The sequence below is a fragment of the Neisseria montereyensis genome, from assembly GCF_024834045.1.
Lineage (GTDB): Bacteria > Pseudomonadota > Gammaproteobacteria > Burkholderiales > Neisseriaceae > Neisseria > Neisseria montereyensis.
On the sequence record NZ_JANUXW010000003.1, the window covers coordinates 1 to 57078 of the forward strand.

Below are 57078 nucleotides of genomic sequence, written 5' to 3' on the forward strand. Positions count from 1 at the left end.
CCATCCCGAACAGGACCGTGAAACGACTCAGCGCCGATGATAGTGTGGATACCCATGTGAAAGTAGGACACTGCCAGACACTTATACCGAACCCCTGATAGGAAACTATCAGGGGTTTTACTTTATTATAAATACTTATTGTGACGTCATAACAACAGATATGGTAAAGGTAGTGACAATAATTGTTTATGCCGATGTACTGCTTTATGATGGGGTTGTTATTTGAGAAGAAGATAGCATTTAATACATTATGGAAAAGGAGCAGAGATGAAGCGTTATTTGTTGGGGATGTTAGCGGCGGCGTCAATGGCGATGGCGGGAGCGGCGGTGAATATCAATACGGCGGGTGCTGAGGAGTTGGCGGAGCTGCCGGGGATTGGTCCGTCGAAGGCGGCGGCGATAGTGGCGTACCGTGATGAGAACGGTGCGTTTAAGACGGTATCGGAGCTGAAGAATGTAAAGGGGATAGGTGAGGGTATTTTAGCGAAGGTGCGGGAGGAGGCGGTGACTTCTGACAAACCTAGCAAACGTAAGGCCAAACCCGCTTTGAAGAAATAAACCGTTATCGCGGTAGTGGTAGAAAAACAATACAACAAAGCCCCGTCAAGATGATGGGGCTTTGCTTTGGCTTGAGGCGGGTGTAACTACATAACTACATAAAGGACCCGTAAATAGAGAAAAGACCGAGTGAAAATATAAACAGCCGGGTTTGTATATGAGCCCGGCTTGTTTAATTCAGTGTTTAAAGCTTCTAATATGTTAACAGTTTATTCAACTTATACAATTTCTGCTTTGGTAATAACGACCGGATCAACCGGTACGTCGGCATGATAACCGTGATTTTTGGTTTTAACGTTTTCAATGGCATCTACAACGTCTTGGCCTTCTACCACTTTACCGAATACCGCATATCCCCAACCATGCAGACTTGGTTCGGTATGGTTTAAGAAAGTATTATCTTTTGTATTAATGAAAAATTGCGAAGAGGCTGAGTGGGGAGCCTGTGTGCGTGCCATGGCAATAGTATATTTATCGTTTTTTAAGCCGTTTTGTGCTTCATTTTGAATCGGCTCACGATTTTCTTTTTCGTTCATATTTTCATCCATACCGCCGCCTTGGATCATGAAGCCTTTAATGACACGGTGGAAAATCAAGCCATCGTAAAAGCCGTCTTTAACATACTGTTCAAAGTTGGCAGAGGTGATGGGGGCTTTTTCGTGATCCAGCTCAATACCGATAGTGCCGAAATTTGTATGTAGTTTAATCATGAGAGAAGTCCTTCGGTTGGTTGTTGGAAAAATGATGGCTATTCTATTTTAGAGGAAATCAAGAAAATAATTTCAGTTCTTTTATGTGCTGTTATTAGCTATTGTATTATAAATAGGGAGCGATTGCTTAAATTCAAGGCCGTCTGAATGAGGTTTTCAGACGGCCTTGAATTTATTTATAAAGCTGTTTTCCAGTGTAGGCCGCTTTGTGATGCTACTTGCGTGATTTCATTTGTTTTAAGATTAATAGCGGTGAGTTTCCCGCCCCACAATGCACCGGTGTCGAGCGAAATAACTTTATATTGGTTTAAATAACCCAATGCCGACCAATGGCCGAAAACAATGGTATGGCTTAAATGTTGGCGGTTGGGTGCTTCAAACCATGCGCAAAGGTCTTTGGGCATTTTATCTAAGCCGGCTTTGAAATCATAATCCAGTTTGTTTTTGTCGATAGTGATGGCGCGCATACGGGTGAAAACATTGGTAATCATGCGCAGCCTGCCATAGCCGCTTAAATCGGGTTTCCATGTGCGCGGTTTGTTGCCGTACATATGAGAAAAATAATTTTTAACTTTTTTGTCATTACCCTGTAATACGGTTTCGACTTCCCGCGCCAGACTTTCGGCTTGAGAGATATCCCATTGCGGTAATAAACCGGCATGAACTAAAACATGATTTTGGCCGCGTATTAATAAGGGTTGGGATTGTAGCCAGCCCAACATTTTTTTGCTTTTGGGATGTTCGAGAATCGGCTGAATAGTGTCGCCGCGTTTGATTTCGCCATAACCATAGGATACGGCTAAAAGGTGTAGATCATGGTTGCCGAGAACGGTACGGACACTGCTTTCATGCTGCATCACGAATTGTAGCGTTTCTAGCGACTGGGGGCCGCGGTTGACAATATCACCTGTAAGCCAGAGGGTATCTTTGCCGTGGTTAAAGTCGAGTTTGTTTAATAGTGCGGTCAATTCTTGGAAACAGCCTTGTACATCGCCGATCGCATAGTGTGCCATTGTGTGTGAATCCGTAGGTATGGTCTGATGATTGATAAGATTAGAGGCCGTCTGAAAATAATGACATTCGTTTTATCTGCATAATGGCAAATTAAGTTTCAGACGGCCATTACTTCCATTTAATCGTTTACAATCAATACAGCTTCTGCTTCTACTTGTACGCCTTTAGGTAATGCAGCAATCCCGACGGCAGCACGGGCAGGGTAGGGTTGGCTGAAATATTCGGCCATCACTTCGTTAAAAATGGCGAAATTGCCTAAGTCGGTCAGATAAGCATTTACTTTCACAATATCGTCAAGCGAACCGCCGGCAGCTTGGGCAACTGCTTTTAGGTTTTTAAAAACCTGATGGGCTTCCGCACGAAAATCGCCGTCGCCGACTACGGTCATGGTGGCGGGATCTAGTGGAATTTGACCGCTCATATAAACGGTATTGCCTGCACGGACGGCTTGACTGTATGCGCCGATAGCGGCAGGGGCATTGTCGGTGTGAATAATGGTTTTACTCATTGAAATCTCCTTAGTATAAAAGTAAACATATGGATTGAAAGTCGGTTATTGCCGGAACAATGGGTTCACATGAAAAAGTCTTTCAGACGGCGGGATAATAATGATATTGTCTGCTTTAAATGTTTTCTATTCTATATAACGCTATATAAAGTTTCGTAATATTTATTAGGATTCTACCCAATTCTTAGCGGCATCCATATCTGCCCAAATTTGCTTTTTCAAATCGTCTATATTGTCAAATTTGGCTTCATCGCGCAATTTGTGTAGAAAGCGTACCTGTAGGCGTTGGCCATATAGATTACCATTGAAATCAAAGAGGTGAACTTCTAGTTTTTGACGGCGGTTTTGGGATACGGTAGGGTTAAAACCGAAACTGGCTACGCCGCGCCGTGTACCGAATTCGCCTTCGGCTTCAACCACAAAAACACCGCTGAGCGGATAATGGTGTTGCGGCAATTGTATATTGGCCGTGGGGCAGCCAATGGTTCGTCCGAGTTTGGCACCATGTTTTACCCGTCCGCTGAGGGTATAGTCATGGCCGAGTAGTTTGCGTGCATAGGATAAAAGGCCGTCTGAAAGGGCTTGTCGGATAGCGGTACTGCTGGCGCGGATATTTTCAACCAAAACAGACGGGGTGCTTTCGACAACCATGCCGGGTTGGTTTTGCAATAGTTGGAAATTGCCTTCCCTGCCTGAGCCGAAACGGAAATCATCGCCAATCAGCATGTATTTGGTATGCAGTGTTTCGCCAAGCAGTCGGTCGATAAAATCTTGTGCACTAATATTGGCAAAAGCCTGGTTAAAACGTAATACCCATACGGCATCGACACAACCTGTGTCGCGTAAGATGCGTAATTTAGTACGAAGCGGGCTTAGGCGGTAAGGTCGTTCGCGGTTGGATTTACGGGCAAAAAATTCTTGTGGTTGCGGTTCGAAAATAATCACCACAACCGGTAAGTTGCGGCTGTCGGCTTCTTGTTTGAGCCGTTGTAGGATATGACGGTGGCCGAGATGTACGCCGTCGAAATTGCCGATGGTGACGGCGCTTCCTTGTGGAAAGTCGGGGTGGCTGCCTAAACCGAACCAGATTTTCATAAAATCGTTGCCTGTGTGTAAAAGAAAAACGAATTATTGTAAGCCTAATCGGTTTTCATGGGAAATCCGATTGCATATTTAATTAAAGCGGTGTGTCGGTATCGGATTGTCTATCCGGTTGGAATAGAAAACAGCCCGAACCTATAAAATAGAACAGGCTGTCTGCCGATAAGGTACGGTGGACAGCCTTTATTCTGTTTTTCCGTATGGTTAAAGTTTATGTTTAGGCCTCTTCAAACCCGGTTACTTCCAAACCGAAACCTGTTAGGCCGTTCATGGAAGAAGGTTGGCCCATAACGCGCATTTTTTGTACGTTGAGTCCGGCGAGAATTTGCGCGCCGATACCATAGGTTTTCCTATCCCATTTTTTAACTTGGAAACTATTTTTCGGAAGCGTACGGTTAAGCAGTGTGCTGCCGTCTTCCGTTCTATGAAGCAGAATCATCACGCCGCTTTCAGAACGATTGATACGCGCAAGTGCATCGGGTACGGACCATGAGTGGCTGGGATCAACTTGTAGGAAATCCATAGCGCTGAACGGTTCGTGTACGCGCACAAGGGCTTCTTTATCCGGGCTGATGGTACCTTTTACCAAAGCCAGATGCGTTTCGCCGGAAAGTTTATCCACATAAACGTGTTGTTGGAACGTGCCCCAAGGTGTTTCGATGGTGGTATCGCCCATTTCTTCCAATAGGCTTTCGGTGCGGCTGCGGTATTCGATTAGGTCGGCAATCGTGCCGATTTTGATTTGGTGCTCTTCGGCGAATTTCATCAATTCGGGCATGCGTGCCATGGTGCCGTCGTCGTTAAGGATTTCACAAATCACGCCGGCGGGAATCAATCCGCTCATTTGCGCCAAGTCGACGGCCGCTTCGGTGTGTCCGGCGCGCACGAGTACGCCGCCTTTTTGAGAACGCAACGGGAAAATATGGCCGGGTTGGACAATATCTTCAGGCTTAACACCGGGCGATACGGCGGTTTGAATGGTTAGGGCGCGGTCGGCTGCGGAAATACCGGTTGAAATGCCGTGGGCGGCCTCGATGGATACGGTAAAGTTAGTGCCGTATTGAGCGCCGTTTTTCTGGGTCATTTGCGGCAGGTTGAGACGGTCGACCAATTCGTCATTCATCGGCAGGCACACCAAACCGCGGGCGTGTTTGATCATAAAGTTAATGGCCTGCGGGGTAACGAATTGGGCGGCCATAATCAAATCACCTTCGTTTTCGCGGTCTTCCGCATCGGTGATAATAACCATTTTGCCGGCTTTGATATCGGCAAGGATTTCGGGGATAGTAGAAATTTTATTCATATTCCGGTCTGGTTCCGTAGAGGTATTGGATGGGAAAGTAGGGTCGGCAGGTTTGTCGCCGTGGTTGGTGTCGAGCCACATAGCGGGCATGCCGGCCGAATGTTCGATTTTGCGGGCTTTTTTCTCGCCGAAGGATTTGTTTTTCAGCAGGGCGGATAATTCACCGGCATTGATGGCCGCTGCTGCGGCAAATTGTGCCTGTTGCCCGCCGTAATGCTTGGTAATCCATTGGCGCAGATTGTGCCGCCGTCGTGCTACAGTATCCATATTGCTGATTGGGTAAAGTTGTTGGAACGGCATTATAGGTTTGTGTTTACCAAAAAGCAAATAGGTTTTTGTTGATATATTATTTACTATTTGGTAAATATAAAAACAGGTTGTTTAAGGGCTTGATTGAGGCCGTCTGAAAAGTGTTCGGACGGTCTTTTTTAGTATTCGGTTAATGGCTGAAAAGCCGGAATATGGCCGGCCGGATTGGTATTTTTCGGCTATTGGTATTGAAATTTTCATAAAAAACATTATATTGCTGCTACTTCAAATCTAAAGTGTATCGTTATATGAAAGTTTTATTCCGTTTGCTGACTATTGTGTTATTGGCCGCATTGGCCGTTGCCGCTTGGTATATTTGGCAAAATAAACAACAACCTGCTACCCAAGTGCTGACACGGGAAGGGGTGCTTACCCAGATTCAAAATCTTAATCGGCTGGAAAGTACGGCTTTTCATATCGATACCATTATCAAAACCGAAAAAAAGGGCAACTGGTATGCTTTATGGCAGGATTCGCAAACCGGTTTGTTTATTGCCCAAGGGCGGGTGTTGGCCGGTTTGGATTTGAATAAATTAACGGCTGAGAATATTAATGTGGTTGGCAATAAGGTGATTATCAGTTTGCCGCCGGTGGAAATACTCAGTGTGAATCTCGACAATATCGAAGTGTATGACATTAAAACCGGTTCGCTCGGATTGCATCCGATTGATAAGGGTGTGTTTCAAACCGTACAGGAACAGGCCAAAAAACAAGTATTGGCAAGCGCCTGCAAAGCCGATATTCTCTCTCATGCACAAATTCAGGCGCAACAGCAGCTTGAAACCCTATTTGCGCTGACACAAACCAATGTGTCCGTTTATCCCGCCGCTTTGCCGCCGTGCAAGGCTGCCTGATGTTAACTTTGAAAAGGAAATGGTATGTCTCAAGTCACTTTACAGGGTAATCCCGTTGAAGTAAGCGGTACTTTTTTGCAGAAAGGCCAAACGGCACCGGAATTTCAATTAACCGCCGGTGATTTATCGGATAAAGGTTTGGCTGATTTTGCGGGCAAACGTAAAGTTCTGAATATTTTCCCGAGTGTGGATACCGGTGTTTGCGCACAATCGGTACGGAAATTTAATGAAAAAGCGGCCAATTTGAATAATGCCGTGGTATTGTGCATTTCAGAGGATCTGCCTTTTGCACAAGCCCGTTTTTGCGGCGCGGAAGGTATTGAAAATGTGGTGATGTTATCCGCTTTCCGCAGCACGTTCCCTCAAGATTACGGTGTTTTGTTGGCCGGTGGCCCGTTGAAAGGTTTAACCGCTCGTTCGGTTGTAGTATTGGATGAAAACAACCAAGTGTTGCATAGCGAATTGGTGAGCGAAATCGCTCAAGAGCCTAATTATGATGCTGCATTAGCCGTATTATAAGGTTTATGGTTTTTTATTCATGCCGTCTGAAAGGATTCAGACGGCATGAATGATTTGTATATTGAAGTATTATGATGTTCGGGGCTATAAGTTTGGAGGCCGTCTGAAAAAACCGTGATTTTCAGACGGCCTTAATCTTGATAAGATGCCTGTTTTAAGCAATAGGCGTATGAAAAGAGAGCGATGATGGGACGGTATATTCTGCAACGTTTGTTATTGTTGATTCCTACCTTATTGGGGATTTTGGCGGTAACATTTGCGGTTATCCAGTTTGTGCCCGGCGGCCCTGTCGAGCAGATGGTTCAACAGCTGACACAAGGCGGGGGCGGGGGTGAAGTGGCCGCTAATGCCGGCGGCGGTATGTTGAAACGTGGCGGCGGCTTGGGGGCGGATGAAATGGCTGCGCTCAATGCCCTTTATGGTTTTGATAAACCGCCGTTAACCCGTTTTGTCGAAATGGTCGGCCGGTTTGCCCGTTTTGATTTGGGTGAAAGCTTTTTCCATCATCAAACCGTATTTGAGTTGGTGAAAGAAAAAATGCCGGTGTCGATGAGTTTGGGCTTATGGACGTTTTTATTGACGTATATTATCTGTATTCCGTTGGGGATTATGAAAGCGGTGCGCGACGGTTCCCGATTTGATGCGGTATCGGGTATGGTGATTTTGGTCGGCTATACCATTCCGCCTTTTGTTTTGGGCTTGGTGCTGTTGGTGTTGTTTGGCGGCGGCAGTTTCTTTGCTTGGTTTCCGCAGGGCGGATTGGTGAGTGATGATTGGGAAAGTTTGAGTTTCGGTGGGAAAATTACCGATTATTTGTGGCATATCGCGTTGCCGGTAACCGCTTCGGTGGCGGGTAATTTGGCGGTGATGACGGTGTTGACTAAAAATGTGTTTTTGGAAGAAATCCGCCGCCAATATGTTTATACCGCCCGTGCCAAAGGCTTGCCGGAGCGCCAGATTTTAATGAAGCATGTGTTTCGCAATGCCATGATTCCGCTGATTACCGGTTTTCCGGCAGCCTTTATCGGGGCGTTTTTTACCGGTAGTTTGCTGATTGAAACGCTGTTTTCTTTAGACGGCTTGGGTTTGTTGTCTTATGAAGCGGTGGTGAAACGGGACTATCCGTTGGTGATGGGCACTTTGTATGTGTTTACGCTGATGGGTTTATTGGCAAAATTATTGTCGGATATTTCTTATTCTTGGGTGGATCCGCGTATTCATTTCGGTGGGCAGCGGTAAATAGTGAAACTATCGTTATTCGGTTAAAGCGGATGGTTTTGGGCTTTAAAGGCCGTCTGAAAAGATAAATAAGCATGGGGCGGGATTGTATATCCGCCCTTATTTTTTGATCCTGATAATACGGTTGAATTGATTTTGAGCTTGTTGAAACGTATGCCGGAATTACCACAAATAGGCGTAAAAAGGGGGCGGGGGCTTGCAGTTTGCCCTGTTTGCCCATATCCTGTTTTCAACGGCGTATTGTTTACGTCATCCTTAAAGGAAATTTTTACATGAAAAACAATAAATTATTAGCCTTAGCTGCGGTTGCGACGCTTGCGGTAGGTATAAATGCCTATTCAGCGGCTAAAGAAATTCAAGTAGCTTCGAACAACACACCCTACACGGCAGAAAATGTACAAAAAATTGCTTCTACTGCGGTAAGCATGGGCGTAAAAGAGCCGGTGAGCTTAAACTTAAGCGGCGGTAACTTAAACGTTTCCGGTGGCAGCAGCACTAAATGTGTTTTTAAAGTGGGCAGCGGTGATGCGCCGAAAATTCAAGGTGTAAGCTGTAAATAAAAGATTTCGATAAAAATAAAGCCCTTGAACGTTGATGTTCAAGGGCTTTGTTTTTGAGTTAAAACATTTTAGCTTATCAAGCAGCTGTAATAAAGGAAGATATTATTTTCTTCCGGCTTCAATTTGAACGGTTAATACAACCGTGTTGGTGATACCTGCATCGGGCGGATAATCCAAGCCCCAACGGCTGCGGTCTATGGTGGCGGTGAAATCGCCGCCGCATGTCGTGGTTTTTAAAATGGGGTTGTCGTAACAATTAAATTTTTGTGCAGTCAGTCTGACGGGGTGGGTTTGGCCTTTCATGGTCAGGTTTCCGTCTACCGATGCCAGTTTGTCGCCATTAAAATTAAATCTATTGGAAACAAAACGGATTTGGGGGTATTGCGCAACATTAAAGAAATTGGCATCTTGTAAGTGGCGGGTCAGCTGGGGGCTGCTGGTTTGGATGGTATTGGCCGGAATCGTGATGTTAATCGAACCAGTATGCCTAGCCGGATCAAATTCCAATTGGCCCGTTAATCCGTAAAAACCGCCGACGTTGGTGCTGGTATTATAATGATCAATACTGAAACGGGCATTAGTGTGATCAGAATCGATTTGATAAGTTGCCGCCAAAGCTGTGGAAGATAAGGCAGAAACGATAAGTGCGGTTAAAATTTTTTTCATTTCTTACTCCTCTTTCATTGTTGTTATAACGTTAATATTTTAACTAAATCTGATAATAAACCCAATACCAATAACGATTATCTTTTGTATGATTTTGTTATGGTATGTGTTATGACTTATTTTCATTCTCATGACAATGTTGGCTATACGGCTGCTTCAATTTTACGCTGATAAAATCAATAAAGCTGCGTACTTTGGCGCTTAAATATTGGCGGTCGGCATAGGCGGCATAAAGCGGATGGGACGGCATTTGATAGCCCGGCAGCAGTCTAATCAGTTTGCCGGTATCCAAATCGTTGTAAACCAAGCAATCGGGCACATAGCCGATGCCGAGCCCGGCCAGAATCATTTGGTGAACCATCGTGCTGTTATTGCTGCTGAAAACCGGCTTGAGGTGTATATCTTCGCCTTTGCTTTTCTGAGTGTCTTGGTTGGGATAGAGCGTTTTAATGCGCATATCGGCATAGCTGGGCAATACTGCGGGGCAGTTTTCCGCTTCGCTGATGGTTCGGGGCAGGCCGTGGCGGGCGATAAAATCGGCTGAGGCGCACAATAGCATATGTATCGTACCGAGCCGGCGTACAATCAATGAAGATGCGGGAAAATCTGATGCCCGCAAAGCCAAGTCGAATCCCTCGCCAACCAGATCGCTGTGGCGGTTGTCCAGCTCTACTTCCAAGGTAATATCGGGATAGAGTTCCGCGTATTCGGTGAGCCATTGCGAGAACATCGGCGAAGCAAACCATACCGGCGCGGTGATGCGCAATAAGCCTTGTGCATGGGCAACACCGGAAGCGGCTTTTTGCGCCGCCTGTTCCAAAGTATCCAAGGCATAAGCACATTGGCGGAAATATTCGTTGCCTGCTTCGGTGAGGCTTAGGCTGCGGGTGTTGCGCAATAATAATTTGGCACCGATGCTTTCTTCCAAATGGCGAACATGTTTGCTGACCATTGCGGCAGATAAATCCATTCGGTCGGCGGCTTTGGTGAAACTACCGTTTTCCACCACTTGGCGGAAAACTTTCATACTTAAAAAAGTATCCAAAAGAAATTCCTCTTAAATTTTATTGTGAATTTGTGTACGGCCAACTGTTTCAGACGGCCTGAAAGTAGTTTTTATCTTACCTGAGTTTGGCTGTATTATGTTGGTTTTAAGCCGAATTGGCGATATAGATAGATAAAATACATCACCGGATGAATGAGGATAGAATGTATTGTATAGGCCGTCTGAAAAAGTTTCAGACGGCCTATTATATAGAAAATTATCAAGTTAGAAACCACTTTTAACTTATGTGACTATCACACTGGCGCATGCGGCATCGCCATTCAATTTCAAATACGCTAAAAGATGCCTGCTTGCAATCTTATTCAGACGGCCTTATTATCAAAAGCCTCTTTTCTTTACGATTTGCCGGATTCCCTTATGCAGAATATTCAAGAATATGTACGCCAAACCGCCACCGCTGCCAAACAAGCATTTTACACGCTGGCCGGCGCATCTACCGCTCAAAAAAACGCCACATTATTATTGTTGGCAGAATTAATCGAGCAACATCAAAACGAGATTTTAGCGGCAAACGCACTGGATTTGGAAAACGCGGAAGCCAAAGGCTTGGATGCCGCCTTGCTCGACCGCTTGAAACTCACCGAAAAAACCATTGCCGGCATGAGCGAAGGCTTGCGGCAGATTGTCGCCCTGCCTGATCCGGTGGGGGAAATGGATGAATTCCGTTTGCGCCCTAACGGTTTGCAAATCGGCAAAATGCGCGTGCCGCTCGGCGTAATCGGTATTATTTACGAATCGCGCCCGAATGTAACCGTTGATGCGGCCGCTTTGTGTTTGAAATCCGGCAATGCCTGCATTTTGCGCGGCGGTAGCGAAGCCTTTAACAGCAATATGGCGATTGCCAAACTAATTACTCAGGCATTGGTGGCAAACGATTTACCTGCGGGCGCAGTGAGCCTGATAGAAAATACCAGCCGCGAAAGCGTCGGCGCCATGTTGCAATCGCCCGATTTGATTGATGTGATTATCCCGCGCGGTGGAAAATCATTGGTTGCCCGCATCAGCAGCGAAGCACGGGTACCCGTGATTAAGCACCTCGACGGCATTTGTCATGTTTATATCGATAAAGCCGCCGACACCCAAAAAGCCGTTGATATCGCATTCAATGCCAAAACTTCGCGCTACGGCACTTGCAATACGATGGAAACCTTATTGGTGCATCAGGATAGGGCGGCCGAAATATTACCCTTATTAGCTGAAAAATACCGTGAAAAAGGGGTTGAGCTGCGCGGTTGCGATAGAACACTTACCATATTAAACAATATTAAAGCCGCTTCCCCCGAAGATTGGGACACCGAATACTTAGCCCCTGTTTTAGCGGTTAAAGTGGTCGACAGTTTAAACGACGCAATGGCGCATATCAATCTGCACGGCAGCCATCATACCGACAGCATCGTAACCGAATCTTATACCGATGCCCAAATATTCCTACGCATGGTCGATAGCGCCAGCGTAATGGTGAACGCCAGTACCCGTTTTGCCGACGGCTTTGAATACGGATTAGGCGCGGAAATCGGTATTTCAACCGATAAAATCCATGTGCGCGGCCCGGTGGGGCTGAATGGTTTGACTTCTCAGAAATGGGTTGTATTGGGGAACGGGCAGGTTAGAAGTTAGGATTTTATTGATTGGTGATATTTTATTGATCAATGCCGTCTGAAAAAGGTTTCAGACGGCCTTATCATTGAATATGTAGGGGCGGATTGCATATCCGCCCGCTGTTTATGAATAGACAAACGTTAGGGGTTGATATGGTTTTTAACCCAAGCGGGTTGTTGTTTGCTTTATGTTAGGCAATACCGATACGGGCGGATATATAATCCGCCCCTACAAAGGGCGGTGAATGGTTGCCGTATTTGTATTGCCAAAATATTCAAGGCCGTCTGAAGATTGTTTTTCAGACGGCCTTGATGATTGATAAAGGGGGAGTGTGATTGGATTATTCCAGATTGGTACTTGCGGTATAAAATCTTTGTGGGGTGCATGGCGCAAGCCACGCACGCGGCTTGTTTGTGATTCAGATAACGCGTGCGTGCCGATGGCACACATCCTACGCTTGCAAATGATTTGAATATATATGTAGGGGCGGATTGCATATCCGCCCGCTGTTTATGAATAGGCAAGGGTTGGGAGTGTGTTGATATGGTTTTTAACCCAAGTGGGTTGTTGTTTGCTTTATGCTAGGAAATGCCTATGCGGGCGGATATATAATCCGCCCCTACACATGGTAGCGAATAGTTGCCGTATTTGTATTGCCAATATTTAAGGCCGTCTGAAGATTGTTTTTCAGACGGCCTTGATGATTGATAAAGGGTGAGTGTGATTGGATTATTTTGGATTAATGTTTTCGGTATAAAACCTTTGTAGGGTGTGTGGTGCAAGCTACGCACGCGGATTATTGGGATTCGGGCAACGCGTGCGTGCCGATGGCACACACCCTACGCTTGCTGTTTCAATATGTAGGGGCGGATTATATATCCGCCCGCTGTTTATGAATAGACAAGCGTTGGGGTGTGTTGATATGGTTTTTAACCCAAGTGGATTGTTGTTTGCTTTATGCTAGGAAATGCCTATGCGGGCGGATATATAATCCGCCCCTACACATGGTAGCGAATAGTTGCCGTATTTGTATTGCCAATATTCAAGGCCGTCTGAATATTATTTTCAGACGGCCTTGATGATTGATAAAGGGGGAGTGTGATTGGATTATTCCAGATTGGTACTTGCGGTATAAAACCTTTGTAGGGTGTGAGGCGCAAGCCACGCACGCGGCTTGTTTGTGATTCAGATAACGCGTGCGTGCCGATGGCACACATCCTACGCTTGCAAATGATTTGAATATATATGTAGGGGCGGATTGCATATCCGCCCGTTGTTTATGAATAGGCAAGCGTTGGGGTGTGTTGATAGGGTTTTTAACCCAAGCAGATTGTTGTTTGCTTTATGGTAGGCAATGCCGATACGGGCGGATATATAATCCGCCCCTACAAAGGGTGATGAATGGTTGCCGTATTTGTATTACCGATATTCAAGGCCGTCTGAAGATTGTTTTTCAGACGGCCTCATGATTGATAGAGGGTGAGTGTGATTGGATTATTTTGAATTGGTACTTGCGGGGTAAAACCTTTGTAGGGTGTGTGGCGAAAGCCACGCACGCGGATTGTTGGGATTCGGGCAACGCGTGCGTGCTGATGGCACACACACTACGCTTGCTGCTTAAAGGGTATAGCTTGTTCCAAATCCATTTTTTAACCATTCATTCCATACTTTTTCTACCTCGTACTTCACATTATCATCCACTCCATCTAAGACATGATTCTTTAAATTAGTTAAGCGATCTATTTTTTCTTCATCAGAACTGGGTGGTGTAAATTCCCATAGATTCTCCTCGATTAAAGAGAGAATTTTTTCTGATGACTTCGTATCAAAACTATTTTCATCAAAGGATACACTCATTTTCTTATCATCTCGCCATACAAAAGGAAAACATCTAAAAATTAATTTTTTTAATGCTTTATCATCTGTTACCACCATCAACTCTCCTGCTGGTTGGTAATTATTCTGTAATAAGTTAGGAATAGCTAACCAAAATAATAAGTCACCTGCTCTATTACGGAAATATTTCTCTTCCAAAGAATTCTCACCTTTTTGACTAGGTTTAATACTCATAAAATCTGATAAATAAGAATAAGCAGATTTATTATCATTAACCATCTTAATATTCTTATTTTTATTTAAGAATTCAGCCAAACAGCAAAGCATAATAAGACTAGAAAAACACGGTACATTTTTATCCTTTAACTGCTGCACTAATTCAAAAGGCTTTTTATCATCTTTTTTTGCAAAAGTTATTCTATATAAAAGTACAATGTATAAATAAGACATCATCCAATCTGTTCGGATTTGCTTTTCATTATTGATTAATAACTGCTCAATTTTTGAAGAAAACCCATTTTCAAATGGTATCCCTAAATCTTTAAATGGTTTAATAAATGAATCCGTACGATTAACAATATCGGTAGTATATTTTTTATTTGATAAATATTGTTCTACAAATGCCAAATAAAGCGAAACATTTATTCCTACACGATCTTTTTCATGTACTTTAATCTTCTCTATGTTATCAATTTGTTGAATATCTTTTAACCAATTATTTGGTTTAACAAGGGCATTATTATCAAGAATAAGTTCTAGCATAGAACTTTCTCGTTTTTTGTTACAATATAGCCATATAAAGCAGGTACCTGAGGGTAATTCAATACATCTTTGTTCATAAGGTATATAAGTCATAATATTATCCTTTTTTGCTAGATTTTAAGAACCACTTTTTGAGTAAAATAAAATTTTCTAAAACATCGTTTTCTACTCACTCCCAAACAACAACCCCTCTTTAATCCCCCGAATCTTATCCCTTAAAACAGCCGCTTCTTCAAACTGCAAATCCCGTGCCGCTTGTTGCATGGCTTTTTCGAGTTTGGCGATTTCTTTTAAGGCGTCTTCTTCGTTGTGGATTTCGCCGATTTTCACTTTGTCTTTTTTGCTCTTGCCTTTGCCTTTACTGCCGGTTTCGTCGTGATATACGCCGTCGATAATGTCTTTTACCTGTTTGGTAATCTGTTTCGGTACGATGCCGTGTTCTTCGTTGAATTTTATTTGTTTTTCGCGGCGGCGTTCGGTTTCGTCTATGGCGGCTTTCATGGAATCGGTGATTTTGTCGGCATAGAGGATGGCGAGGCCGTTTACGTTGCGGGCGGCGCGGCCGATGGTTTGAATCAGGCTGCGGTGGCTGCGGAGGAAGCCTTCTTTGTCGGCATCTAAAATGGCGACTAGGGAAACTTCGGGAATATCCAAGCCTTCGCGCAATAGGTTGATGCCGACTAAAACGTCGAACAGCCCCAAGCGTAAATCGCGGATGATTTCTACGCGCTCTACGGTGTCGATATCGCTATGCAGGTAGCGCACTTTGATGCCGAGTTCGCTGTAATAGTCGGTGAGCTGTTCGGCCATGCGTTTAGTGAGGGTGGTCACGAGTACGCGTTCGCCTTTTTCGATGCGCAGGTGGATTTCGCTGAGCAGGTCGTCCACTTGGGTGGCGACGGGGCGGATTTCGATTTGAGGGTCGACCAATCCGGTGGGACGGACGACTTGTTCGACCACTTGGCCGGCGTGTTCGGCTTCGTATTTGGCGGGGGTGGCGGATACGAATATGGTTTGCGGCATGATTTTTTCAAATTCGTGGAATTTGAGCGGGCGGTTGTCGCGGGCGGAGGGCAGGCGGAAGCCGTAGTCGACCAGATTTTGTTTGCGGCTGGCGTCGCCTTTATACATGCCGCCGATTTGGGTGACGGTAACGTGGCTTTCGTCGATAAACATAATGGCGTTATCGGGCAGGTAGTCCATCAGAGTGGGGGGCGGTTCGCCTTCTTTTTTGCCGGAAAAGTGGCGGGAATAGTTTTCAATGCCTTTGCAAAAGCCCATTTCGTAGAGCATTTCGAGATCGAAGCGGGTGCGCTGTTCGATGCGTTGGGTTTCGACGGGGCGGTTTTCTTTGGTGTAGAAGTCGATACGCTCGCGCAATTCTTGTTTGATGCTTTCGCAGGCGCGTAATACGGTTTCGCGCGGGGTTACATAATGGCTGGAGGGGAAAACGGTATAGCGGCCGACACGTTGCAGGCTGCCGCCGGTGAGCGGGTCGAAGAGGTCGAGGCGGTCGATTTCGTCGTCAAACAGGCTGATGCGCAGGGCGTTGTCGGAGCTTTCGGCGGGGTAGATGTCGATAACGTCGCCGCGCACGCGAAACGAACCGCGCTTGAAATCTGTTTCGCCGCGTTCGTATTGCATGGAAACGAGGGTGGAAATAATGTCGCGCTGTTCGATGGTGTCGCCTTCTTTAACGGATAAAACCATTTGTTGGTATTCGGTGGGGTCGCCGATACCGTAGATGGCGGAAACAGTGGCAACGATAATCACGTCGTCGCGGGTCATGAGGTTTTTGGTGGCGGAAAGGCGCATCTGTTCGATGTGCTCATTAATGGCGGAATCTTTTTCAATAAACAGATCGCGGCTGGGCACATAGGCTTCGGGCTGATAATAGTCGTAGTATGAAACGAAATATTCCACCGCGTTTTCGGGGAAAAATTCGCGCATTTCGGCATAAAGCTGGGCGGCAAGGGTTTTGTTGTGCGCCATAATAATGGCGGGGCGGCCGCTTTGGGCAATCACATTGGCCATGGTGTAGGTTTTGCCCGAACCGGTTACGCCGAGCAGGGTTTGGTAGGCGAGGCCGTCTGAAAGCCCTTCGAGCAGGCCGGCAATGGCGGTGGGCTGGTCGCCGGCGGGGGGGAACGGCTGGTGTAGTTTAAACGGGGAGTTTTCGTATTGGATAACTTGCATGGCGCGCTTTGATGTGATGGCGGAAACTTTGAATTATATCGCCAAGCAAGCCGATGATTCTAGGGCGTTGGCGGATGGGGGCGGGAAAGATGGACGGCCGGTAAAGTATTGCAAATTATAGAATGGGCGATTGATAGAAAATGGGCCAGGCAGTTTTCAGACGGCCTAACGGGGATTGTTTGCCTTGGGGGTAAAAAACGGCTGGAAGCGGTATCGGTTATTTGTGTTTTTTACAACGCTTATCTAAAGCCGATATTTCAGACGGCCTTTGGCTGAATCAATACAGATATTTAGCAAATTTTCTATGCTTTTTAAATATAAAGATATTTATTTCAAATAAATATGTGAAAGCATATTTGAACTTTAAAGATTCATACCTATCTTATTACAGACGCTTTATCAAACCATGTTGCCAATGTTTGCATATTATTACGGATAAAGGGTTGGTAAAAATATGCATAAAAAGCTAAAATCGGCACATGTTTTTCCCGAAAATTTTAGAACCATAATAACGGAGTTGAAAAAAATGACCACTAAAGGACAAATGTTACAAGATCCTTTTCTCAATGCATTAAGAAGAGAGCATGTTCCGGTTTCCATTTATTTGGTAAACGGCATTAAATTGCAGGGGCAAGTTGAATCGTTCGACCAATATGTTGTTTTGTTGCGTAACACATCCGTAACACAAATGGTATACAAACATGCGATTTCTACCATTGTTCCTGCCCGCGCAGTAAGTTTGCAGCATGAAAACAAACAGCAGGGTGCTGCGCCGGTACAGGTCGAAACAGGCCAAACTACCGCCTAACAGCGGGTACGGAAAATACCTTACCTTTTATCGGTAAGGTATTTTTTATCGTTTTTTCAGACGGCCTTGCCATGTATTTAACCAATATCCTGCCTTTTGCCCATTATTTGCTGTCGAATGCCGTGCACGCGGGCGATACGGTTATCGACGGCACCGCAGGCAACGGCCATGACACGCTGGCTTTAGCGCAGATGGTAGGGGCAAACGGCAAGGTTTGGGCGTTTGATATACAGGCGCAGGCTTTGGCGCAAACCGCCGCCCGTTTGGCGCAGGCAGGGGCGCAGGCTCAGGTGGCTTATATTCAGGCAGGCCATGAAAGGCTGGCGGATTATGTGGCCGAACCGGTTGCCGCCGCCATTTTTAATTTCGGCTGGCTACCGGGCGGGGACAAAACATTAACCACACAGGCCGATACCAGTATCCGTGCACTGGAATCGGCTTTGCATTTATTGAAAAACGGCGGATTGCTGGCGGCGGTATTATATCCGGGGCATGAGGCAGGGAATAGGGAGGCCGCAGCGGTGGAGAAATGGGCGGCTTTATTGCCACAACAACACTATAGCGTATTAAAATACGGTTTCATTAACCGCCGCAACCGGCCGCCTTATCTGCTGGCTATTGAAAAGCTGAAATAAAATATTATGATGAAATATATTTTATGCAATCAGCTTGTGATTTGATATGATGCTTGCCCTTGAACCGGGATGAGGTTCGGCGGGATAACCACAACCAATAATATAAGAAATATTTTATGCAATATTTAATTGTCAAACACAGCCACATCACTTTTGTGGTGCTGACTATTTTCCTATTCAATTTGCGCTTCTGGTTACGTTTTATCCGCCCTGAAAAACCATTGCCGAAAATTTTAAAAGTGATTCCGCATATCAACGATACGCTGCTGTTGTTTACCGGCCTTTGGCTGATGAGCATCACCCACTTTACCCCGTTTGGCAATGCCAATTGGCTGGGCGTGAAATTATTATTGTTATTGGCTTATATATTTTGCGGCGGGTTTACCTTCCGCGCTGCGCCGCGTAGTGCAAGATCATGGTTTGGCTATGTATTGTCGATGGTGTGCGTGTTTTCCATTGTTTATTTAGCGTTAAACAAACCGTTTTAAGGCCGTCTGAATTATGGCAAAACCTTTCCCCCATACTGCCGTGATTGCATTGGGCAGCAATCTGGAAGACCCTGCCGGGCAGGTGCGCTCGGCATTGGCGGTTATCGGCGCCCATCCGCATATTGAAATACAGCGGGTGTCTTCACTGTATATCACTGCGCCGGTGGGCTATACCGGACAGCCTGATTTTGTGAATGCCGTTTGTATGGTGGCAACCGATTTGGGTAGCCATGAATTGCTGGCGGTGTTAAACGGTATCGAACATGATTTCGGCAGGGTGCGTAGTTTTCGCAATGCCCCGCGTACTCTCGATTTGGATATGATTGATTATGACGGCGAAAGCAGTAGCGATCCGAATCTGACCCTGCCGCATCCGCGCGCGCACGAGCGCAGTTTTGTGATGCACCCGTTGGCCGAAATTGCCCCTGATTTTAGATTGGGCGGGCATGGCACGGCTGCCGAATTGTCGGCCGCATTGGGCGACGACGGCATCCGTATTATGGAACCAAACCGATAGGCGGAATGGTCGAAAGCATACCATCGGGTATGGGCTTAAACCGATGGCTTTGGTAGTTAAGATTTTTCATTTAAGCGCGGCTTATAGGCCGTCTGAATATTGTTAAACAGGCAGTTATAGGAAAGAGCATTAAATATGCATCATCGTTATATTGTAGTGGAAGGTTCTATTGGCAGCGGTAAATCGGCGCTCAGCCGCCGCTTGGCAGAGTATTTTGACGCATTGCACCTCACCGAAAGCCCCGAACGCAACCCTTTTTTAGAACAGTTTTATCTGAATGCGGCCAACCACGGCTTGGCAACCGAGCTTTATTTTTTAATGCGTCGTGCCGAAGCCGTGGATTTGATTAATGCCGAAGAAGAAAAAAACGAGCGCATTATTGCCGATTTCCTATTGGAAAAAGATCAGATTTTTGTGCCGGTGGTGCTTAACGGCAGCGATCCGGCCAACGAACAAACCTTGTTTTGGCAGATGAAGCGCAAAGTGATGCCCGAATATCCCGTGCCCGATTTGGTGATTTATTTGCAAACCTCCGATGAAAACGCCCAAAAGCGTTTGCAAAAAAACGGCGGCGGCATACTCAATTTATTCCCGTCCGGCTATTTGAGTCAGATTCAAGATGAATACCGCCGCTTTTTCCATCTCTATCAAAATGCTCCTCTGTTGATTGCCAATGCCGATGAATTGGACTTTATCAACAACGATGATCATTTTGAAATGCTGTTGCGTGCCATGAGCGATATGCAGGGCAGCCGCCATTATTTGAATTTAAGCGAAAACTAAATCGAGCCTTGTGTTTTATTTTTCAGCATAGTTAATGCGGCATATATGATTGAATGATTCGATTTGAAACTATATCATTTAATTTACTTTTATTTTTCAGACGGCCTCTTTTATGAATAAAGAATTACTCGGGATTATTTTTCTGCCAGCCGGCGTAATCAGCATGAGTATGGCCGGTTTGTGGCAAATGTATGTGATGATGACGGAAACCTATACCCTCAACCGTTTTAAAGATAAGCAGTTGCTCTGGGTGGTCACAGCCCTGTTTTTCAGCTTCAGCTTGGCGGTTTATTGGTTTTGTCCGAATGCGAGGAAAAAAGGCATTATTTTCGCCGTTCTTTCGGTTGGCGGGGCGTTGATGTATTTCCTAGCCAAAATCTGGCTGCCGTTTCAATAAAACAAACTGCTATTGGTTGGCCGTATATTTTTATTATGATGCTTATGATTTGATATTTTTATATCGAAGGCCGTCTGAAATAATTTATTTCAGACGGCCTTTTGGCAATATTATGCGGTGATAAGCGGTTTTTTATGCAATTTCAATCAATTCTAACGCTATTATTCAAGTTCCTTCCCTATACCTTCTTTACAGCATAAAACCTTTATTATATATTGCTTGAGAATCGGCTAAGCAATATTACACTGGAGCCGTTAACCTGAATATTAATCCTAACGGTCGCCGCTTAAGCGGTTGCCGGATGTTTCAAGAGGAGACACTTATATGACTGCCAATGCAGAACGCGTACAACATGAAGGCTTGCGTGCCAAAATTATGTCGGCCGAACAGGCGGCAAGCTTTATTAAAGACGGCATGAATGTCGGCATCAGCGGCTTTACCGGTGCCGGCTATCCGAAAGCCGTTCCGGCCGCTTTAGCCAAACAAATGGAAGAAGCACACGAGCGCGGCGAAAAATTTACCATCGGTATGTTAACCGGTGCTTCTACCGCAGCCGATTGCGACGGCGTTTTGGCACAAGCCAAAGGTATTCATTTCCGTACTCCTTTCCAATCAGATCCCACCTTGCGCAACAGCATTAATGCCGGCGAAGTGAATTATGTCGATATGCACTTATCGCATGTAGAACAACAAGTCCGCTTCGGTTTCTATGGCAAAATGGATGTTGCCCTGATTGAAATCACCGGTATTTTGCCAGACGGTCGCATTATTCCTTCTATGGGTGTCGGCACCAATAACGAATGGATGAAAGCCGCCGATAAAATCATTCTCGAAGTAAACAGCCGCCAACACATTCTGCTGGAAGGCATGCACGATATCCATCCTGATATCGGCACCCCGCCCAACCGTAAACCGATTCCGTTGGAAAAACCCGATGGCCGCATCGGTACCCCTTATTTTGAAATCGATTTGAATAAAGTTGTGGCCGTTGTGGTTACCGATCTGCCAGACCGCAATAGCAAATTCGCCGACCCCGATGAAAATTCCAAACGCATCGCTTCGCAAATTATCGACTTCTTCTCACACGAAGTAAAAGCAGGCCGCCTGCCGGCCAACCTGTTGCCGTTGCAATCAGGTGTGGGTAACGTTGCCAACGCCGTATTGGCCGGCTTGCAGGACAGCCCGTTTGAAAACCTTTACGGCTATACCGAAGTGTTGCAAGACGGTATGCTGGATTTGATTTTAAACGGCAAAATGGTTTCCGCTTCGGCAACCGCATTGTCATTCAGCCCGGATGCCTTGCAACGCTTTAATGACAATATCGAAACCTTACGCAGCAAAATTATTCTGCGCCCGCAAGAAGTCACCAACCATCCCGAATTAATCCGCCGCTTGGGCGTAATCGGTATGAACGCCATGATTGAGGCCGATATTTTCGGTAATGTGAACTCTACTCATGTGATGGGTACCCGCATGATGAACGGTATCGGCGGTTCGGGCGACTTTACCCGTAATGCGTTCTGGTCGTTCTTCGTGAGCCCGTCGGTAGCCAAAGACGGCAAGATTTCATGTATCGTACCGATGGTTTCCCACCACGACCACACCGAACACGATGTGATGTTTATCGTAACCGAACAAGGTATGGCCGACTTACGCGGCAAAGCACCGCGCCAACGCGCCAAACTGATTATTGAAAACTGTGCGCATCCGGACTACCGCGATATGTTGAAAGACTATCTCGACCGTGCCGAAAAAGCCGGCGGCCTGCATACGCCGCATATGCTCAACGAAGCGCTTTCATGGCACCAACGCTTTGTTGAAACCGGTGATATGCGTATTAAATAAATTTTAATATCTATGCTGATAAAAACCCTCTGAAGCTCTTGCTTAAGAGGGTTTTATTATGAATTTATTTTATTATTAACATAATTTAGCCTATTTAAACATTTGAATCATATTGAATAATCAAATTTCAGGCATATTTAAAAGACTGGCAGAGATTTTTGCCGTATCTGAGTTCCAACCCCAATCCAAATTCAAACAGCTAGGAGAATCCTATGAAACAAGATTTTGAAAGTCAAAAAGATGCATTGATGAAAGAAGTTCGTTCAGTATTGAATGATGTTGAAGAACTTTATAAAAATGGCGTAGATAACGGCACCGAAGAAGCCAAAGCATTAAAAGCTAAATTACAAGATAAATTAAGCTCTGCCAAATCAAAATTGTCTGACTTTGAAGATCAGGCAGCCAGAAGAGTAAAAGATACAGCCAGACAAGCCGATGAATTGATTCAAGACAAACCCTACTATGCAATGGGTTTTGCCGCATTGGCCGGATTGGTTGTCGGCGTATTGCTCAACCGTCGTTAATCTTAGCAATAAAGGCCGTCTGAAAAAGCCTTTCAGACGGCCTTTAAATATTATCGCCGTATCCCCAAAGCAATAAATATCTATTATCAAGATTATTTTAAAATTTATTCCCGTTCGGATATCATGCTGCATTAATCATACCGATATCCCGATTGAAGCTAATCCGGTAAAAATAGATTATAATTTTCGAATATATATAAACTATGCCGCATAGCCGCCGCCATTATTTTTCAGACGGCCTCTATATCTTTATCAAAGGATAATTATGAGCTTAAAACAAAAATTCAGCCACATGCAGATACTACTTAACCAAGGTGCCGATTTATTGGTTTTGCGCTTGCGGATGCTGCAAATTGATTTAAGTGAACAGGCAGCAACCATCGTTAAAATTTTCGCTTCCGTCGTATTCATGGGCGCGTTGTTTGTGTTAAGCATGATTAGTCTTTTGCTCGGCTTGAATTATGTATTAGACGATCAGGCTAAAATCTGGGTGTTTTTCGGTATTACCGTAGTATGTCTGCTAATTATTATCTTTATGGTTTCGTGGGCCGTTTCCTCATGGAAGCAGAGAAATGCCCAAGTTGTCGCCACGCTACGCGATATTCAAGAAGATTTAGCTTATTTATCCGGCAAAACACAAGAAAGCAAAGCACAACAGAAAATGGGAGAAAAAGATGGTGAATAAATCCGAACAGCGTCAATTGTTGGAATTAGAAGCCGACTTAATGCGTTTGAAAATTACCGCACAACATTTAAAAATGAAAAAAGCCAACGAGCAGCACAGCGGTCTGGATACCGTTTTAGGCTTAACTGATATTATCCCGACCCATCATCTTTTAAGAAAAAGCCTGTTGTTGCCGCTAAGTTGGAAAAACCGCATATTGGCCGGAGTGGCTTATTTGTTTTGGAAAATGAAAAAATAAATCGCCGTTTTAAAAAAGTTATTTTGTTTGCTGTTTTAAATAGGCTCTTAAATGGGTATTAAGAGTCTATAAACAGATCTTTAAAATTATATTGCCCTATTTTGAGGGGATCACCATTATTAAAAGTAAAGACGGTGAGTCTTGATGCATCATCGAAAAAAGGTGTTGTACGGCGTTGGTTATATAGAATAAAGAACTTATTGCCTGATAGTTTACATAGATTATCAAGAACCCTGAAGTTGGCAAAATCTTCTCTGTAAGGAACCCATTCATCCAAGCCTATATATGACCTCTTCAGTTCTAGAATGACAAGTAATTGTTTGCTTTTTTCTTTTATTAAGTCTATATCGGAAACCACTATATCACTTCCTAAACTACTTCTTTGCCAGTCATGATAGGCACTACTTGTTTGACTATTGACAGCTTTATTCGCGATATTATTTTTAATATTTAATCCATAGCTGGAATAGAGTTCTTTCATTTCATTTAAATTCAAAGTTTTTTCAGGTAAATTATTCATTGCCACTAACATGGAATCAATCGATGAAGCTTCGCTATCAAAACAAACCCTGATAAGCGGTAGCTTTGCTTCTTGGGCTATTCTATTGGTTAGTTCTAGAATTTTTTCATCAGCTTGCCATTTTTTATTATGGGCCAGAACGATAATCTTAGGCTCGCTAAGATGGTTTGCATAAACCAGAATCCAAGCATTTTGAGAAACAAAATGAAAGCGGTTTAAATGGTTTTGGATAATCTTTTCATAGATAGCATTTGTTTTATAGTATGACATAAACTTATCTTATTTTTAGAAATCAAGGGTTAAATAATATTTCAAAATAGGAACCATAAAAAATTGAGTATTATTTTTTTTTGAATTCATACTAAATATTATAATTTAATGATGTAGTTTTCTATTTATCAGGGGTCGATATCGTTAATTCATAGGGGCTACTTTATTTTCAATAAAGTCTATTTCGGTTTGATTTAATCCGTATTTTTTATAGAGTTGTTGATCGATTTCCGATATTGATTTAGTCCAGTCTATATCGGAATGGCAGGTAAAGTTTTGAAGAGGCACTTTTTCCCATTTATTTCTAGGGTTGTCTTGTGTGATTTTTAAAACCCCAAGCATAACGCGGGTAAATTTAGATTTTATATATTTCAGTGTATTTTGGGCTTCTATTTCACTATCGAAAGCGCCAATAGAGATAAATGTTTGAGTAAAACCGATTAAAGGTCTGCCAACAAAGGGGGAGCTAAGCGGTTCTCCTAGTTTTCCGTTACCATTTGCTTTAGGCAATATAACTTTCCATTTATCAAATGCAAAAGGCTCGTTTAGGTAATCCTTGCGAATATAATGTAGCGCCCGCTTATGTTGGAACCTGCCTAAAACAGCAACATATTCGTGTTTATCATTTGGTTTTTCAGGATAGAATAATATATTATGTAATGTGGTTAGAGCATTTGTTCCAACATCATTAGGGTGGTTTTTAGATAGGATTTTGATCACTTCCGGGTAATCTTCGTGCATTTTGGGTGTGAATTTATAAATACCTTGCCCCGATATGATACTGCTCATTGTTGCATTTGTAAGTTTCGATACTTTTTTTACAATATGGTTTAGCACTTTAAAGACTGTAAATGTACCTATTTCGCCGAAGTTTTTATCTTTATCTCTATATATGATGGCAACACCGCCTTTAATATCTGTGTTTTGAAAGACATTGGCGGAGTTTTGCTCATAATATTCTACATTTATATGTTTATCAGACAGCATTTTTTTATTCCAATTTCTGTCTGTACTACCTGCATTAAATAGGAAGCGGGCAGGTGATATTAAGCAATACTTAAAGCCGGCCTTTTCTGCCAGATCATAAAAATAATGATAAATCGAGTCGTCACGAGTATCTTCACGGCTTTCTTGGTAGGGTGGATTGCCTACTACAACATCAAATTTCAATTTTTATATCCTTTAAAAAGCTCGTTATATTTTTTGGAAAGCCTTTCCTGCTTCTTAGCACAAGGGGGAGTGTTTAGGTGAGCGATATGGATGTTATTCATAGTTTGTGCTTAAAATGAAGAAATATCTTCTAACTTCATATCTTTTGTATTAGCTTGCCGTATCATCATTATTATTGATTATTTTGATTTATCGCTTTATCAAAGAACGCCATCTTTTTCGTATCCCAGTTCATGATTTTTACCCGTATGCCTTTTGTAATCCGGTTTTTCTCGGAGTCTGTATTATCAAACAGTACCAATTGATTTTTAAAAGTTTTTTCTTTTTTGTTTGATAGCGGAATGATATAGTTTATCCCATCCATTTGAAATATATTGTAGCTAATTATTTCTGCAATTTGTTTCAATAAGCTGTTACTAGGTTCTTCAAACCATTTCGCCATGTAATAGTCTCGGTATGTATAGAGTAGATTTTCACGGGCTAATAGCAAAGAGTCTCCGCTCCATTCAAAGCCATAACTTGCTTGATAGGCTTTTTCAACCATTAACTGCCACTCGGCTTTGTTATCAATCTCGGCATTAATTCTTTGGAGTTTGCGATCAATAAAACCAACTCTATCCAAAAGATTTATGAGTCTGCCTGTTTCCATATCGTAGCGGCTTGCCATATAGGGTGCTTCTCCACAGGTTATTTCCAGCCATTTACGTTTAATATAGGTTTCTAAGTCGTCATTTAGATAATTAGCATCTATGGCATCGTTTTGTTTTTTAACGATCCATGTTGGCGTGAATACTTCAGCCTTTGATTTAGTACGCTGTTTTTGTATGAATTGTGATTTTAGCACTCTAGGCATAATAATTTGCCCCATATCACCAGTGATTAGCTCCGGCTTAATTTGAGAAGTGGCCGTATAGTGCTTTTGGCCATATTGGATATAGTTTTGGGTGGCCCAGATAATATTTTTTTTATGTTTAGACGTAGATGTGGTTCTATCAATGAGTAAAAGATTAAGAATATCGGGCATTTGCTCACGGATGATATTTTCAGATATATCGACGGAACTAAGTTTAAGGATAGGTTCATTGTTATAAGGGGGCGCGCCACTATCTTTGTTATCGTAAGTGGAAGAATCAAAAAGACAAGGTTTTTTTAAATTTGTCATATATCTTCTTTATTGCGGTTCGTCATATCGTTATTTATTCGGTTTAATAAGCTGTAATCAGGCATGGGGCGTTGTAATTTTCAAAGCAGTTTATTATTTTAGTTATAGGTAATCTGAGGCCCTGTTTGTATGTTTTTAAATTTTTGTTTTCTCTGATTGGGTGGCGATATTTTGTAACAGTTCGCCAGAATAACCAAAATAGCTTTTGGTTCTTTGGTTTTAAAAGTAATCGTTCAGTTGGGCAGGGAAAGTGTGTAGTACGATTATTGCAAAGGTTGATCTGCAGTTATTTTCATAAATCCGCCTATTTTATCGTTTATTATTAAGATACGGTATGGTTTTTCAATAGATGGGGTTCGATATTTTAAGAGGCCGTCTGAAAATAAAAGATTGGGCTTTCAGACGGCGTTGGTTATTGAACAAACAAATTAGAAAAAACCTGCTTGAAATTGTTTCAGGCAGGTTTTTTTTAAAGTAGTATTTACTTCACCGGAGTATCCATCCAGTCCACTTTATTCATTTTACGCACAATCACCCATTCGTCGCGGTTGGAGCCGACGGTGCCGTAGTAGTTGAAGCCGTAGGCCAGCTGGGCGTAGCCGCCGATCATGTGGGTGGGCTTCAGAATGGCGCGGGTAACGGAATTGTGGATGCCGCCGCGTTTTTTCGAAACTTCGCCCGCGGGGGTGTGGACGATTTTTTCCTGTGCGTGATACATCAGGATCATGGTTTCGGGTATGCGCTGGCTGACCACGGCGCGGCAGGCGATGGTGCCGTTGGCGTTGAATACTTCTACCCAGTCGTTATCGACAATGCCCGCCCGTTTGGCATCGGCTTCGGAAAGCCATACATGCGGGCCGCCGCGCGAGAGGGTGAGCATGCGCAGGTTTTCGGAATAGGTGCTGTGGATGCCCCATTTTTGGTGCGGCGTTAGGAAATTCAGGGTGATTTCTTTGTTGCCGTTGGGGTGTTTGCCCAAAAGCTTGCGGGTGGTTTTGAAGTCGACGGCGGGCTTGTATACGCATAGGTGTTCGCCGAAATCGCGCATCCATTTATGGTCTTGGTAGAACTGTTGGCGACCGGTGAGGGTGCGCCACGGAATCAGTTCGTGTACGTTGGTATAGCCGGCGTTGTAACACACTTCTTCGCTTTCCACGCCTGACCAAATCGGTGAGGTAACGATTTTGCGCGGTTGGGCAACGATATCGCGGAAGCGGATTTGGGTGTGTTCGCTCGATTGAATCAGGTGCGAATGGTCGCGGCCGGTAACCTTGCTGAGTGACTGCCAAGCTTTAACGGCAACGTGGCCGTTGGTTTCGGGTGCCAAAGTCAGAATCATTTCGGCGGCATCAATGGCGCTGTCGATTTTCGGCTGGCCTTTGCCTACGCCTTCGCTGCGTACGCCGTTGAGTTTGCGTAAAAATTCTACTTCGGGCTCGGTTTTCCATGCCAAGCCTTTGCCGTTGTTGTTGACTTTTTCAAGCAGGGGGCCGACCGAGGTGAATTTGTCGTAAACCGCGCCGTAATCGCGTTCGACTACGGTAACGGCAGGCATGGTTTTGCCGGGCACGGGGTCGCATTCGCCGTGTTTCCAGTCTTTGGGGTCGAACGGTTGGCCGAGCTCTTGCGGGCTGTCGTGCATTAATGGGGTTAACACGATATCTTTGCGTACGCCGAGATAGTCTTTGGCGATTTCGCTGAATTTTTTGGCAAAGCCTTTGTAGATTTCCCAGTCGCTTTTGCTTTGCCATAAGGGTTGCACGGCTTCGCTGAGGGGATGGATAAACGGGTGCATATCCGATGTGTTTAAGTCGTCTTTTTCATACCATGTTGCGGTCGGCAAAACGATATCGCCATACAGGCAGGTGGTGGACATGCGGAAATCGAGCACGGTGAGTAAGTCGAGCTTGCCTTCGGCGGCGGGGCGCACGTTGATTTCAGACGGCTTGATACATTCGTCTTCATTTTCGTCGTTTAATACGGCGTTTTGCGTGCCCAACAGGTATTTCAGGAAATACTCGTGGCCTTTGGCAGACGAGCCGAGCAGGTTGGAACGCCATACGAATAGGTTGCGCGGGAAGTTTTGCGGGTTGTCGGGATCATTGCAGGCCATATCCAGCGAACCGTCTTTCAGACGGCCTGCGATATAGGCGCCGGCATCGCTGCCCGCAGCGGCGGCCTGATCGGCAATATCCAACGGGTTGGCGCTTAACTGCGGTGCGCTGGGCAGCCAGCCCATGCGCTCGGCTTTGGCGTTGTAGTCGATCATCGATAATCGGCCCATGCTGCCGTCGGCATTAGTGGCAAGGATTTCGTCGGCATGTACTTTTTCATGCCGCCATTGGCTGGTGTGGGCGTAGAAAAAGGATGTGCCGTTCATTTGGCGGGGCGGGCGGTGCCAGTCGGTGGCGAAGGCCAGCGGAATCCAGCCCGATTGCGGACGCAGTTTTTCCTGACCGACATAATGGCACCAACCGCCGCCGGATTTGCCGATACAGCCGCACATCATCAACATGTTAATAATGCCGCGGTAGGCCATATCCATATGATACCAGTGGTTTAAGCCGGCACCGACAATCACCATACTGCGGCCTTCGGTGTCGTGGGCGTTTTGGGCAAACTCGCGGGCAACCTGAATCACTAATTCGGGTTTGACGCCGGTGTGTTTTTCCTGCCATGCGGGGGTATAGGGTTGATCGTCGAAATAGTCTTGGGCGATATTGTCGCCGCCTAAGCCGTTGTCGATACCGTAGTTGGCAACCATCAGGTCGAATACGGTGGCGACCAAAGCGGTTTCGCCGTTAGACAGAGGAATGCGTTTGGCGGGCACTTTGCGGTAGAGGATATCGTCGTGCTCGCCGCCGAAGTAGGTAAAGCCGACATCGACAATTTCATCGGCACGCTCTTTTAGGGATAACGCGGCTTGAATGTCTTTTTCTTGGGCGCAGTTTTCCAGATTCCATTTTTGGCTGCCGTCCCAACGGAAACCGATAGAGCCGTTGGGCAGACAGAGGCCGTCTGAAAGCTCGTCCCAAACCAATGTTTTCCAATCGGCGTTTTGTTCTGCGTCGAATCCGCCAAGCTCGGATGCGCGTAGGAAGTATTGCGGCGCATAGCCGCTGCCTTCGGCATTCAGGCGTACCAGCATCGGCATATCGGTTAGGCGGCGTACATAATCGGTAAAATATGGGGAAGGGTTGTCGAGATGGAATTCTTTCAGAATCACATGCCCCATCGCCATGGCCAAGGCGGCATCGGTGCCTTGTTTGGGTGCCAGCCAGATGTCGCCGAATTTGGCCATTTCGCCGTAGTCGGAAGAAACGGCAACGGTTTTGGTGCCTTTGTAGCGCACTTCGGTATAGAAGTGGGCGTCTGGCGTGCGTGTCAGCGGTACGTTGGAACCCCACACCAGCAGATAGTTGGCGTTATACCAGTCGGCCGATTCGGCGACGTCTGTTTGTTCGCCCCAAACCTGCGGGCTGGCGGGCGGTAAGTCGCAATACCAGTCGTAAAACGACAGGCACACGCCGCCGAGCAGGGAAAGGTAGCGTGTACCCGCCGCATAGCTGACCATAGACATGGCGGGAATCGGTGAAAAGCCGATAACGCGGTCGGGGCCGTAGTTTTTAATGGTGTAGGCATTGGCGGCGGCGATGATTTCATTGGCTTCGTCCCAGTTTGTGCGTACAAATCCGCCTAAGCCGCGCTGGGTTTTGTAGGCTTGGGCGCGGTTTTTGTCTTCGACAATGGAAGCCCATGCCTCAATCGGGGCTAGGGTTTTGCGCGCTTCGCGCCACATTTCGGCCAATACGCCGCGCATCATCGGGTATTTGACGCGTTGGGCGGAATAGACATACCAACTGTATGACGCACCGCGCGGGCAGCCGCGGGGTTCGTGATTGGGCAGGTCGGGGCGGGTGCGCGGGTAGTCGGTCTGTTGGGTTTCCCAAGTAATCAGGCCGTTTTTAACATAAACTTTCCAACTGCACGAACCGGTACAGTTCACCCCGTGGGTGGAACGCACGACTTTATCGTGCTGCCAGCGGCTGCGGTAGGCGTTTTCCCATTTACGGTCTTCCAGGGTAACCACGCCGTGCCCGTTGGCAAAGGGTTCGTGGGTTCTGCTGAGAAACTTCAGGCGGTCTAAGAAATGGCTCATGACTGGTTCCTTATGCTTTATTATTGCTTATTTGCCCGACGGCTTGAGGCCGTCTGAAAATATTTTTTGACACTTTGAAATATAAAGCAGTTGTTGCGTGGAAAATATGCACCGAAAGGGCTTGAAGACGACAGCAAAAGGCGGATAGGGAAACCGCTTTTTAATTATCAGGCTAGTTCTTTGGAAGTATGGGGCGGGGGTAATCATAATAGGATGGGTTTGAGTTAGGCAGGCCGTCTGAATATTTTTTCAGACGGCCTGAAGTTGTTTGGCTGGAATCGTTTAAAAGTTAACTAAAGCTTTTTCAATATAAGTGTGTAGGAATTGGCTGAATGTTTGCGCGGCGGGGGAGGCGGCACGGTGTTTTAGTCGGTAAATATAAAAACTGCGCTTCACCTGCGGCCGCCCTAACGGCCGCATTACCAAGCCGTGTTGCCGTACCCAATCGGCGGCGTAGGGCAGGCACATGGTAATACCTAATCCTGCTTTGGTCATGCCCAAGGCGGTAGACAGGAAATTGACCCTGTATCGGGGCTGATTAATATAGTTGGCGGCTTGCTGGGGCAGGTTAGCGGCCAGCCGGTCGGTAAAGGGGCTGCTGAGGGTAATCAGGGCTTCGTCGGCCAAATCTTTCCAGTTAATAATGTTTTTGCCCGCCAACCGGTGTTCGGGCCGGACTACCAGAAAAAAGGGCAGGCTGAATAGAAAGTCGGATTCGATGTCGCTGCCGTGGGTACGCTCCGGGCCCAAGCCGAAATCGACTTCGCCGTCTTTAACACGCTGTAATACCTGTTCGACATTGCAGTCGATAAGGTTGGCTTGGATATCGGGATATTGTTCTTTAAACCCCGCCAGTACGGCGGGTAGGGCGGAGGCGGCCAGTTGCTGGGAAACGGCCAGGTGAACCTGCCCTTTATGGAAGTTTTTCAGGTTTTGCAATTCGATATCCAATGCTTCCACTTCGTTGAGAATGCGCTGAACTTGGGGCAGCAGTTTGTTGCCATAACCGGAAAGGTGTAGCTTGCGGGTGGTACGGTCGAAAAGGGTAACCTCCCAATTTTTTTCCAATTCTTTAATCAGCCCGCTGAGTGCGGATTGGGTAAGATACAGTGATTCTGCCGCACGGGTAAAACTACCGTATTCGGCAACAGCGATAAATGCTCTTAATTGTCGTAGGGTTATATTCATAAATTTTTTTAATAAATGGATTGTAAAAAACTGATTGTCTAATAAATAATAGCCGCTTTATGATTTATTCGATATACTGTTTTCGTATAGAGTAATTATTTTAGTATCGGAAAGCCTGATAAAACGGTTGTTTTGCCGAACGGATATTTGACTCTGCCAATTCTGCCGAGAGGAGAAATATAATGGCCGATTTGTTTGAAAACCCTATGGGTTTATGCGGATTTGAATTTGTTGAGTTTGCCTCGCCCAAAGCGGACGTTTTAGAGCCTTTGTTTGAAAAAATGGGCTTTACCTTAGTGGCGCGGCACCGTTCGAAAGATGTCTTGCTGTATCGTCAGGGCGGTATTAATTTTATTGTCAACCGCGAGCCGAAAAGCCATGCGGCATACTTTGCCGCCGAACACGGCCCGGCTGCATGCGGTATGGCTTTCCGTGTGCGTGATGCGCATCTGGCTTATAAGCGGGCTTTGGAATTGGGTGCGCAGCCGATTGAAATTCCGACTTCGGTTATGGAGTTGCGCTTGCCTGCTATCAAGGGCATAGGCGGGGCGCCGCTTTATCTTATCGACCGTTTTGAAGAAGGTCGTTCTATTTACGATATCGATTTTGAATTTCTGCCCGATGTCGACCGCCATCCGGTCGGACACGGTTTGAAAATCGTCGATCACCTCACCCACAATGTTTATCGCGGCCGCATGGATTTTTGGGCCGGCTTCTACGAAAAATTATTTAACTTCAAAGAAATCCGTTATTTCGACATTAAAGGCGAATATACCGGCCTCACCAGCCGCGCGATGACCGCGCCGGACGGCCTTATCCGTATTCCGTTAAATGAAGAAGCCAAGCAGGGCGGCGGTCAGATTGAAGAATATCTGATGCAGTTTGGCGGCGAGGGTATTCAGCATATTGCATTGTTGAGCGATAACCTGCCGGATACTATCGACCGCTTGCGTGCAGCCGGTATCCCTTTAATGAGTGCGCCGGTGGATGCGTATTATGAAATGCTGGACGAACGCCTACCCGGACACGGCGAGCCGGTATCCGAATTGCAGGCACGCGGTATTTTGCTGGATGGTACGACCGAGGGCGATGAGCCGCGCTTGTTGTTGCAGATTTTTTCAGAAACCTTGCTGGGTCCGGTATTTTTCGAGTTTATTCAACGCAAAGGGGATTATCGCGAAGGTTTTGGGGAAGGCAATTTTAAAGCTTTGTTCGAGTCGCTCGAACGCGATCAAATCCGTCGCGGAGCATTGGCAGTATGATTTTTCTGTTAATATATGATTAATCACGGCTGGTCCGTGGTTGTGATATGAAAATTTTGATATAGGATAGCCGATAATGCATGATGATATGCATTTATCTAAATGTCGAAATCATGATCATAATTTGGTCATAAATTTGAGTTGTCGAAATATTTTCGATTGTGTATTTCATTAGAATCAAAAATGATATTGTAAGAATGAAGGAGAAATAGTTATGTCCGCTCTTCCTCGTGTATCTGACGTCATCAATAAATACCCTTTGGGTAAGCGTCAGTACATTATTTTGATTATTTGCGCTATTTTGATGATATTGGACGGCTTCGATGTACAATCTATCAGCTATGCCGCACCTGCTATTTTGCAAGATTGGCAGATTGAGAAATCCCAATTGGGTACGGTATTTGGTGCAGGTTTATTCGGCTTATTTATCGGATCGTTGATATTCAGCTATCTGTCGGATAAATTAGGCCGCCGGCCGGTATTGTTGTGGTCGACCCTGTTTTTTGCCGTGTGTATGATTGCTACGGCATTCGTGCAAAACATTGAACAATTGATTGTATTGCGTTTCGTTACCGGATTGGGTTTGGGCGCGATTATGCCGAATGCGATGGCGTTGTGTGGTGAGATTACACCGCAAAAACAACGGGTTTCGGTGATGATGTTTATTTCCTGCGGATTTACCGTCGGTGCGATGTTCGGCGGATTTCTTGCCGCCATTCTGATTCCGAACTTCGGTTGGCAGTCTGTTTTCTTCGTGGGCGGTATTTTCCCGGCTATTTTGGTTATTTTCATGCTGAAATACCTTCCCGAATCTCTGCAATATCTGGTTTTGCATAAACCGGAAAGCCCGAAAATACGTTCTTCATTAGAGGCTTTCTACCCCGGCAAAGAGTTACCTGAGCGTTTTGAAGCGGTTAAAGCGGAAAGCAGTATGCCGGTTAAGGCATTATTTGAGCATGGCCGCCACCGTTTTACATTCAGTATCTGGGCCATCAGTTTGCTGAATATGATTGCCCTGTATTTCCTATCAAGCTGGTTGCCGACTTTGGCCAAGTTGACCGGTATGTCTTTAGAGGCATCCGTATTATTAGGCGCAACGTTGCAATTGGGCGGTACGGTCGGTACGATTTTAATGGGTCTGTTAATTGACCGGGTCGGTTTCCACAGAATTTTGGTTCCCTGTTATGTGATTGCAGCTGCAGGTATTGCTTTATTGGGCGGTACGGTCAATATGATTTGGTTGTTCTTTATCGTTGTATTTATTATCGGCTTTACCGTTATCGGCGGGCAACCTGCCATTAATGCGATGGCTGCCGATTATTATCCTACCGAATCCAGAACCACAGGTGTGGGTTGGAGTTTGGCTGCAGGACGTATCGGTTCGATTATCGGTCCGGTATTGGGCGGATGGTTGATGCAGAATGAGAATTTGGAGCCTCACCAATTATTCTATATCGTTGCTGTTCCTTCCGTTTTTATTGTACTTGTTTTCTTATTGCAAAAATATTTAGGTATCCAAAAACATACCTCCTGATTTTTCTATAAACAATTACGATTTTTATTGTTGTCACAAAAAGGAGAAATGTGATGAGTATTACCCAAGGCGTACACCACGTAGCGTATCGTTGTAAAGACGCTAAAGAAACCGTTGAATGGTATAAAAAACACTTGGATATGGATTTTGTATTGGCGATTGCGGAAGACAAAGTCCCCTCTACCGGAGAACCTGATCCGTATATGCATATCTTTATCGATGTGGGCGGTGGCAATATTTTGGCTTTTTTTGAATTGCCGACTAAACCGGAAATGGGACACGACCCCAATACACCGCTATGGACACAACATCTGGCTTTGAAAGTAGCCGATATGGATACTCTGCTGGCCACTAAAGAAAGACTGGAAGCCGGTGGTGTGGATGTATTGGGGCCGGTAAACCATACGTTGTTCCAATCTATTTATTTCTTTGATCCCAGCGGCCACCGTATCGAATTGGCTTGCGATATCAGTACGCCGAAAATGAACCGTGCGCTGGATAAAGTGAAATGGGAGATGATTAACGAGTGGGCGGAAACCAAACGTGCGCCGCAGCATGCACGTTGGATTCACGATGGTACCGAACCGCCGGAAGTGTAACGGATACTGCTTGATGATATGAGCGGTTGGGTTCAAACGGTTTTGTGCCGTTTGAACCCGGTTCGAGATATGCGGATACACCGCAATAATGAAAATGAAATTGAAAGGATAATAAATGAAACTAGCTACTTTGAAACAAGGCAGTCGCGACGGGCGTTTGGTTGTTGTGAGTCGTGATTTGAGCCGTTATACATTGCCGGAAATTACTACGCTTCAAGCGGCTTTGGATGATTGGGAGACTGCCAAACCGCAATTGCAAAAAGTTTATGACGAATTAAACGCCGATACATCAAAAGGCGAAGCATTCAATCAAGAAGCCTGCCATTCGCCGCTGCCGCGTGCGTATCAGTGGGCGGACGGTTCGGCTTACTTGAACCATGTGGAATTGGTGCGTAAAGCGCGTAATTCCGAAGTGCCCGAATCTTTCTATGATGATCCGTTGATGTATCAAGGCGGTTCGGATAGCTTTATCGGCCCGCGTGACGAAGTGTTGGCCAAACCTGAATGGGGTATTGATTTTGAAGCCGAAGTGGTTGTGATTAGCGGCGATTTGAAACAAGGTGCGACACCTGAAGAAGCGGCCAAAGCGATTCGCTTGGTAATGTTGGTGAACGACGTTTCTTTGCGTGGTTTGATTCCTGCCGAATTGGCTAAAGGTTTCGGTTTCTTCCAAAGTAAACCCGCCAGTGCGTTTAGCCCGGTAGCCGTAACCCCTGATGAATTGGGTGATGCGTGGAAAGACAACAAAGTACACCTGCCGTTGCGCGTTTCATTGAATGATAAACCATTCGGTTTCCCGAATGCCGGTCAGGATATGACTTTCGATTTCGGCCGCCTGCTTTCTCATGTGGTGAAAACCCGTAATGCCGTTGCCGGTACGATTGTCGGTTCCGGTACCGTTTCCAACAAACAAGACAATCTTTACGGTTCGTCTGTTGAAAACGGCGGTGTCGGCTATTGCTGTTTGGCTGAATTGCGTATGTATGAAACGATTGAAAAAGGCGAGCCGCAAACATCGTTTATGCAACATGGCGATGTCGTGTCTATCGAAATGCTGGATGATGCCGGTAATAATATTTTTGGTACCATTATTAATAAAGTAAATACAAAATATTAATATCAGTGTATAGGCCGTCTGAAAACCGATTAGCGTATTCAGACGGCCTCTCGGTTTTATGTTTGTAGAACGATAACATTTCATCATATTCTGTCTGTTGTGGATAGGAGATACAGATTGAAATAATGCGGAATCAAATACATAGCCCTAGAAAATAATAATAGTAGGAGAAATATCATGCGCGAGCCTTTATTGACGATTCGTACCGGTGAGGCTGTTATGGCAGCGGTACTGATTGTGGCTGTAATGGGCGTAACCATGATTGGTTTTGAATGGATACCGCATTTGTCTGTGATTTTAGTGGTGTGCGGGTTGCTGGCGTTCGGTAAATTTAAAGGCATTCGCTTTCAAGATATGCAAGACGGTATGGCATCGGGTGTGATGTCGGGCATCGGCGCCATTTATCTGTTTTTCTTTATCGGCCTGTTGGTGTCGGCCATGATGATGTCCGGTTCGATTCCGACTCTGATGTATTACGGCTTTGATTTGATTTCCCCCAAACTGTTTTATTTATCGGCTTTTGCACTGACTTCCGTTGTCGGTGTGTCTATCGGTAGTAGTTTAACCACCTGTGCGACCTTGGGCGTGGCCTTCCTCGGCATGGGGGAAGCTTTTGATGCCAATCCGGCGATTGTGGCCGGGGCAGTGGTGTCGGGGGCGTTTTTCGGCGATAAAATGTCGCCGCTTTCGGATACCACCAGTATTGCCGCTTCTATTGTCGGCATCGATTTATTCGAGCATATCCGCAATATGATGTACACCACATTGCCGGCTTGGATTTTAACGGCTATCTTTTTCTGGATGTTGTCCGGTAACTCGGCGCAGGCCGATATTGCAGGCATTCAGGAATATCGAGCCAATCTTGAGGCAACCGGTTTGATTCATGGTTATGCGCTGTTGCCGTTTGCCGTTTTATTGTTGTTGGTGTTGAGAAAAATCAACGCCATTTATGCCATCATTATTACGATTATCGTTTCTTTAATCATTACCTATTTTCACAGCCATATCAGCATTGATCAATTAGGCGGCTATTTCTTCAGCGGTTATAAACCGGCCGAAGGCCTTGAGATTGGTGATGTGGCCAAACTGATTTCACGCGGCGGCGTGAACAGCATGTTTTTTACCCAAACCATTGTGATTTTGGCGCTTAGCTTGGGCGGTTTATTGAATGCATTGGGGATTTTACCGGCGCTGATGCAGGGTATCGCCCACCTGTTAACCAATGCCGGACGGGCAACCTTTACCGTTGCCGCTACGTCTTTAAGCGTGAATGTGTTAATCGGTGAACAATATTTGAGCTTGTTATTATCCGGCAATACCTTCAAACCGGTTTATGAGCGTTTGGGTCTGCACCCGCGCAATATCGCCCGTACTATTGAAGATGCGGGCACGGTCATGAATCCGTTGGTGCCTTGGAGTGTGTGCGGGGTGTTTATCAGCAGCGTGTTGGATGTGCCGGTATTGTCTTATCTGCCTTACGCGTTTTTCTGTTATTTATGCCTGATTCTCACCCTAATATTCGGGTTTACCGGCGTTACGCTCAGCCAAGCAGACGAATAAAGAAAATATTAAGAAGCAGCGGATATGGATGCCGCGCTTCGTTTCCAATAAACCGATAATAGTTTCAGACGGCCTGATAAAAACGGCGCTGATTACGTTGAAAAATAAAATAGATGAGACTGTCTGAATCGTTTTCAGACGGCCTGTTATGTACGAATTATGTACGCTTTAAGCAAAGGAGAAAGTATGGACAAACATTATCCCGATGCCGTCTCAGCCTTAAAAGGCATCGTTTCAGACGGCCAAACCATTGCCGTGGGCGGTTTCGGCCTCTGCGGTATCCCCGAAGCGCTGATTGCCGCACTGCGTGACAGCGGTGTGAAAGAGCTCACTTGTATCAGCAATAATGCCGGCGTAGATGATTTCGGACTCGGCCTTTTATTGGCCACCCGCCAAATTAAAAAAATGATTTCTTCCTATGTGGGCGAAAATAAAGAATTCGAACGCCAATTTTTATCCGGCGAACTGGAAGTGGAATTAACCCCGCAAGGCACATTGGCCGAGAAATTGCGCGCCGGCGGTGCCGGCATTCCCGCCTTTTTCACCAAAACAGGCGTGGGTACGCAGGTAGCCGAAGGTAAAGAAACCCGTGTGTTCGACGGTGAAGAATATCTGATGGAAAAAGCATTGGTGGCCGATGTGTCGCTGGTGAAAGCATGGAAAGCCGACAAAGCGGGCAATCTCATCTTCCGCAAAACCGCGCGCAACTTCAATCCGGATGTGGCCACTGCCGGCAAAATCACGGTTGTAGAAGTGGAAGAATTGGTGGAAACCGGCACGCTAGACCCCGACCATATCCATCTACCCGGTATCTACGTTCACCGCATTATCGTGAACGCGAATCCTGAAAAACGCATCGAACAACGCACCGTAAGGGAGGCATAATTATGGCTTGGACGAGAGAACAAATGGCGCAACGTGCCGCCAAAGAATTGCAAGACGGTTTTTACGTCAACCTCGGCATCGGCCTGCCGACCTTAGTCGCCAACTATATTCCCGACGGTGTGAATGTGGTGTTGCAATCTGAAAACGGGTTGCTCGGCATCGGCGCCTTCCCCACTGAAGACGAAGTGGATGCCGACCTGATTAATGCGGGCAAACAAACCGTTACCGAACAAACTGGCGCCAGCTTTTTCAGCAGCTCGCAATCTTTTGCCATGATACGCGGCGGCAAAGTGAATCTGGCTATTTTGGGTGCGATGGAAGTATCCGGCCAAGGCGACTTAGCCAACTGGATGATTCCGGGCAAGATGGTAAAAGGCATGGGCGGCGCGATGGATTTGGTGGCCGGTGTGCAACGTGTGATTGTATTGATGGACCACACCGCTAAAAACGGCGCATTTAAAATCAAACCCGAATGCGAACTGCCGCTAACCGGTAAAAAAGTCGTCCACCGTATTATTACCAATTTGGGCGTGCTGGATGTAACTTCAGACGGCCTGAAACTGGTGGAATTGGCCGACGGCGTCAGCTTCGATGAATTGCAAGCAGCCACCGGCGTAAAAGTATTGGCTTAAGCAGTGTGGCCGTCTGAAACCGTTTCAGACGGCCTTTATACAAAATCTTTCTGTTTTCAGGCCGTCTGAATATCTTTAAAGGGGCTTGGAAACATGATTGGAAAGGAAGTTAAGAATGAACCGTAATATTGTGATTGTTGCCGCCAAGCGTACCCCCGTCGGCAGCTTCTTGGGCGGCCTTGCCCCCGTGCGTGCGCCGGAATTGGGCGCGGCAGTGATTCGTGATGTATTGCAGCAAACCGGCCTGAAACCCGAACAGGTCGATGAAGTGATTATGGGCAATGTGCTAACCGCCGGTGTCGGCCAAAATCCTGCCCGTCAGGCCGCTATTTTGGCCGGACTGCCGGTACGGATTCCGGCGACAACCGTAAACGTTGTTTGCGGTTCGGGCTTGAAAGCCGTGCAAATGGCGGCTCAGGCGATTGCCTGCGGCGATGCCGAAATCGTGGTAGCGGGCGGTCAGGAATCTATGTCGCAAAGCCCGCATACCATTAATATGCGCCAAGGTGTGAAAATGGGTCCGGCAAGCTTGGCCGACAGCATGGTGGCAGACGGCCTGACCGATTTTTACAACCAATACCACATGGGCATCACGGCGGAAAATGTTGCTGAACGCCTGAATATCAGCCGCGAAGCGCAAGATAAATTTGCCTTGTCGTCGCAACAAAAAGCCGCGGCCGCACAAGCGGCAGGCAAATTCGACGGTGAGATTACCCCCATATCCGTGCCCCGCCGCAAAGGCGATCCGCTGGTGATCGATAAAGACGAATACATCAAAGCCGACACCACCGCCGAAAAACTGGCCGCGTTGCGTCCGGCCTTTAAAAAAGACGGTACGGTAACCGCCGGTAATGCTTCGGGTATTAACGACGGTGCCGCTGCCGTCGTGATGATGACGGCGGAAAAAGCGGCCGAACTCGGTTTAACCCCGCTGGCGGTTATCCGCGCCTATTCCGCTACCGGTATCGAACCCGAAATCATGGGCTTAGGGCCGGTGGATGCGATTAAAACCGTGTTGAAAAAAGCAGGCTGGCAAACCGAAGAGGTGGATTTATTTGAAGCCAACGAAGCTTTTGCCGCCCAAGCTTTGGGCGTGATGGCGGAAACCAACCTGCCGCCTGAAAAAACCAATGTCAACGGCGGAGCGATTGCGCTCGGCCATCCTATCGGCGCATCAGGCTGCCGTATTTTGGTAACGCTGTTGCATGAAATGCAGCGCAGCAATAAGAAAAAAGGCATTGCCACTTTATGCGTCGGCGGCGGTATGGGCTTGGCCGTAGCGGTAGAGCGGACGGCATAAACGTTTCAAACATACCTTATCAGCCGTGAATGCGGATAGGCCGTCTGAATCATAAAATTTCAGACGGCCTTTGTTGTTTCGCGCGGGATACGGGTTATAATCCGAAGACATTTTTTCTAGCAAACCTTATGAGTTCACAAGCCCACCGCGTTAATCACGAACCAGCTTTTTTACTGACCGCCAAACCGTGGCGCGAAAGCAGTTTGTGGCTTGAAATTTTCAGCCGCCGTTATGGCCGCGTTGCTCTGTTGGCGCGTAGCGCCCGCAAACGGCAAAGCGAATTGCGCGGCGTGTTGGTGCCGTTTGTGCCGATGAGTGCATCGTGGTATGGTTCTCAAGAGTTGAAAACCCTGCATCGCGCGGAGTGGACGGGTGGCTGGCGGCAGCCGCAGGGCAAGGCATTGTTTAGCGGCCTGTATGTAAACGAATTGGTGTATAAACTGACTGCCCGCGAAGATCCGCACCCCGAATTGTATGATGCGTTAAGCAGGGTGATGCAGACCATTGCCGAAGAAAGCCAACATGCCGCCGCATTGCGCAGTTTTGAATGGCGGCTGCTAACCGAACTCGGTTTCGCCCCCGATTTAACGCAAGACGAACACGGGCAGCCGGTTTTGGCCGAGCGGCAATATTGGTTGCGCCCCGAACACGCCCCGCTGCCTTTAGACGATGCCAACGGTTTGCCGCCGCATGAAGTGCAGGGCTTGGCGATTCGCGGTGCCGATTTAATTCAATTGCATAGCGGCGTTTTTGAAAGCACGGAAAGTTTGCAGCAGGCTTTGAAGCTAACGCGGATGCTGTTGGATTTCCGCCTGCCGGAGGGGATTAAATCCCGCCAAGTGTTACAACAGATGCAGCAGTTTCAGACGGCCTGAATTAAATAATGTAAACATAAAAGGCCGTCTGAAAACGAATAAGAAAGGAAACGGACAATGTTATTGGGTGTGAATATCGATCATGTCGCCACCTTGCGCAATGCGCGCGGTACGGTTTATCCCAGCCCGCTTGAGGCGGCTTTGATTGCCGAAACGCACGGCGCCGACCTGATTACCCTACATTTGCGCGAAGACCGCCGCCATATTCGCGACGAAGATGTTTTCGCAATTAGAAACGCCATCCGCACGCGCATGAATCTGGAAATGGCCTTAACCGAAGAAATGCTGGAAAACGCCTTGCAGGTGATGCCCGAAGATGTTTGTATCGTGCCGGAAAAACGCGAAGAAGTGACCACCGAGGGCGGGTTGGATGTTTTGGCGCAACAGGATAAAGTTGCCGAGTTTACCCGCATCCTCACCGAAGCAGGTATCCGCGTTTCCCTGTTTATTGATGCCGACGAAGCCCAAATACAGGCCGCCCGCGATGTCGGCGCTCCCGTTATCGAGCTGCACACCGGCGCTTATGCCGATGCCGCAAGCCATGAAGAACATCAGGCGCAATTACTGCGGATTGAAGAGGGGGCAAACTTCGGCAGCGATTTGGGGCTGATTGTGAATGCCGGCCACGGCCTGACGATTCATAACGTTACCCCGATTGCTCAGATTTTGGCTATCCGAGAATTGAATATCGGCCATTCGCTGATTGCGCAAGCCGTTTTTATCGGGTTGCCTGAAGCCATACGGCAAATGAAAGACATTATGTTTAAAGCCCGTTCGCTGCCTTTCTAAGCAGATAGGCCGTCTGAAAACCCAGCTATAAAGGAGCTGCTATGATTTACGGAATCGGTACCGACATTGTTACCATCAGCCGCATTGCAAGACTACATAAAAAATACGGTAAAGCATTGGCAGAACGCCTGCTCAGCCAGATGGAAATGTTGGAATACCCGCAAGCCGGCAAGCCGGTGAACTTTTTGGCCAAACGCTTTGCCGCTAAAGAAGCTTTTGCCAAAGCCGTCGGCACGGGCATACATTCGCCGGTTACTTTCCGTCATATCACCGTCGGCCATGATGCTTTGGGCAAACCCGAATTCCATTATGATCCGGAACTGCAAAAATGGTTGGATAAGCAGGGCATTAGACAGGTGCATTTGAGCATGAGCGATGAAGAAGATACCGTGGTTGCTTTTGCCGTTGCTGAAAAATAAGTATCGGCAATATTGATACTGATGGTTTTCAGACGGCCTTAATAGGATGCAGGCCGTCTGAAAACCTTTTACTAATCCGTTATGAAAGTTCGAATATATGAAACATTCAGTTATCACCGTTATCGGTAAAGACCGTGTCGGCATTGTGTACGACGTATCTAAAATTTTAGCTGAAAATCAATTGAATATTCTGAATATCAGCCAACAGCTGATGGATAATTTCTTCACCATGATTATTTTGGTAGACACCGAAAAATGCCCGAAAACACGGCAGGAAATGTTGGATCTTTTTGCCGAACAGGGCAAAAAACTGGCGCTGGATATCCGTATGCAAAACGAAGAAATTTTTAATGCCATGCACCGCATTTAAAGGATTCATTAATATGAATATGCGAAGGTTAATATGGTTAATTATATTGGGTTTACCGGCTTTATACGTTACATATTCTGCGTTTGCATCGGGAAGTCCTGCACATATTATTATGGTAATTGTACTTTGGGGCGCCTGTTTGATTAATGAACGGCAATCACTTAAAAAGAGTAAAAAGAAATAGCATGCTATTTTTATTTAATATGAAATAACGAAATATCAATGAGTTGGCGTGGGCTTGTGGTGGCGCAGACTCCGCTGATAAGGATTAAGCATTATGACAACCATTATTCAATCCGATGAGATTTTAGAAACCGTGCACATGGTGGCCGACCAACATTTCGACGTGCGCACCATCACCATCGGTATCGATCTACACGACTGTATCAGCAGTGATATCAATGAATTAAACCAAAATATCTATAATAAAATCACCCGCATCGGTAAAGATTTGGTGAAAACCGCCAAACACCTTTCAGCGAAATACGGCGTACCGATTGTGAACCAGCGTATTTCCGTTACCCCGATTGCCCAAATTGCTGCTGCAACACACGCCGATTCTTATGTGAGCATTGCCGAAACCTTAGATAAAGCCGCCAAAGATATCGGCGTATCGTTTATCGGCGGCTTTTCGGCCTTGGTGCAAAAAGGCATGTCGCCATCGGATGAAGTATTGATTCGCTCGATACCCGAAGCCATGAAAAAAACCGATATTGTATGCAGTTCGGTCAATATCGGCAGCACCCGTGCCGGCATCAATATGGATGCGGTTAAATTGGCAGGCGAAATGATTAAAGAAACCGCCGCCATCACCCCCGAAGGTTTCGGTTGCGCCAAAATCGTTGTTTTTTGCAATGCGGTGGAAGATAACCCCTTTATGGCAGGCGCATTTCATGGGTCGGGCGAAGCCGATGCCGTGATTAATGTCGGCGTTTCCGGACCGGGCGTGGTGAAAGCGGCTTTGGAAAATTCCAATGCGCAAACCTTAACCGAAGTGGCTGAAGTGGTGAAAAAAACCGCATTCAAGATTACCCGTGTCGGCGAATTAATCGGCCACGAAGCGGCCAAACTGTTGAATATTCCGTTTGGTATTCTCGATTTATCGTTGGCACCGACCCCCGCCGTCGGCGATTCGGTTGCCCGTATTCTCGAAGGCATGGGTTTATCAGTGTGCGGTACGCACGGCACCACCGCTGCGCTGGCGTTATTGAACGATGCGGTGAAAAAAGGCGGCATGATGGCATCGGGCACCGTTGGCGGTTTGAGCGGGGCGTTTATTCCCGTTTCGGAAGACGAAGGCATGATTGCCGCTGCCGAATCCGGTATTTTAACCTTAGATAAACTTGAAGCGATGACGGCCGTATGTTCCGTAGGCTTGGATATGGTGGCCGTGCCGGGCATCACTTCGGCGGCAACCATTTCCGGCATTATTGCCGATGAAGCCGCTATCGGTATGATTAACAGCAAAACCACCGCCGTGCGTATTATTCCCGTGCCCGGCAAAGATGTCGGCGACAGTGTTGAGTTCGGCGGATTGCTGGGCTATGCGCCGATTATGCCGGTGAAAGAAGGTTCGTGCGAAGTGTTTGTAAACCGAGGCGGCCGTATTCCCGCACCGGTTCAATCGATGAAAAACTAATTGCAATCAAATAATGAGGCCGTCTGAAAATGTTTCAGACGGCCTTTGGTTATGGCTGTATAAATAGCGTTTAAACCAATTTAACGGGTGCCGAAAATCTTATCACCGGCATCGCCCAAGCCGGGGATGATATAACCCTGTTCGTTCAGATGGCTGTCGAGGGCGGCGGCGTAGATGGTCACGTCGGGGTGGGCTTCGTTCACCACTTTCACCCCTTCCGGTGCGGCAACCAACACAAGGGCTTTGATATTTTGACAGCCTTTTTGTTTCAGCAGGTCGATTGTAGCCACCATAGAGCCGCCGGTTGCCAGCATCGGGTCGATAATCAGGGCAGGGCGGGCTTCCATGCTGTCGACGAATTTTTCAAAATAAGAAACGGGTTTGAGTGTTTCTTCATCGCGTTGCAAGCCGACTACGCTGATTTTGGCGGTGGGAATCAAATCCAAAACGCCGTCTAACATACCGATACCTGCGCGCAGAATCGGTACCACGGTTAAGGTTTTGCCCTTGATGCGTTGGCCTTCGATTTTGCCGCACCAGCCGTCGATAATATAGTTTTCGGTTTCAAAGTCACGGCTGGCTTCGTAAGCCATTAGGCGCGCCAGTTCGTTGGTGAGGGTGCGGAATTTATAGGTACTGCATTCGGCCTCGCGCATTAGGGTGAGCTTGTGTTTAACGAGGGGGTGGTTAATGATGGTAATGTTCATACTGTCTTTCCGGTAAAACTGTGTTACAGGGGCGGCCTGCTGAAAATTCGAGCGGGCCGTATAGGTTTTTATTTCGGGGCGGTTTGTTCGAGCTCCAAAGAAGCGGCAAGCAGCGATAAGCGTGCCATAACGCCGTAAATATACAGGCGGTTGCATTCGCAATCGGGATTTTCGGCACTGGTTTGGGGTACGCCGAGCGCATCCCATTGGGCAAAAATACGTTTGCAGCGTTCTTCGTCGACCGAGTCTTCGCGTTCGGCGACCGGAATGGCTTGATCCAACGGCACAAAAGACATGCCGGTTGCGTTTAGGTTTTCATCTACGCCGCGGCCTTCGTGAACGCGGAAGAAGCCGCCGATAACAAACCGATCCATCATATAAACAACCGGTTCGGAAACGGCACCGTTGAGGGTTTCATAAGTGTAGATGCCCTCTTGCACAATCACTTCTGTGACTTCCAAGCCTTCTTTAACCTTAGCCATTTTATTGCGGTTTTTACGGTTTAGCCTGCGGATTTCTTCGGCGGATTTTACACTCATCACACCCATGCCGTAGGTGCCGGCATCGGCTTTCACAATCACAAACGGTTTGTCGGTAATGCCTTTTTCATCGTATTTGGCTTGGATTTTGGCCAACATCCGTTCAACGGCGTCGGCCAATATGTCTTCACCTTCGTGCTCTTGGAAATTTAAGCCGCTGATTTGCTCAAAGTAGGGGTTAATGTGCCATACGTCGATATCGATTAATTTGGCAAAATCTTCAGCGACTTTATCATAAGCGGCAAAGTGGCTGGTTTTGCGGCGGGTTGTCCAGCCGCCGTGCAGAGGCGGTAAAACGGTTTGGGAAATATCGCGCAGGATTTCGGGAATACCGGCGGAAAGGTCGTTGTTTAGCAAGACTAGGCAGGGTGAAAAGCCGTCGGCCAGATGAACGCGCCCGCGTGTACGCAATAGCGGCTCAAGCAGGATTTTATTGCCCAAAGCGGTTTCAAATTCGGTCGGCTCGGTAATTTCCGGATTCAGGCTGCCCAAACGCACTTCAAAACCGGCGGTATGCAAAATATTGCTCAAAGCATACACGTTTTGCAGATAAAAAGTATTGCGGGTATGGTTTTCAGGCACAATCAATACCGATTTGGCCTGCGGGCATGAGCGCTCTACCGCATCTTGCGCAGCGTGTACGGAAAGCTGGATAAAGTCGGGGTTTAAGTTGTTAAAACCGCCGGGGAATAAATTCATATCGATAGAAGCCATTTTATAGCCGGCATTACGGATATCGACCGAACCGTAAAACGGCGGCTGATGCTCCGACCATTGTTGGCGGAACCATGCTTCGATTTTGATTTGGTTGCGTAAGATTTTGCGTTCGAATTCTTGCAGTTGCGGCAGATAAGCCGGTGAGATAGCGGGCAGATTCATAGCGGACTTTCGAAACTTTAACTCGATAAAGCAGCATAATAGATTTTTTAGCTGTTTGATACAAGTTTCAGACGGCCTATATCCGCTATAGAAATAGGCCGTTTGCCTATCGTTTGAGTAGGTCGGCAGGCTTAAACCGTTGTGATATTTTATGTTTCATCTAGAGAATCATATGGCGCACCAACGTGATTTTTTGATTAAAACAAAGCTTCCACGCGCACTAAAGTACCAATATGGTGGCGGCGGTTTTCTTCGCGGTTGTTGAGGTAGTTTAATTCGGTTTGTACAAACAGCCATTCGCGCCAAACGGGTTGCCGCCATCCGGCAAAGGGACCGTAGCTGTTTAGTTTCACCTTTTTGTTTTTGATTTTTCCGCCTGCGTAGATGCCGTAGTTCAAGCGTTTATGCCCGGCTAAGTCGTGTTGGCGGTATAGGCTGTCGCCCCATAGCCATTCTTCATCATCTTTTTTATGGTTGTATTCGATATTAAGGTTGTTGGCATGAAAGGTTTCGCCCGTTTCGGTTTGGCGGACTTCCCAGTTGGTGCGCAGATGGTGTTTGCTTTTAATGCCGTAGCGGTAGGTTTGCTCAAGGCGGGTGCTGAAGCCGTTGCCCAAATCCCAATCTCTGCTGCCTCTCAAGCGCAGGTATAAATCATCACCGGAGCGGATACCGATATCGGTGTCGGTGTCAATGCCGGTATATCGGTTGATATCCGACCAGCGCAAAGCCAGTGACGAATTGCTTTCGCGGGTGCGGGTACGGTCGAATGTTCTGGTATTGTTTAATTGGGTTTCATCGTAAATATGGCCGGTATGCTCTAAATCTCTATCAATCGAATCATCACCGAAGACCACATTTAAGCGTTGTTGTAAAACCGGCAGCTTGAGTTTGCCGCGAATGCGCGGGCGAATGGAAAAATGGTCGTATTTGTTCCAAGTGTTATCCATGATAATACGCAAATTGGCAGAAGCCGGTTTGTCGGGATCGGGCGTGCCGAACCAGTCGTCCATGTTATGCGCCCAGCGGTTGATGGTGGTTTGAACATTTCTATGCTGCCTATCCGTCCAAGTATTGTGAACAGGTGCGGGGGGTGCGGTCTGAGGTGCGGCAGGCAGTTCTTCTACGGCTGCCGTATCGGCTGCTTGTGCCGAAATAGATAAGGTGCAAAGGAAAAAACATAGCGGAAAAGAGGAAATTGATTTCATTGTTATCTCTCCTAAAAAGCCCTAGTGTAAGCATACTAAATTTAACGCATCTTTTCCATAAGGCCGTCTGAAACAGATGCCTGTGTTAAAATCTGCCTTTCCTTTTTTCTGATTATTTTACCCGCTCAACATGCTCAATCCGCCCCGCCAGCTCACCGAACTTGTCCGCCTGCTACAAGAACGCAACTATATTTTTTCTGCCGATCCGCAGCCGATTACCGAAGCCTTGCGCCATGCCGAAGGCAATATCGAAACCAAACTCAACCGCCGCGCGGAAATGATAGACAGCGACCACAAACTGCAAGACAGCTTGGCGCGCATCCGCAGCCTGTTTGCCTGGCTGCTGCTGGCGGCTACCTTGTTTTGGCTGATTAGCGGTTTTGCGGGTACGGTTACCCTGATGCAGCAATCGGGTTTGAATTTCTTTTTTGTTTTGGCCGGCGTATTGGGGCTGCATACCCTGATGTTGCTGGCGTGGATAATCACCGCCTGCCTACCGCGCTATAAAGCCGGCGGTTTTTTCTCTAACCCGGCCTTTTGGATACGCGGCAAAGATCCGGTTAACCAAGCCATTATGCGGCTGTATAGCGACGAATTGGCCAAACCCGCTACCCGTTGGGCGCTCGGCCTAACCGTTCACCGCTTATGGCTGGCAACTCTAATCGGCATGTTGGCCGCCGCTGTTTTGCTGCTGAGCGTGCGCCAATATACCTTTAATTGGGAAAGCACCTTATTGAGTGATGCCACATTTGTGCAGGCCGTGCATATTTTATCGTGGCTGCCGGCCAAACTCGGCTTTCCCGTGCCCGATGCCGATGCCGTATTAATCAGCCGTCTGAACAACGATATCGCCACATCCCGACAATGGGGCGGCCTGCTGATTGGCAGCCTTGTCTGCTACGGCCTGTTGCCGCGCTTTGCCGCATGGCTGGTGTGCAAAATGCTTTCCCGCCGCACCCAAAGCACCTTGCCGCTCGACAAACCTTATTACCGCCAAATTATCCAGCAATGGCAGCGGCGGGTAGTCGATGCCGACACCCAAAGCGAAACCGTTACCGCCGTTACCCCGAAAATCAAACTCGACGACACCCCGAAATGGGCGGTGATGCTCGATGCCGAATGGCCGGAAAAATCATGGTTCAAACACATTTTAGGGCAGGATTGGCTCGATAAAGGCACTGCCGACAGCCGCGACACCGTAGCCGCATTAAAAGCCGAATTACAACAAGAGCCCGCGCAATTATTAATCGGCGTCCGCGCCCGCAGCGTGCCCGACCGCGGCATCCTGCGCCAAATCACCGCCCTTGCCGAAGCCGCGCAGGGCGGAGCGGTAGTGCAATTATTAGTAGAAAAAGATTTTTCAGACGGCCTCAACGATTATTTAAGTCAATGGCACACCGCCTTGGGCGAACGCGGCCTGCCGTGGTTGGATCCGGCACGCGTGAGCCAGCAGGAGCGCTTGGTGAAAGAGGCCGTCTGATTAATAAAGCAGCACATTGTTAAACGTTACTTACTCACAAGGAATAAAAAATGAATATTTTTATGATACGTACCCCTTTATACGTGGTTAACGCAGGCTATGTAGGATATGGTTGGGCGAAAGTGGATTTTTCCCAATACCAAGATACCAAAGCGTTGTCTGATGCTTTTAAACAACATTATCCGGCAGGTGTTGGCAGGAAAACAAAAAATATTGAGCGTTTTTTTAACTTGAAGAAGGGGGATATTGTGCTTGTACCGTCTAGTAAGTCGGTCAGTATCGGTGAGGTTCAAGGAAAGAAAACATTTAATCCGGAATGGACAAAAGATAATGCCGGCAATTTGGTGTCGGTAGACTTTTATAAAGTTGATGGGCGTGTTTTAAAAATAGCCCGTAGTGATTTTAGCGGACAATTAGGAAGCCGATTAAAGGTTCGTACTGCCATTGCAAATTTCAATGAATTTAAAGATGAAATCAATAGAATAATTGATTCGATTAAGAAAACAAGAGAAGTATACCGACATTCCAGTTATTTTTCAGAGCAAGTCGAATTGGCAGAACAAAAGTTTAAAGAAGAGCTGCTTCAATCTATTCGCCAAGAAACCATATGGTTGAAAGACGGTGGCCGCGGCTTGGAAGAATTGATTCGGGAAATGCTTGAGATTGATGGCTATCAGGCAAAGATTAAAGCAAAAAATCAATCATCTGATATTGCAGATATAGATATTGAAGCCCAAAAGGTAGATAGATTTTCCAAAACTTATTTATTAATACAGGCCAAACATCATCGAGGCGAAACCAACGGACACGGCTTAAAACAACTGATTGCCTATAAAGATAAAGATGATGATGTTGATTGCCAGAAATGGCTGATAACAACAGCGAAGGTTTCAGACGAGAACAAACAATTAGCCGAACAACATAATATTAACATTATGGAAGGGGAAGAGTTGGTTGATTGGATATATGAAAGCATTCCCCGTTTATCAGAAAAAACCAAACAAGCATTAGGGATTATGGAAATTCCTTCATTATTGAAATAATAATGAATTTGCAGAGATGGCGGGCGTATGCCCGCTATTTTAGGCCGTCTGAAAACCAATATTAGTAGGCAGGACATACCAACTATATTACCATTTCAAAATAAATTCAGAATAACCGATATTTATGCAAAAGAAACCCCTATCCCTAGCCGTAGTCGGCCACACCAATACCGGCAAAACCTCATTGCTGCGTACGCTGTTGCGTGACAGTCAGTTCGGTGAGGTCAAAAACGCGGCGGCGACAACGCGCCATGTCGAAGAAGCGGTGATTAGCGATGGCAGCCGTACTTTGGTTTGTTTATACGATACACCCGGTTTGGAAGATGCGGGCGGGGTGTTGGATTGGCTGGAAGACCATACTTCCAACCGTGCGGACGGTGTCGAGCGTTTGCAGCAGTTTCTCGACAGCCCCGAAGCGGCCGGTGATTTTAATCAGGAAGCGAAAGTTTTGCGCCAATTATTGCAGAGCGATATGGCTTTGTATGTGATTGATGCCCGCGAGCCGGTGTTGAATAAATATAAAGACGAATTAACCGTTTTATCGTGGTGTGCCAAGCCGGTGATGCCGGTGTTTAATTTTATCGGCGGGCAGGATTTAAACGAATGGGCAACCATGCTGGCACGGCGCGGTTTGCATGTGCATAGCGGTTTCGATACGGTGGCGTTTGATTTCGAGGGTGAAATCAGGCTTTGGGATAATCTGGCCACTATGCTACCCGATCGCGGCATCTTAGACGATTTAATGGGCATGCGCCGCCGCGAATGGCAGAAACTCGACCGCGATGCGCGTTTGGATATCGCCCATTTTCTGATTGATGTGGCGGCATACCGTCAGGAAATCGACGAACACGACAACCCCGAACCGGTTTTGCAAACCATGCAGGCTTCGGTTCGCCAGCTTGAGCGCCAACTTCAGCAGCAGTTGTTTCAAACCTATCGTTTTTATCATAGCGAAATCGACACGGGCGATTGGGCGCTGAAAGCGTTTCATCAAGACCCGTTTGACGGGGAATTGCTGAAGGAATACGGTATCCGCATCGGTACGGGCGCGGCAACCGGTGCATTAATCGGCATGGGGGTAGATATGATGACGCTGGGCGGTTCGCTCGGTTTGGGCACGGCCATAGGCAGCGTATTGGGCGGGGTGTTGCCGAATATGCAGACCATCAGCGATAAATTATCGGGCAGGCAAACCCTGCATATCGACCCCGAAACCGTTACCTTATTGGCTGCCCGCGCTTTGGATTTATTGCACGCCCTGCAAAAACGCGGCCATGCGGCGCAGGCGCAGATTGAAATGCTAAGCGGCAAAACGCCTTGGCAGCCTGCCAAACTGCCGCCCGAATTGAATAAGGCGCGCAGTCAGGCCAAATGGTCGTCGCTGAATACCCATTCGCCGGAATCCAGCCGCCGCGAACGCTCGGAAGCCGCGCGGTCTTTATCAGAACGGTTGGCGGGTAAGCCTTAGCAAAGCGGCTGCAATGGAGTTGGCTAAAGGCTTCGGCCTGATTAAATGTAGGGGCGGATTGCATATCCGCCCGTTTGTATGGGTTAGGGCATTCTCGATATTGGGATTATGGTTGAATCGGATCGGGGTTGTTTTGATTTATGTTACCATTGTGTTGGCGCGGGCGGATATATAATCCGCCTCTACAATTAATGGTAAATAGTTGGTGTATTTGTATTGCCGATATTTAAGGCCGTCTGAAGATTATTTTTCAGACGGCCTAGTGATTGAATATGTAGGGGCGGATTGTATATCCGCCCGTTTGTATGGGTTAGGGCATTCTCGATATTGGGATTATGGTTGAATCGGATCGGGGTTGTTTTGATTCACGTTACCATTGTGTTGGCGCGGGCGGATATATAATCCGCCCCTACAATTAATGGTAAATAGTTGGTGTATTTGTATTGCCGATATTTAAGGCCGTCTGAAGATTATTTTCAGACGGCTTAATGATTAAATATGTAGGGGCGGATTATATATCCGCCCGTTTGTATGGGTTAGGGCATTCTTGATATTGGGATTATGGTTGGAGTCGGAGCGGGGTTGTTTTGATTTACGTTACCGTTGTGTTGGCGCGGGCGGATATATAATCCGCCCCTACAAATAGTGGTACATAATCACAAATGCTCATAGTGGCTTTAAAAGCTAGGCGATGGTGAACTGTTAATATTCAAAACAAACGGTGCATAATATGATGGCATGGGCGCCCGAAGCCGTCTGAATCAATCAGGAAACCTGATGAAATATTATAGAAAGTAGGGAATGTTGCGTTTGTGTTGTTTTTATCACTACAAATAAACAAATTTGTAATTTAGGTTTGACTATATAGCAGATTCGGTTCATAATTCAATTCTTCAAGTTGCTTAGTGCAGTTTGAAGTTTCTCCTCTATTTCTCCTTTGTAGACTTGGCGCATGCCCTTATCGGGTGTGCGCATTTTTTTGTCTATCAAATAAATTTTTGAAAATACAAGGAATTTTATCAATAAGATAAAATAGCTCTGAATGATATTGCCGAATAGCGGGATAAGGCAGGGCATGGTTTGATGGTTTGGCTTGATGAGGTTGTTTTTTTAATGTTCGGTTCCGAAGGTGAAATGAACATCTTATATTTTTATTGACTCTGAATAATTTTTATCGAATCAATATCTGTTTGGTTAAATGATGTTGCATAAAAAATACTAATTGATATTTTAGAAAAACATTATGGATAAAGGTATTGACTGGTGTTTTGAGTTTAGGCATAATTCGCTTCGTTAGCTGGTTAAGTATTCAGTTAATAGTTTCTCCTCTATTTCTCCTTTGTAGACTTGGCACACAATTTATTTGAATTGTGTGCATTTTTTTTGAATTTTCGCTCCAAAATTTTCGTTTTTTATAAAAATAAATACATTTTTTGTTTCTTTTGTTTCGTATTGGAATAAATTATTTTCAAATATCGGCTTTGTATAGGCGATGATAAAGGCCGTCTGAAAAATTAATGTCTGATAATGGGCGATATGATAAAAATAAATCGGCAATAAATAATTTTGATAATAAATAAAATGAATTAAGGCAAATAGGCCGTATGAATATTTTCAGACGGCCTATTTGATTTATGAGAGTGGGTGGTTGTTGAAATATGCTGATAATGGGGCGGTTTGTATGATATGGGTGTGCTTTGCGATAGAATAAGCGTTTTAAAACGATGGAATCGGTAGCGTATGTCTGCGATTTTGGAATTAATCCGTACCGAGCCGCCGGGCACGGTGGCGGAAACTTTGGATTTCTTTTTATATGAATGTAGTTTAGATGAAGCGCCCGATGCGGCGGAAGTGGCCGAGTGGCGGGCGGCTTTAGAAGCCAGAGGCGGGAAGTTTACCCGCTTGGCCGAAGTGTGCCAAACGTGGCTGGATGAAGAGGGTTTATGAAAACCATACCGTTAAACCGCTTTGCAGGGGCTGCCGTGATTTGGTTTTTCGGCGGCTGCTATCTTTTATTACTGCGCGAGGCTGATGGAAGCGTGCCGCCGTTTGCCCATTTCGATAAGGTGGCGCATTTTGCTTTGTTTTTTGCGCAAATCTGGTTGTGTGCCAAAGCTTTTATGGTGGAAAACCGCCCGATTCCTTATCGTTCGCTGGTGGTGTTTGCCGTGTTGTTTGCGGCAGGCAGCGAGGTGGGGCAGGCTTTATTCACCGAAACGCGCGAGGGCAGCGTGGGTGATGCGGCTGCCGATATGTTGGGAACGGCTGCGGCTTTATGGTTGGCCGATCGCGTGGCGAAGGCCAAGGGTTTGGTAAAGGCGCGTGCGGATAATGAGGTATAGCCATAAGCCGAGCCGGATTTGATAATTAGGCAATAGCCCTTATTATAAGTAGGTATAAGTAGGCAATAAACAGCTTTTCGGGTTGTGTGAATGTGAATCTATTTTGAGGCCGTCTGAAAGCATGCGATGTTATATTTTCTATGCGCATTAATGGTTTAAGTATTTTCAGACGGCCTAAAGTTTGTAAAACAATAAAATCAAGATTGAGAGAAATAAAAATGATGACACCTTTTATAGAACGCCGCCGCAAACTGCTCCAACAAATAGGCAACGACGGTATAGCCATATTGTTTGCCGCTCCCGAACAGCGGCGCAGTAACGACACTACTTTTCCATTCCGCCAAGACAGTTATTTTCATTATTTAACCGGCTTTCCGGAGCCTGAATCGGTATTGGTGTTGGACGGCGCGGCGCAAACGGCTACGCTGTATTGCCGCGATAAAGATCCGCTTCGCGAAACGTGGGAAGGCTTCCGCTACGGCCCCGAAGCCGCGCGTGAGGCATTTGGTTTGGATGCGGCATACAGCATCAGCCGTTGGCATGAAGATTTAGAAAAATTGCTGCTGAATAAAAGCCGTTTATATGCTTTATGGGGCGTCTATCCCGAACATGACCGCTTATTGATGCAGGCATGGGGCAGGGTACGGCAATATGCGGGGCAGCGCATTCAGTTGAATACTTATGCGCCCGATGCTTTGGGCGATGTGTCGGAAATTCTGGATGCCATGCGTTTGGTAAAAGACGGGCATGAGCTGGCATTGTTGGAAGAGGCTGGCGAAATCAGTGCCAAAGCGCATATTCGGGCCATGCAGAAAACGCGGCCGGGTGTGAGCGAATTGCAAATCGAAGCGGAATTATTGCATGAGTTTATGCGGCACGGCGCCCGTTTTCCCGCTTATAACAGCATTGTCGCCGGTGGTAAAAATGCTTGTTGCCTGCATTATGTTGAAAATAAAGATGTGTTGAACGACGGTGAATTATTGCTCATCGACGCGGGCGCGGAATATCAGGGTTATGCTGGCGATATCAGCCGCACGTTTCCGGTAAACGGTAAATTCAATGCCGCTCAAAAAGACCTTTACGAAGTGGTGTTGGCCGCCAATGAAGCCGCCATTGCCGCAGTAAAACCCGGTGCCGACTGGCGCGATTTGCATCAGATGACTTTGCGTATTTTGGTGCAGGGTATGGTGGATTTCAAACTGTTGCAGGGCACGGTAGACGGTAATATCGAATCTATGGCCTATCAGCGCTACTATATGCACGGCTTGGGGCATTGGGTCGGCTTGGATGTGCACGATGTGGGCGGCCGCTGGCAAAACGGTGAACCGATATTGCTGCGGCCGGGTATGTGTACCACGATTGAACCGGGTATTTATGTGAACGCCGCTGATGATATTCCCGAAGCCTTTCACAATATCGGTATCCGTATTGAAGATAATGTTTATGTTACCGAAACGGGATGTAAGGTTTATACTACTTCGGTGCCGAAAAGTGTTGCGGATATTGAGGATATTATGCGCGGCTGATTTGGCTTGGAAAACAGTTGGAAATGATTGCTTAAAGGTGCCTGTTAGAGGCGCCTTTTTTATTGTTTTGACGGGTTGGATAATGGTTTCAAAGCAGTAGGAAAATAAAGATAAGATGGATAAGTGTTGCCTTAAAGTTTTTAACAAACAGTAGGTTATGGTTCTGTTGTGGTAAGTGGAGGTAAAACTCCGATGAGTAATCCTTTTGGGGGCTTGCCAGTTTTTTTCCGGTATGGCAATTTATTCTCACCGGTCGTTTATCAATCGGATAATACGCCGGTGGTTTCATCATAATAATTTATAAAATAATCTACAAGAAAGGAATATGACCATGACTACGCAATTCTTTATGCCTGTACAAAATATTTTAGGCGAAGGCGCACTGAATCAAGCTGTGGAAATTATCGCAACATTGGGCTTGAAAAAGGCACTGATTGTTACCGATGGCGGGCTGGCTAAAATGGGTATGGCCGACCAGATTGGCGGATTATTGAAAGAAAAAGGTATGGATTATGCCGTGTTTAGCGGCGTTCAACCGAATCCGACGGTGGGCAATGTTAACGACGGACTGGCTGCTTTAAAAGAGGCCGGTGCGGATTTTGTGATTTCTTTGGGCGGCGGCTCTTCGCATGATGCGGCTAAAGGCATTGCCATTGTGTCGGCAAACGGCGGTAAGATTGAAGATTATGAAGGGTTGGATAAATCTGAAAAACCGC

Annotated in this window: 59 protein-coding genes (1 of these 59 only partly in view); 37 read left to right on the forward strand and 22 right to left on the reverse strand. The window is 46.4% G+C overall.

All coding sequences use genetic code 11. The features are described 5' to 3' along the window. The first annotated feature begins 267 nt into the window (after nt 1–267). On the forward strand, nt 268–558 hold the full coding sequence (locus NXS09_RS04270; protein ID WP_259291325.1) for a ComEA family DNA-binding protein: 291 nt from the start codon (nt 268–270) through the stop codon (nt 556–558). A gap of 218 nt (nt 559–776) precedes the next feature. Here the strand turns inward: NXS09_RS04270 and NXS09_RS04275 are convergent, their stop codons facing one another. The 5 genes from NXS09_RS04275 to ribBA form a co-directional block, all read right to left on the reverse strand. After that, on the reverse strand, nt 777–1268 hold the full coding sequence (locus NXS09_RS04275) for a peptidylprolyl isomerase (RefSeq protein WP_259291326.1): 492 nt from the start codon (nt 1266–1268) through the stop codon (nt 777–779). A gap of 176 nt (nt 1269–1444) precedes the next feature. After that, the gene (locus NXS09_RS04280; RefSeq protein WP_259291327.1) at nt 1445–2281 is read right to left on the reverse strand and encodes a symmetrical bis(5'-nucleosyl)-tetraphosphatase; all 837 of its coding nucleotides are present in this window, start codon (nt 2279–2281) and stop codon (nt 1445–1447) included. A gap of 119 nt (nt 2282–2400) precedes the next feature. Beyond that, complete coding sequence (locus NXS09_RS04285; RefSeq protein ID WP_259291328.1) at nt 2401–2790, reverse strand: RidA family protein; 390 nt, start codon at nt 2788–2790, stop codon at nt 2401–2403. 165 nt (nt 2791–2955) lie between these two features. Further along, nucleotides 2956–3885, reverse strand: coding sequence for a bifunctional riboflavin kinase/FAD synthetase (gene ribF / locus NXS09_RS04290; RefSeq protein ID WP_259291329.1), 930 nt, complete (start codon nt 3883–3885; stop codon nt 2956–2958). Between the two features lie 223 nt (nt 3886–4108). Further along, the gene (gene ribBA / locus NXS09_RS04295) at nt 4109–5461 is read right to left on the reverse strand and encodes a bifunctional 3,4-dihydroxy-2-butanone-4-phosphate synthase/GTP cyclohydrolase II (RefSeq protein WP_259291637.1); all 1353 of its coding nucleotides are present in this window, start codon (nt 5459–5461) and stop codon (nt 4109–4111) included. 290 nt (nt 5462–5751) lie between these two features. Between ribBA and NXS09_RS04300 the strand changes: the two genes are divergently transcribed. From NXS09_RS04300 to NXS09_RS04315, 4 genes are all read left to right on the forward strand, one after another. Further along, nucleotides 5752–6357, forward strand: coding sequence for a DUF4230 domain-containing protein (locus tag NXS09_RS04300; RefSeq protein ID WP_259291330.1), 606 nt, complete (start codon nt 5752–5754; stop codon nt 6355–6357). Between the two features lie 24 nt (nt 6358–6381). Further along, nucleotides 6382–6876 (forward strand): thiol peroxidase, encoded by a 495-nt coding sequence (gene tpx, locus NXS09_RS04305; RefSeq protein ID WP_259291331.1) that lies wholly within the window; start codon nt 6382–6384, stop codon nt 6874–6876. Between the two features lie 186 nt (nt 6877–7062). Next, entirely contained in the window at nt 7063–8115 is a 1053-nt protein-coding gene (locus NXS09_RS04310; protein ID WP_259291332.1) for an ABC transporter permease subunit, read from the forward strand. Between the two features lie 272 nt (nt 8116–8387). Beyond that, a complete protein-coding gene (locus tag NXS09_RS04315) occupies nt 8388–8675 on the forward strand; it encodes a hypothetical protein (protein WP_259291333.1) in 288 nt (95 codons plus the stop codon). 102 nt (nt 8676–8777) lie between these two features. On the opposite strand, the gene NXS09_RS04320 is transcribed toward NXS09_RS04315, so the two are convergent. Both NXS09_RS04320 and NXS09_RS04325 read right to left on the reverse strand, forming a co-directional pair. Continuing rightward, the gene (locus NXS09_RS04320) at nt 8778–9341 is read right to left on the reverse strand and encodes a YceI family protein (RefSeq protein ID WP_259291334.1); all 564 of its coding nucleotides are present in this window, start codon (nt 9339–9341) and stop codon (nt 8778–8780) included. Between the two features lie 109 nt (nt 9342–9450). Further along, a complete protein-coding gene (locus NXS09_RS04325; protein WP_259291335.1) occupies nt 9451–10386 on the reverse strand; it encodes a LysR family transcriptional regulator in 936 nt (311 codons plus the stop codon). 378 nt (nt 10387–10764) lie between these two features. Between NXS09_RS04325 and NXS09_RS04330 the strand changes: the two genes are divergently transcribed. After that, nucleotides 10765–12024 carry a glutamate-5-semialdehyde dehydrogenase gene (locus NXS09_RS04330; RefSeq protein ID WP_259291336.1) on the forward strand — a complete coding sequence of 420 codons (1260 nt, stop codon included), beginning with the start codon at nt 10765–10767 and terminating at the stop codon, nt 12022–12024. A 210-nt stretch (nt 12025–12234) separates the two neighbouring features. Here NXS09_RS04330 and NXS09_RS04335 read toward each other — a convergent pair whose 3' ends face one another. The 6 genes from NXS09_RS04335 to uvrB form a co-directional block, all read right to left on the reverse strand. Continuing rightward, nucleotides 12235–12456, reverse strand: coding sequence for a hypothetical protein (locus tag NXS09_RS04335; RefSeq protein ID WP_259291337.1), 222 nt, complete (start codon nt 12454–12456; stop codon nt 12235–12237). A gap of 131 nt (nt 12457–12587) precedes the next feature. Beyond that, nucleotides 12588–12842: a hypothetical protein gene (locus NXS09_RS04340; RefSeq protein WP_259291338.1), complete on the reverse strand. Its 255-nt coding sequence runs from the start codon at nt 12840–12842 to the stop codon at nt 12588–12590. Nucleotides 12843–13004: 162 nt separating this feature from the next. After that, nucleotides 13005–13223, reverse strand: a complete 219-nt coding sequence (locus NXS09_RS04345) for a hypothetical protein (protein ID WP_259291339.1) — start codon at nt 13221–13223, stop codon at nt 13005–13007. Nucleotides 13224–13469: 246 nt separating this feature from the next. Next, the gene (locus tag NXS09_RS04350; protein ID WP_259291340.1) at nt 13470–13607 is read right to left on the reverse strand and encodes a hypothetical protein; all 138 of its coding nucleotides are present in this window, start codon (nt 13605–13607) and stop codon (nt 13470–13472) included. Nucleotides 13608–13623: 16 nt separating this feature from the next. Further along, nucleotides 13624–14697 (reverse strand): hypothetical protein, encoded by a 1074-nt coding sequence (locus tag NXS09_RS04355; RefSeq protein WP_259291341.1) that lies wholly within the window; start codon nt 14695–14697, stop codon nt 13624–13626. Between the two features lie 72 nt (nt 14698–14769). Beyond that, the gene (gene uvrB, locus NXS09_RS04360; protein ID WP_259291342.1) at nt 14770–16800 is read right to left on the reverse strand and encodes an excinuclease ABC subunit UvrB; all 2031 of its coding nucleotides are present in this window, start codon (nt 16798–16800) and stop codon (nt 14770–14772) included. A gap of 526 nt (nt 16801–17326) precedes the next feature. Between uvrB and hfq the strand changes: the two genes are divergently transcribed. From hfq to NXS09_RS04410, 10 genes are all read left to right on the forward strand, one after another. Then, nucleotides 17327–17608 carry an RNA chaperone Hfq gene (gene hfq / locus NXS09_RS04365; protein WP_259291343.1) on the forward strand — a complete coding sequence of 94 codons (282 nt, stop codon included), beginning with the start codon at nt 17327–17329 and terminating at the stop codon, nt 17606–17608. A gap of 71 nt (nt 17609–17679) precedes the next feature. After that, the gene (gene mnmM, locus NXS09_RS04370; protein ID WP_259291344.1) at nt 17680–18243 is read left to right on the forward strand and encodes a tRNA 5-(aminomethyl)-2-thiouridylate-methyltransferase MnmM; all 564 of its coding nucleotides are present in this window, start codon (nt 17680–17682) and stop codon (nt 18241–18243) included. Between the two features lie 116 nt (nt 18244–18359). Continuing rightward, on the forward strand, nt 18360–18731 hold the full coding sequence (locus tag NXS09_RS04375) for a SirB2 family protein (protein WP_259291345.1): 372 nt from the start codon (nt 18360–18362) through the stop codon (nt 18729–18731). A 13-nt stretch (nt 18732–18744) separates the two neighbouring features. Continuing rightward, nucleotides 18745–19248 (forward strand): 2-amino-4-hydroxy-6-hydroxymethyldihydropteridine diphosphokinase, encoded by a 504-nt coding sequence (gene folK, locus NXS09_RS04380; protein ID WP_259291346.1) that lies wholly within the window; start codon nt 18745–18747, stop codon nt 19246–19248. 135 nt (nt 19249–19383) lie between these two features. Beyond that, nucleotides 19384–20031, forward strand: a complete 648-nt coding sequence (locus NXS09_RS04385; protein ID WP_259291347.1) for a deoxynucleoside kinase — start codon at nt 19384–19386, stop codon at nt 20029–20031. 112 nt (nt 20032–20143) lie between these two features. Next, complete coding sequence (locus NXS09_RS04390) at nt 20144–20428, forward strand: hypothetical protein (protein WP_259291348.1); 285 nt, start codon at nt 20144–20146, stop codon at nt 20426–20428. 324 nt (nt 20429–20752) lie between these two features. After that, a complete protein-coding gene (gene scpC / locus NXS09_RS04395) occupies nt 20753–22273 on the forward strand; it encodes a succinyl-CoA:acetate CoA-transferase ScpC (RefSeq protein WP_259291349.1) in 1521 nt (506 codons plus the stop codon). 212 nt (nt 22274–22485) lie between these two features. Continuing rightward, entirely contained in the window at nt 22486–22797 is a 312-nt protein-coding gene (locus tag NXS09_RS04400; protein ID WP_259291350.1) for an ElaB/YgaM/YqjD family protein, read from the forward strand. A gap of 265 nt (nt 22798–23062) precedes the next feature. Next, nucleotides 23063–23482 (forward strand): phage holin family protein, encoded by a 420-nt coding sequence (locus NXS09_RS04405; protein ID WP_259291351.1) that lies wholly within the window; start codon nt 23063–23065, stop codon nt 23480–23482. Then, a complete protein-coding gene (locus tag NXS09_RS04410; RefSeq protein WP_259291352.1) occupies nt 23472–23720 on the forward strand; it encodes a hypothetical protein in 249 nt (82 codons plus the stop codon). The genes NXS09_RS04405 and NXS09_RS04410 overlap by 11 nt, the downstream gene beginning before the upstream one ends. Nucleotides 23721–23778: 58 nt before the next feature. Here NXS09_RS04410 and NXS09_RS04415 read toward each other — a convergent pair whose 3' ends face one another. The 5 genes from NXS09_RS04415 to NXS09_RS04435 form a co-directional block, all read right to left on the reverse strand. Continuing rightward, a complete protein-coding gene (locus tag NXS09_RS04415; protein WP_259291353.1) occupies nt 23779–24510 on the reverse strand; it encodes a hypothetical protein in 732 nt (243 codons plus the stop codon). A 144-nt stretch (nt 24511–24654) separates the two neighbouring features. After that, entirely contained in the window at nt 24655–25680 is a 1026-nt protein-coding gene (locus NXS09_RS04420) for an Eco57I restriction-modification methylase domain-containing protein (RefSeq protein WP_259291354.1), read from the reverse strand. 172 nt (nt 25681–25852) lie between these two features. After that, nucleotides 25853–26842: a restriction endonuclease gene (locus NXS09_RS04425; protein ID WP_259291355.1), complete on the reverse strand. Its 990-nt coding sequence runs from the start codon at nt 26840–26842 to the stop codon at nt 25853–25855. Between the two features lie 481 nt (nt 26843–27323). Beyond that, nucleotides 27324–31001 (reverse strand): nitrate reductase subunit alpha, encoded by a 3678-nt coding sequence (locus tag NXS09_RS04430; RefSeq protein ID WP_259291356.1) that lies wholly within the window; start codon nt 30999–31001, stop codon nt 27324–27326. A 282-nt stretch (nt 31002–31283) separates the two neighbouring features. Beyond that, nucleotides 31284–32189: a LysR family transcriptional regulator gene (locus tag NXS09_RS04435; protein ID WP_259291357.1), complete on the reverse strand. Its 906-nt coding sequence runs from the start codon at nt 32187–32189 to the stop codon at nt 31284–31286. 182 nt (nt 32190–32371) lie between these two features. Here NXS09_RS04435 and hppD point away from each other — a divergent pair, with 182 nt between their 5' ends. The 8 genes from hppD to NXS09_RS04475 all read left to right on the forward strand — a co-directional run bounded on the left by hppD (nt 32372) and on the right by NXS09_RS04475 (nt 41078). After that, entirely contained in the window at nt 32372–33451 is a 1080-nt protein-coding gene (hppD, locus tag NXS09_RS04440; protein ID WP_259291358.1) for a 4-hydroxyphenylpyruvate dioxygenase, read from the forward strand. 214 nt (nt 33452–33665) lie between these two features. Next, the gene (locus NXS09_RS04445) at nt 33666–34985 is read left to right on the forward strand and encodes an MFS transporter (RefSeq protein ID WP_259291359.1); all 1320 of its coding nucleotides are present in this window, start codon (nt 33666–33668) and stop codon (nt 34983–34985) included. A gap of 53 nt (nt 34986–35038) precedes the next feature. Further along, the gene (locus NXS09_RS04450; RefSeq protein WP_259291360.1) at nt 35039–35584 is read left to right on the forward strand and encodes a VOC family protein; all 546 of its coding nucleotides are present in this window, start codon (nt 35039–35041) and stop codon (nt 35582–35584) included. 115 nt (nt 35585–35699) lie between these two features. Next, nucleotides 35700–36701 (forward strand): fumarylacetoacetate hydrolase family protein, encoded by a 1002-nt coding sequence (locus tag NXS09_RS04455; protein ID WP_259291361.1) that lies wholly within the window; start codon nt 35700–35702, stop codon nt 36699–36701. Between the two features lie 177 nt (nt 36702–36878). After that, nucleotides 36879–38261, forward strand: coding sequence for a Na+/H+ antiporter NhaC (gene nhaC / locus NXS09_RS04460; protein WP_259291362.1), 1383 nt, complete (start codon nt 36879–36881; stop codon nt 38259–38261). Nucleotides 38262–38447: 186 nt separating this feature from the next. After that, the gene (locus tag NXS09_RS04465) at nt 38448–39146 is read left to right on the forward strand and encodes a CoA transferase subunit A (protein WP_259291363.1); all 699 of its coding nucleotides are present in this window, start codon (nt 38448–38450) and stop codon (nt 39144–39146) included. A gap of 2 nt (nt 39147–39148) precedes the next feature. Continuing rightward, the gene (locus NXS09_RS04470; RefSeq protein WP_259291364.1) at nt 39149–39778 is read left to right on the forward strand and encodes a 3-oxoacid CoA-transferase subunit B; all 630 of its coding nucleotides are present in this window, start codon (nt 39149–39151) and stop codon (nt 39776–39778) included. 115 nt (nt 39779–39893) lie between these two features. Further along, on the forward strand, nt 39894–41078 hold the full coding sequence (locus NXS09_RS04475; RefSeq protein ID WP_259291365.1) for an acetyl-CoA C-acetyltransferase: 1185 nt from the start codon (nt 39894–39896) through the stop codon (nt 41076–41078). Here NXS09_RS04475 and NXS09_RS04480 read toward each other — a convergent pair. Next, nucleotides 41025–41189 (reverse strand): hypothetical protein, encoded by a 165-nt coding sequence (locus tag NXS09_RS04480; RefSeq protein WP_259291366.1) that lies wholly within the window; start codon nt 41187–41189, stop codon nt 41025–41027. The genes NXS09_RS04475 and NXS09_RS04480 overlap by 54 nt on opposite strands. A 17-nt stretch (nt 41190–41206) precedes the next feature. Between NXS09_RS04480 and recO the strand changes: the two genes are divergently transcribed. From recO to NXS09_RS04505, 5 genes are all read left to right on the forward strand, one after another. Continuing rightward, nucleotides 41207–41953, forward strand: a complete 747-nt coding sequence (gene recO, locus NXS09_RS04485) for a DNA repair protein RecO (protein WP_259291367.1) — start codon at nt 41207–41209, stop codon at nt 41951–41953. Between the two features lie 57 nt (nt 41954–42010). Then, nucleotides 42011–42742 (forward strand): pyridoxine 5'-phosphate synthase, encoded by a 732-nt coding sequence (gene pdxJ, locus NXS09_RS04490; RefSeq protein ID WP_259291368.1) that lies wholly within the window; start codon nt 42011–42013, stop codon nt 42740–42742. Nucleotides 42743–42783: 41 nt separating this feature from the next. Next, entirely contained in the window at nt 42784–43161 is a 378-nt protein-coding gene (gene acpS, locus NXS09_RS04495; RefSeq protein ID WP_259291369.1) for a holo-ACP synthase, read from the forward strand. A 97-nt stretch (nt 43162–43258) separates the two neighbouring features. Next, the gene (locus tag NXS09_RS04500; RefSeq protein ID WP_259291370.1) at nt 43259–43531 is read left to right on the forward strand and encodes an ACT domain-containing protein; all 273 of its coding nucleotides are present in this window, start codon (nt 43259–43261) and stop codon (nt 43529–43531) included. Between the two features lie 277 nt (nt 43532–43808). Beyond that, nucleotides 43809–45170: a PFL family protein gene (locus NXS09_RS04505; RefSeq protein ID WP_259291371.1), complete on the forward strand. Its 1362-nt coding sequence runs from the start codon at nt 43809–43811 to the stop codon at nt 45168–45170. A gap of 80 nt (nt 45171–45250) precedes the next feature. On the opposite strand, the gene upp is transcribed toward NXS09_RS04505, so the two are convergent. The 3 genes from upp to NXS09_RS04520 form a co-directional block, all read right to left on the reverse strand. Then, the gene (upp, locus tag NXS09_RS04510; RefSeq protein WP_259291372.1) at nt 45251–45877 is read right to left on the reverse strand and encodes a uracil phosphoribosyltransferase; all 627 of its coding nucleotides are present in this window, start codon (nt 45875–45877) and stop codon (nt 45251–45253) included. Nucleotides 45878–45945: 68 nt separating this feature from the next. Further along, complete coding sequence (gshA, locus tag NXS09_RS04515) at nt 45946–47295, reverse strand: glutamate--cysteine ligase (protein ID WP_259291373.1); 1350 nt, start codon at nt 47293–47295, stop codon at nt 45946–45948. Nucleotides 47296–47492: 197 nt separating this feature from the next. Then, a complete protein-coding gene (locus NXS09_RS04520; protein WP_259291374.1) occupies nt 47493–48503 on the reverse strand; it encodes a hypothetical protein in 1011 nt (336 codons plus the stop codon). Nucleotides 48504–48633: 130 nt separating this feature from the next. On the opposite strand from NXS09_RS04520, the gene NXS09_RS04525 reads away from it, so the two are divergent. From NXS09_RS04525 to NXS09_RS04560, 8 genes are all read left to right on the forward strand, one after another. Then, nucleotides 48634–49983 (forward strand): DUF2868 domain-containing protein, encoded by a 1350-nt coding sequence (locus tag NXS09_RS04525; RefSeq protein ID WP_259291375.1) that lies wholly within the window; start codon nt 48634–48636, stop codon nt 49981–49983. Between the two features lie 50 nt (nt 49984–50033). After that, entirely contained in the window at nt 50034–51026 is a 993-nt protein-coding gene (locus tag NXS09_RS04530) for a restriction endonuclease (RefSeq protein WP_259291376.1), read from the forward strand. 124 nt (nt 51027–51150) lie between these two features. Further along, on the forward strand, nt 51151–52494 hold the full coding sequence (locus NXS09_RS04535) for a DUF3482 domain-containing protein (protein WP_259291377.1): 1344 nt from the start codon (nt 51151–51153) through the stop codon (nt 52492–52494). A gap of 13 nt (nt 52495–52507) precedes the next feature. Continuing rightward, complete coding sequence (locus tag NXS09_RS04540; protein WP_259291378.1) at nt 52508–52669, forward strand: hypothetical protein; 162 nt, start codon at nt 52508–52510, stop codon at nt 52667–52669. A gap of 1565 nt (nt 52670–54234) precedes the next feature. Beyond that, entirely contained in the window at nt 54235–54441 is a 207-nt protein-coding gene (locus NXS09_RS04545; protein WP_259291379.1) for a dioxygenase, read from the forward strand. Next, nucleotides 54438–54836 carry a VanZ family protein gene (locus tag NXS09_RS04550; RefSeq protein ID WP_259291380.1) on the forward strand — a complete coding sequence of 133 codons (399 nt, stop codon included), beginning with the start codon at nt 54438–54440 and terminating at the stop codon, nt 54834–54836. Before NXS09_RS04545 ends, NXS09_RS04550 begins: the two co-directional genes overlap by 4 nt. A 218-nt stretch (nt 54837–55054) precedes the next feature. Beyond that, nucleotides 55055–56362: an aminopeptidase P N-terminal domain-containing protein gene (locus NXS09_RS04555; RefSeq protein ID WP_259291381.1), complete on the forward strand. Its 1308-nt coding sequence runs from the start codon at nt 55055–55057 to the stop codon at nt 56360–56362. 331 nt (nt 56363–56693) lie between these two features. Beyond that, on the forward strand, nt 56694–57078 hold the 5' portion of the coding sequence (locus NXS09_RS04560) for an iron-containing alcohol dehydrogenase (protein ID WP_259291382.1). The gene runs 761 nt beyond the window's last position; only the first 385 of its 1146 coding nucleotides appear in the window; the start codon lies at nt 56694–56696; its stop codon lies beyond the right edge, outside the window.

Bases quoted from the DNA above. Each gene is read 5' to 3' on its own strand.
- NXS09_RS04270 (WP_259291325.1), top strand. From the start codon at position 268: ATGAAGCGTTATTTGTTGGGGATGTTAGCGGCGGCGTCAATGGCGATG.
- NXS09_RS04275 (WP_259291326.1), bottom strand. From the start codon at position 1,268: ATGATTAAACTACATACAAATTTCGGCACTATCGGTATTGAGCTGGAT.
- NXS09_RS04280 (WP_259291327.1), bottom strand. From the start codon at position 2,281: ATGGCACACTATGCGATCGGCGATGTACAAGGCTGTTTCCAAGAATTG.
- NXS09_RS04285 (WP_259291328.1), bottom strand. From the start codon at position 2,790: ATGAGTAAAACCATTATTCACACCGACAATGCCCCTGCCGCTATCGGC.
- ribF (WP_259291329.1), bottom strand. From the start codon at position 3,885: ATGAAAATCTGGTTCGGTTTAGGCAGCCACCCCGACTTTCCACAAGGA.
- ribBA (WP_259291637.1), bottom strand. From the start codon at position 5,461: ATGGATACTGTAGCACGACGGCGGCACAATCTGCGCCAATGGATTACC.
- NXS09_RS04300 (WP_259291330.1), top strand. From the start codon at position 5,752: ATGAAAGTTTTATTCCGTTTGCTGACTATTGTGTTATTGGCCGCATTG.
- tpx (WP_259291331.1), top strand. From the start codon at position 6,382: ATGTCTCAAGTCACTTTACAGGGTAATCCCGTTGAAGTAAGCGGTACT.
- NXS09_RS04310 (WP_259291332.1), top strand. From the start codon at position 7,063: ATGGGACGGTATATTCTGCAACGTTTGTTATTGTTGATTCCTACCTTA.
- NXS09_RS04315 (WP_259291333.1), top strand. From the start codon at position 8,388: ATGAAAAACAATAAATTATTAGCCTTAGCTGCGGTTGCGACGCTTGCG.
- NXS09_RS04320 (WP_259291334.1), bottom strand. From the start codon at position 9,341: ATGAAAAAAATTTTAACCGCACTTATCGTTTCTGCCTTATCTTCCACA.
- NXS09_RS04330 (WP_259291336.1), top strand. From the start codon at position 10,765: ATGCAGAATATTCAAGAATATGTACGCCAAACCGCCACCGCTGCCAAA.
- NXS09_RS04335 (WP_259291337.1), bottom strand. From the start codon at position 12,456: ATGTGTGCCATCGGCACGCACGCGTTATCTGAATCACAAACAAGCCGC.
- NXS09_RS04345 (WP_259291339.1), bottom strand. From the start codon at position 13,223: ATGTGTGCCATCGGCACGCACGCGTTATCTGAATCACAAACAAGCCGC.
- NXS09_RS04355 (WP_259291341.1), bottom strand. From the start codon at position 14,697: ATGACTTATATACCTTATGAACAAAGATGTATTGAATTACCCTCAGGT.
- uvrB (WP_259291342.1), bottom strand. From the start codon at position 16,800: ATGCAAGTTATCCAATACGAAAACTCCCCGTTTAAACTACACCAGCCG.
- hfq (WP_259291343.1), top strand. From the start codon at position 17,327: ATGACCACTAAAGGACAAATGTTACAAGATCCTTTTCTCAATGCATTA.
- mnmM (WP_259291344.1), top strand. From the start codon at position 17,680: ATGTATTTAACCAATATCCTGCCTTTTGCCCATTATTTGCTGTCGAAT.
- NXS09_RS04375 (WP_259291345.1), top strand. From the start codon at position 18,360: ATGCAATATTTAATTGTCAAACACAGCCACATCACTTTTGTGGTGCTG.
- folK (WP_259291346.1), top strand. From the start codon at position 18,745: ATGGCAAAACCTTTCCCCCATACTGCCGTGATTGCATTGGGCAGCAAT.
- NXS09_RS04385 (WP_259291347.1), top strand. From the start codon at position 19,384: ATGCATCATCGTTATATTGTAGTGGAAGGTTCTATTGGCAGCGGTAAA.
- NXS09_RS04390 (WP_259291348.1), top strand. From the start codon at position 20,144: ATGAATAAAGAATTACTCGGGATTATTTTTCTGCCAGCCGGCGTAATC.
- scpC (WP_259291349.1), top strand. From the start codon at position 20,753: ATGACTGCCAATGCAGAACGCGTACAACATGAAGGCTTGCGTGCCAAA.
- NXS09_RS04400 (WP_259291350.1), top strand. From the start codon at position 22,486: ATGAAACAAGATTTTGAAAGTCAAAAAGATGCATTGATGAAAGAAGTT.
- NXS09_RS04405 (WP_259291351.1), top strand. From the start codon at position 23,063: ATGAGCTTAAAACAAAAATTCAGCCACATGCAGATACTACTTAACCAA.
- NXS09_RS04410 (WP_259291352.1), top strand. From the start codon at position 23,472: ATGGTGAATAAATCCGAACAGCGTCAATTGTTGGAATTAGAAGCCGAC.
- NXS09_RS04415 (WP_259291353.1), bottom strand. From the start codon at position 24,510: ATGTCATACTATAAAACAAATGCTATCTATGAAAAGATTATCCAAAAC.
- NXS09_RS04425 (WP_259291355.1), bottom strand. From the start codon at position 26,842: ATGACAAATTTAAAAAAACCTTGTCTTTTTGATTCTTCCACTTACGAT.
- NXS09_RS04430 (WP_259291356.1), bottom strand. From the start codon at position 31,001: ATGAGCCATTTCTTAGACCGCCTGAAGTTTCTCAGCAGAACCCACGAA.
- NXS09_RS04435 (WP_259291357.1), bottom strand. From the start codon at position 32,189: ATGAATATAACCCTACGACAATTAAGAGCATTTATCGCTGTTGCCGAA.
- hppD (WP_259291358.1), top strand. From the start codon at position 32,372: ATGGCCGATTTGTTTGAAAACCCTATGGGTTTATGCGGATTTGAATTT.
- NXS09_RS04445 (WP_259291359.1), top strand. From the start codon at position 33,666: ATGTCCGCTCTTCCTCGTGTATCTGACGTCATCAATAAATACCCTTTG.
- NXS09_RS04450 (WP_259291360.1), top strand. From the start codon at position 35,039: ATGAGTATTACCCAAGGCGTACACCACGTAGCGTATCGTTGTAAAGAC.
- NXS09_RS04455 (WP_259291361.1), top strand. From the start codon at position 35,700: ATGAAACTAGCTACTTTGAAACAAGGCAGTCGCGACGGGCGTTTGGTT.
- nhaC (WP_259291362.1), top strand. From the start codon at position 36,879: ATGCGCGAGCCTTTATTGACGATTCGTACCGGTGAGGCTGTTATGGCA.
- NXS09_RS04465 (WP_259291363.1), top strand. From the start codon at position 38,448: ATGGACAAACATTATCCCGATGCCGTCTCAGCCTTAAAAGGCATCGTT.
- NXS09_RS04470 (WP_259291364.1), top strand. From the start codon at position 39,149: ATGGCTTGGACGAGAGAACAAATGGCGCAACGTGCCGCCAAAGAATTG.
- NXS09_RS04475 (WP_259291365.1), top strand. From the start codon at position 39,894: ATGAACCGTAATATTGTGATTGTTGCCGCCAAGCGTACCCCCGTCGGC.
- NXS09_RS04480 (WP_259291366.1), bottom strand. From the start codon at position 41,189: ATGTCTTCGGATTATAACCCGTATCCCGCGCGAAACAACAAAGGCCGT.
- recO (WP_259291367.1), top strand. From the start codon at position 41,207: ATGAGTTCACAAGCCCACCGCGTTAATCACGAACCAGCTTTTTTACTG.
- pdxJ (WP_259291368.1), top strand. From the start codon at position 42,011: ATGTTATTGGGTGTGAATATCGATCATGTCGCCACCTTGCGCAATGCG.
- acpS (WP_259291369.1), top strand. From the start codon at position 42,784: ATGATTTACGGAATCGGTACCGACATTGTTACCATCAGCCGCATTGCA.
- NXS09_RS04500 (WP_259291370.1), top strand. From the start codon at position 43,259: ATGAAACATTCAGTTATCACCGTTATCGGTAAAGACCGTGTCGGCATT.
- NXS09_RS04505 (WP_259291371.1), top strand. From the start codon at position 43,809: ATGACAACCATTATTCAATCCGATGAGATTTTAGAAACCGTGCACATG.
- upp (WP_259291372.1), bottom strand. From the start codon at position 45,877: ATGAACATTACCATCATTAACCACCCCCTCGTTAAACACAAGCTCACC.
- gshA (WP_259291373.1), bottom strand. From the start codon at position 47,295: ATGAATCTGCCCGCTATCTCACCGGCTTATCTGCCGCAACTGCAAGAA.
- NXS09_RS04520 (WP_259291374.1), bottom strand. From the start codon at position 48,503: ATGAAATCAATTTCCTCTTTTCCGCTATGTTTTTTCCTTTGCACCTTA.
- NXS09_RS04525 (WP_259291375.1), top strand. From the start codon at position 48,634: ATGCTCAATCCGCCCCGCCAGCTCACCGAACTTGTCCGCCTGCTACAA.
- NXS09_RS04530 (WP_259291376.1), top strand. From the start codon at position 50,034: ATGAATATTTTTATGATACGTACCCCTTTATACGTGGTTAACGCAGGC.
- NXS09_RS04535 (WP_259291377.1), top strand. From the start codon at position 51,151: ATGCAAAAGAAACCCCTATCCCTAGCCGTAGTCGGCCACACCAATACC.
- NXS09_RS04540 (WP_259291378.1), top strand. From the start codon at position 52,508: ATGGAGTTGGCTAAAGGCTTCGGCCTGATTAAATGTAGGGGCGGATTG.
- NXS09_RS04545 (WP_259291379.1), top strand. From the start codon at position 54,235: ATGTCTGCGATTTTGGAATTAATCCGTACCGAGCCGCCGGGCACGGTG.
- NXS09_RS04550 (WP_259291380.1), top strand. From the start codon at position 54,438: ATGAAAACCATACCGTTAAACCGCTTTGCAGGGGCTGCCGTGATTTGG.
- NXS09_RS04555 (WP_259291381.1), top strand. From the start codon at position 55,055: ATGATGACACCTTTTATAGAACGCCGCCGCAAACTGCTCCAACAAATA.